General features: G+C 66.6%; 52 protein-coding genes, 7 tRNA genes and 1 riboswitch (1 of these 60 only partly in view). Of the genes, 36 read left to right on the top strand and 23 right to left on the bottom strand.

The features are described 5' to 3' along the window. Together msrB and AB4Y72_RS12430 are read right to left on the bottom strand one after the other, a co-directional pair. Nucleotides 1-219: the 5' portion of a peptide-methionine (R)-S-oxide reductase MsrB gene (gene msrB, locus AB4Y72_RS12435; protein WP_441426465.1), read on the bottom strand. It extends 315 nt beyond the left edge of the window; 219 of the gene's 534 nt are visible here — the first part of the coding sequence; its start codon is at nt 217-219; the stop codon falls past the left edge of the window. A gap of 14 nt (nt 220-233) precedes the next feature. Next, nucleotides 234-722, bottom strand: coding sequence for a hypothetical protein (locus tag AB4Y72_RS12430; RefSeq protein ID WP_441426464.1), 489 nt, complete (start codon nt 720-722; stop codon nt 234-236). A 140-nt stretch (nt 723-862) separates the two neighbouring features. Here AB4Y72_RS12430 and AB4Y72_RS12425 point away from each other — a divergent pair, with 140 nt between their 5' ends. Further along, a complete protein-coding gene (locus tag AB4Y72_RS12425; protein WP_441426463.1) occupies nt 863-2,194 on the top strand; it encodes an alpha/beta hydrolase family protein in 1,332 nt (443 codons plus the stop codon). A 104-nt stretch (nt 2,195-2,298) separates the two neighbouring features. Here AB4Y72_RS12425 and ybaK read toward each other — a convergent pair whose 3' ends face one another. The 3 genes from ybaK to AB4Y72_RS12410 all read right to left on the bottom strand — a co-directional run bounded on the left by ybaK (nt 2,299) and on the right by AB4Y72_RS12410 (nt 4,310). Continuing rightward, complete coding sequence (gene ybaK / locus AB4Y72_RS12420; protein ID WP_441426462.1) at nt 2,299-2,796, bottom strand: Cys-tRNA(Pro) deacylase; 498 nt, start codon at nt 2,794-2,796, stop codon at nt 2,299-2,301. A gap of 27 nt (nt 2,797-2,823) precedes the next feature. After that, nucleotides 2,824-3,294 carry a SufE family protein gene (locus AB4Y72_RS12415; protein WP_441426461.1) on the bottom strand — a complete coding sequence of 157 codons (471 nt, stop codon included), beginning with the start codon at nt 3,292-3,294 and terminating at the stop codon, nt 2,824-2,826. A gap of 98 nt (nt 3,295-3,392) precedes the next feature. Continuing rightward, entirely contained in the window at nt 3,393-4,310 is a 918-nt protein-coding gene (locus tag AB4Y72_RS12410) for a sulfurtransferase (protein WP_441426460.1), read from the bottom strand. A 229-nt stretch (nt 4,311-4,539) separates the two neighbouring features. On the opposite strand from AB4Y72_RS12410, the gene zapE reads away from it, so the two are divergent. Next, entirely contained in the window at nt 4,540-5,577 is a 1,038-nt protein-coding gene (gene zapE, locus AB4Y72_RS12405) for a cell division protein ZapE (RefSeq protein WP_441426459.1), read from the top strand. Nucleotides 5,578-5,782: 205 nt separating this feature from the next. Here zapE and AB4Y72_RS12400 read toward each other — a convergent pair whose 3' ends face one another. The 6 genes from AB4Y72_RS12400 to AB4Y72_RS12375 form a co-directional block, all read right to left on the bottom strand. Further along, nucleotides 5,783-6,052, bottom strand: a complete 270-nt coding sequence (locus AB4Y72_RS12400; RefSeq protein WP_441426458.1) for an antitoxin — start codon at nt 6,050-6,052, stop codon at nt 5,783-5,785. Between the two features lie 250 nt (nt 6,053-6,302). Next, nucleotides 6,303-6,377: transfer RNA gene (locus tag AB4Y72_RS12395), tRNA-Val, on the bottom strand. Between the two features lie 49 nt (nt 6,378-6,426). Then, nucleotides 6,427-6,499 (bottom strand) — tRNA-Gly (locus AB4Y72_RS12390). A gap of 58 nt (nt 6,500-6,557) precedes the next feature. Beyond that, nucleotides 6,558-6,632, bottom strand: a tRNA-Val gene (locus tag AB4Y72_RS12385). Nucleotides 6,633-6,671: 39 nt separating this feature from the next. After that, nucleotides 6,672-6,742 (bottom strand) — tRNA-Cys (locus AB4Y72_RS12380). Between the two features lie 46 nt (nt 6,743-6,788). Then, nucleotides 6,789-6,861 (bottom strand) — tRNA-Gly (locus AB4Y72_RS12375). 409 nt (nt 6,862-7,270) lie between these two features. Here AB4Y72_RS12375 and AB4Y72_RS12370 point away from each other — a divergent pair. Both AB4Y72_RS12370 and AB4Y72_RS12365 read left to right on the top strand, forming a co-directional pair. Then, nucleotides 7,271-7,345 (top strand) — tRNA-Val (locus AB4Y72_RS12370). An 83-nt stretch (nt 7,346-7,428) separates the two neighbouring features. Beyond that, nucleotides 7,429-8,274 carry a cytochrome gene (locus tag AB4Y72_RS12365; RefSeq protein ID WP_441426457.1) on the top strand — a complete coding sequence of 282 codons (846 nt, stop codon included), beginning with the start codon at nt 7,429-7,431 and terminating at the stop codon, nt 8,272-8,274. A gap of 354 nt (nt 8,275-8,628) precedes the next feature. Here the strand turns inward: AB4Y72_RS12365 and AB4Y72_RS12360 are convergent, their stop codons facing one another. Next, nucleotides 8,629-10,800 (bottom strand): DUF222 domain-containing protein, encoded by a 2,172-nt coding sequence (locus AB4Y72_RS12360; protein WP_441426456.1) that lies wholly within the window; start codon nt 10,798-10,800, stop codon nt 8,629-8,631. A gap of 320 nt (nt 10,801-11,120) precedes the next feature. Between AB4Y72_RS12360 and def the strand changes: the two genes are divergently transcribed. The 13 genes from def to hisF all read left to right on the top strand — a co-directional run bounded on the left by def (nt 11,121) and on the right by hisF (nt 22,280). Further along, nucleotides 11,121-11,693, top strand: a complete 573-nt coding sequence (gene def, locus AB4Y72_RS12355; RefSeq protein WP_441426455.1) for a peptide deformylase — start codon at nt 11,121-11,123, stop codon at nt 11,691-11,693. Beyond that, nucleotides 11,690-12,610, top strand: a complete 921-nt coding sequence (gene fmt / locus AB4Y72_RS12350; RefSeq protein ID WP_441426454.1) for a methionyl-tRNA formyltransferase — start codon at nt 11,690-11,692, stop codon at nt 12,608-12,610. Before def ends, fmt begins: the two co-directional genes overlap by 4 nt. After that, nucleotides 12,607-14,304 carry an RsmB/NOP family class I SAM-dependent RNA methyltransferase gene (locus AB4Y72_RS12345; protein WP_441426453.1) on the top strand — a complete coding sequence of 566 codons (1,698 nt, stop codon included), beginning with the start codon at nt 12,607-12,609 and terminating at the stop codon, nt 14,302-14,304. The genes fmt and AB4Y72_RS12345 overlap by 4 nt, the downstream gene beginning before the upstream one ends. Nucleotides 14,305-14,416: 112 nt before the next feature. Beyond that, a complete protein-coding gene (gene rpe / locus AB4Y72_RS12340) occupies nt 14,417-15,073 on the top strand; it encodes a ribulose-phosphate 3-epimerase (protein WP_441426452.1) in 657 nt (218 codons plus the stop codon). 138 nt (nt 15,074-15,211) lie between these two features. Beyond that, nucleotides 15,212-15,362, top strand: a riboswitch (FMN riboswitch). 94 nt (nt 15,363-15,456) lie between these two features. Beyond that, nucleotides 15,457-16,200, top strand: a complete 744-nt coding sequence (pnuC, locus tag AB4Y72_RS12335; protein ID WP_441426451.1) for a nicotinamide riboside transporter PnuC — start codon at nt 15,457-15,459, stop codon at nt 16,198-16,200. A gap of 95 nt (nt 16,201-16,295) precedes the next feature. Beyond that, on the top strand, nt 16,296-17,375 hold the full coding sequence (gene ribD / locus AB4Y72_RS12330) for a bifunctional diaminohydroxyphosphoribosylaminopyrimidine deaminase/5-amino-6-(5-phosphoribosylamino)uracil reductase RibD (RefSeq protein WP_441426591.1): 1,080 nt from the start codon (nt 16,296-16,298) through the stop codon (nt 17,373-17,375). After that, nucleotides 17,375-18,061 (top strand): riboflavin synthase, encoded by a 687-nt coding sequence (locus tag AB4Y72_RS12325; protein ID WP_441426450.1) that lies wholly within the window; start codon nt 17,375-17,377, stop codon nt 18,059-18,061. The genes ribD and AB4Y72_RS12325 overlap by 1 nt, the downstream gene beginning before the upstream one ends. Next, nucleotides 18,058-18,774, top strand: a complete 717-nt coding sequence (gene ribB, locus AB4Y72_RS12320; RefSeq protein ID WP_441426449.1) for a 3,4-dihydroxy-2-butanone-4-phosphate synthase — start codon at nt 18,058-18,060, stop codon at nt 18,772-18,774. The genes AB4Y72_RS12325 and ribB overlap by 4 nt, the downstream gene beginning before the upstream one ends. 40 nt (nt 18,775-18,814) lie before the next feature. Then, entirely contained in the window at nt 18,815-19,483 is a 669-nt protein-coding gene (ribA, locus tag AB4Y72_RS12315; RefSeq protein ID WP_441426590.1) for a GTP cyclohydrolase II, read from the top strand. 126 nt (nt 19,484-19,609) lie between these two features. Then, complete coding sequence (gene ribH / locus AB4Y72_RS12310; RefSeq protein ID WP_441426448.1) at nt 19,610-20,095, top strand: 6,7-dimethyl-8-ribityllumazine synthase; 486 nt, start codon at nt 19,610-19,612, stop codon at nt 20,093-20,095. A gap of 144 nt (nt 20,096-20,239) precedes the next feature. Next, nucleotides 20,240-20,503 (top strand): phosphoribosyl-ATP diphosphatase, encoded by a 264-nt coding sequence (locus AB4Y72_RS12305; protein WP_018772463.1) that lies wholly within the window; start codon nt 20,240-20,242, stop codon nt 20,501-20,503. A 102-nt stretch (nt 20,504-20,605) separates the two neighbouring features. Further along, a complete protein-coding gene (gene hisG / locus AB4Y72_RS12300) occupies nt 20,606-21,448 on the top strand; it encodes an ATP phosphoribosyltransferase (protein ID WP_441426447.1) in 843 nt (280 codons plus the stop codon). A gap of 55 nt (nt 21,449-21,503) precedes the next feature. Beyond that, a complete protein-coding gene (gene hisF, locus AB4Y72_RS12295; RefSeq protein WP_223985926.1) occupies nt 21,504-22,280 on the top strand; it encodes an imidazole glycerol phosphate synthase subunit HisF in 777 nt (258 codons plus the stop codon). Between the two features lie 168 nt (nt 22,281-22,448). Here the strand turns inward: hisF and AB4Y72_RS12290 are convergent, their stop codons facing one another. Then, on the bottom strand, nt 22,449-23,093 hold the full coding sequence (locus AB4Y72_RS12290; RefSeq protein WP_441426446.1) for a TIGR03085 family metal-binding protein: 645 nt from the start codon (nt 23,091-23,093) through the stop codon (nt 22,449-22,451). Nucleotides 23,094-23,284: 191 nt separating this feature from the next. Between AB4Y72_RS12290 and hisI the strand changes: the two genes are divergently transcribed. From hisI to pyk, 11 genes are all read left to right on the top strand, one after another. After that, a complete protein-coding gene (gene hisI / locus AB4Y72_RS12285; protein ID WP_441426445.1) occupies nt 23,285-23,746 on the top strand; it encodes a phosphoribosyl-AMP cyclohydrolase in 462 nt (153 codons plus the stop codon). 126 nt (nt 23,747-23,872) lie between these two features. Continuing rightward, nucleotides 23,873-25,489: an anthranilate synthase component I gene (locus AB4Y72_RS12280; RefSeq protein ID WP_441426444.1), complete on the top strand. Its 1,617-nt coding sequence runs from the start codon at nt 23,873-23,875 to the stop codon at nt 25,487-25,489. Beyond that, complete coding sequence (locus tag AB4Y72_RS12275; RefSeq protein WP_441426443.1) at nt 25,489-26,130, top strand: Trp biosynthesis-associated membrane protein; 642 nt, start codon at nt 25,489-25,491, stop codon at nt 26,128-26,130. The genes AB4Y72_RS12280 and AB4Y72_RS12275 overlap by 1 nt, the downstream gene beginning before the upstream one ends. Before the next feature lie 105 nt (nt 26,131-26,235). Continuing rightward, nucleotides 26,236-26,523, top strand: a complete 288-nt coding sequence (locus tag AB4Y72_RS12270) for an HGxxPAAW family protein (RefSeq protein ID WP_441426442.1) — start codon at nt 26,236-26,238, stop codon at nt 26,521-26,523. A 2-nt stretch (nt 26,524-26,525) separates the two neighbouring features. Beyond that, entirely contained in the window at nt 26,526-27,344 is an 819-nt protein-coding gene (trpC, locus tag AB4Y72_RS12265) for an indole-3-glycerol phosphate synthase TrpC (protein WP_441426441.1), read from the top strand. A gap of 123 nt (nt 27,345-27,467) precedes the next feature. After that, nucleotides 27,468-28,826 (top strand): tryptophan synthase subunit beta, encoded by a 1,359-nt coding sequence (trpB, locus tag AB4Y72_RS12260; protein WP_441426440.1) that lies wholly within the window; start codon nt 27,468-27,470, stop codon nt 28,824-28,826. Further along, the gene (gene trpA, locus AB4Y72_RS12255) at nt 28,823-29,668 is read left to right on the top strand and encodes a tryptophan synthase subunit alpha (RefSeq protein ID WP_441426439.1); all 846 of its coding nucleotides are present in this window, start codon (nt 28,823-28,825) and stop codon (nt 29,666-29,668) included. Before trpB ends, trpA begins: the two co-directional genes overlap by 4 nt. 3 nt (nt 29,669-29,671) lie before the next feature. After that, nucleotides 29,672-30,892: a prolipoprotein diacylglyceryl transferase gene (lgt, locus tag AB4Y72_RS12250; RefSeq protein ID WP_441426438.1), complete on the top strand. Its 1,221-nt coding sequence runs from the start codon at nt 29,672-29,674 to the stop codon at nt 30,890-30,892. 265 nt (nt 30,893-31,157) lie between these two features. Beyond that, entirely contained in the window at nt 31,158-35,774 is a 4,617-nt protein-coding gene (gltB, locus tag AB4Y72_RS12245) for a glutamate synthase large subunit (RefSeq protein WP_441426437.1), read from the top strand. Continuing rightward, a complete protein-coding gene (locus AB4Y72_RS12240) occupies nt 35,767-37,224 on the top strand; it encodes a glutamate synthase subunit beta (protein ID WP_441426436.1) in 1,458 nt (485 codons plus the stop codon). The genes gltB and AB4Y72_RS12240 overlap by 8 nt, the downstream gene beginning before the upstream one ends. An 85-nt stretch (nt 37,225-37,309) precedes the next feature. Beyond that, nucleotides 37,310-38,812, top strand: coding sequence for a pyruvate kinase (gene pyk, locus AB4Y72_RS12235; RefSeq protein WP_441426435.1), 1,503 nt, complete (start codon nt 37,310-37,312; stop codon nt 38,810-38,812). Nucleotides 38,813-38,919: 107 nt separating this feature from the next. Here pyk and AB4Y72_RS12230 read toward each other — a convergent pair whose 3' ends face one another. Beyond that, nucleotides 38,920-39,525, bottom strand: coding sequence for an ANTAR domain-containing response regulator (locus AB4Y72_RS12230; protein WP_441426434.1), 606 nt, complete (start codon nt 39,523-39,525; stop codon nt 38,920-38,922). A 204-nt stretch (nt 39,526-39,729) separates the two neighbouring features. Here AB4Y72_RS12230 and AB4Y72_RS12225 point away from each other — a divergent pair. Beyond that, nucleotides 39,730-39,811, top strand: a tRNA-Leu gene (locus AB4Y72_RS12225). Between the two features lie 1,260 nt (nt 39,812-41,071). Here AB4Y72_RS12225 and AB4Y72_RS12220 read toward each other — a convergent pair. Continuing rightward, entirely contained in the window at nt 41,072-41,650 is a 579-nt protein-coding gene (locus AB4Y72_RS12220; protein ID WP_441426433.1) for a TIGR03086 family metal-binding protein, read from the bottom strand. 324 nt (nt 41,651-41,974) lie between these two features. On the opposite strand from AB4Y72_RS12220, the gene AB4Y72_RS12215 reads away from it, so the two are divergent. Together AB4Y72_RS12215 and AB4Y72_RS12210 are read left to right on the top strand one after the other, a co-directional pair. Next, nucleotides 41,975-42,637: a dihydrofolate reductase family protein gene (locus tag AB4Y72_RS12215; RefSeq protein ID WP_441426432.1), complete on the top strand. Its 663-nt coding sequence runs from the start codon at nt 41,975-41,977 to the stop codon at nt 42,635-42,637. 659 nt (nt 42,638-43,296) lie between these two features. Further along, nucleotides 43,297-44,319: an LLM class flavin-dependent oxidoreductase gene (locus AB4Y72_RS12210; protein WP_441426431.1), complete on the top strand. Its 1,023-nt coding sequence runs from the start codon at nt 43,297-43,299 to the stop codon at nt 44,317-44,319. Nucleotides 44,320-44,406: 87 nt separating this feature from the next. Here the strand turns inward: AB4Y72_RS12210 and AB4Y72_RS12205 are convergent, their stop codons facing one another. The 3 genes from AB4Y72_RS12205 to AB4Y72_RS12195 form a co-directional block, all read right to left on the bottom strand. After that, complete coding sequence (locus tag AB4Y72_RS12205; RefSeq protein ID WP_441426430.1) at nt 44,407-44,970, bottom strand: DoxX family protein; 564 nt, start codon at nt 44,968-44,970, stop codon at nt 44,407-44,409. Between the two features lie 287 nt (nt 44,971-45,257). Then, nucleotides 45,258-46,064 (bottom strand): SGNH/GDSL hydrolase family protein, encoded by an 807-nt coding sequence (locus tag AB4Y72_RS12200; protein WP_441426429.1) that lies wholly within the window; start codon nt 46,062-46,064, stop codon nt 45,258-45,260. A gap of 108 nt (nt 46,065-46,172) precedes the next feature. Then, on the bottom strand, nt 46,173-46,766 hold the full coding sequence (locus tag AB4Y72_RS12195; RefSeq protein ID WP_441426428.1) for a TetR/AcrR family transcriptional regulator: 594 nt from the start codon (nt 46,764-46,766) through the stop codon (nt 46,173-46,175). A gap of 81 nt (nt 46,767-46,847) precedes the next feature. Here AB4Y72_RS12195 and AB4Y72_RS12190 point away from each other — a divergent pair, with 81 nt between their 5' ends. The 4 genes from AB4Y72_RS12190 (at nt 46,848) to AB4Y72_RS12175 (ending at nt 49,677) form a co-directional block, all read left to right on the top strand. Beyond that, nucleotides 46,848-47,177: a hypothetical protein gene (locus AB4Y72_RS12190; protein ID WP_441426427.1), complete on the top strand. Its 330-nt coding sequence runs from the start codon at nt 46,848-46,850 to the stop codon at nt 47,175-47,177. After that, nucleotides 47,177-47,812: an alpha/beta hydrolase fold domain-containing protein gene (locus AB4Y72_RS12185; RefSeq protein WP_441426426.1), complete on the top strand. Its 636-nt coding sequence runs from the start codon at nt 47,177-47,179 to the stop codon at nt 47,810-47,812. Before AB4Y72_RS12190 ends, AB4Y72_RS12185 begins: the two co-directional genes overlap by 1 nt. A gap of 120 nt (nt 47,813-47,932) precedes the next feature. After that, on the top strand, nt 47,933-48,760 hold the full coding sequence (locus AB4Y72_RS12180; protein ID WP_441426425.1) for an SDR family NAD(P)-dependent oxidoreductase: 828 nt from the start codon (nt 47,933-47,935) through the stop codon (nt 48,758-48,760). 284 nt (nt 48,761-49,044) lie between these two features. Next, the gene (locus tag AB4Y72_RS12175; RefSeq protein WP_441426424.1) at nt 49,045-49,677 is read left to right on the top strand and encodes a CG0192-related protein; all 633 of its coding nucleotides are present in this window, start codon (nt 49,045-49,047) and stop codon (nt 49,675-49,677) included. 1,096 nt (nt 49,678-50,773) lie between these two features. Here AB4Y72_RS12175 and AB4Y72_RS12170 read toward each other — a convergent pair. The 4 genes from AB4Y72_RS12170 to AB4Y72_RS12155 form a co-directional block, all read right to left on the bottom strand. Further along, the gene (locus AB4Y72_RS12170; RefSeq protein ID WP_441426423.1) at nt 50,774-51,163 is read right to left on the bottom strand and encodes a DMP19 family protein; all 390 of its coding nucleotides are present in this window, start codon (nt 51,161-51,163) and stop codon (nt 50,774-50,776) included. A 254-nt stretch (nt 51,164-51,417) separates the two neighbouring features. Then, a complete protein-coding gene (locus AB4Y72_RS12165; protein WP_441426422.1) occupies nt 51,418-52,335 on the bottom strand; it encodes a hypothetical protein in 918 nt (305 codons plus the stop codon). A 965-nt stretch (nt 52,336-53,300) separates the two neighbouring features. Then, entirely contained in the window at nt 53,301-53,876 is a 576-nt protein-coding gene (locus tag AB4Y72_RS12160) for a hypothetical protein (protein WP_441426421.1), read from the bottom strand. A 186-nt stretch (nt 53,877-54,062) separates the two neighbouring features. Next, the gene (locus tag AB4Y72_RS12155; protein ID WP_441426420.1) at nt 54,063-54,671 is read right to left on the bottom strand and encodes a hypothetical protein; all 609 of its coding nucleotides are present in this window, start codon (nt 54,669-54,671) and stop codon (nt 54,063-54,065) included. Between the two features lie 131 nt (nt 54,672-54,802). On the opposite strand from AB4Y72_RS12155, the gene AB4Y72_RS12150 reads away from it, so the two are divergent. Beyond that, nucleotides 54,803-55,153 (top strand): hypothetical protein, encoded by a 351-nt coding sequence (locus AB4Y72_RS12150; protein WP_441426419.1) that lies wholly within the window; start codon nt 54,803-54,805, stop codon nt 55,151-55,153. Nucleotides 55,154-55,167: 14 nt separating this feature from the next. Here the strand turns inward: AB4Y72_RS12150 and AB4Y72_RS12145 are convergent, their stop codons facing one another. Beyond that, complete coding sequence (locus tag AB4Y72_RS12145) at nt 55,168-56,460, bottom strand: ISL3 family transposase (RefSeq protein WP_441426418.1); 1,293 nt, start codon at nt 56,458-56,460, stop codon at nt 55,168-55,170. Nucleotides 56,461-56,571 lie beyond the last annotated feature (111 nt).

The following is a 56,571-nucleotide window of genomic DNA, read 5'->3' as shown; positions in this document are numbered from 1 at the left end:
GGTGTACGGCCGCTCGGTGCCGGCCTGGCGCAGCACCCGGTACTCCTCCGGGGACAATTCCTCGCGCCACTGGGCATCCGTCTTTTCGACGGGCGCCTGGCTGACGGACGTTTCTCCGCCGGTGGCCTGCTGGAGCGGCGCAGCACCGGACTCGGTTGCAACATCCGTGGGGGGGACGGCTACGGGCATGGACTTGGACCTGTTGTGGAAGATGCTCATAGTTTCAATAACGCTCAGGAGTCGCCGATAAATCCCGAACCGGCGTACAGATGCAGGACCGGCAGGCCCAACTTGTCCTGGGCTTTGGTGGCCCAGTCGGTGTGGAAGGTGTCCGCGAGAGCATGCGGGCGCGTGATCACCACGGCCTGTCCGGCACTGAGTTCCTTGACCCTGGCGACCAGGCTTTCGACCGCCTTGCCCTCGACAATTTCGCCCGAAACGCCGCCGCCAAGACCGGCCAGCGCGGCCAGCGAAGCGGCGAGGGTGTCGGCTGCTTCGGCGCGCTCCTCGTTGGGGTCGGAGTGTGCCGTCAGTTCACGGAAGGCCTTGGCGATCTCGAGCATGGAGAGGTTTTCCAGGAAATCCACCACCAAGTGCCGCTCGGTATTGGCCGGCACCAGCACCAGCAGGGGCGCATCGCCGCCGGCAATCAGGGTTTCAATGTTGACGCGGTCATCCGCACCGAGGGGCTCTTCTGTCAAAATGACGATTGGATCACTCATGACCCCAGCCTAGTCGCGCTCGTGGTGCCCCGCATGGTTGTGTCCCCGCCGGGCGCCGCGGCGTGTCCCCGCGGGCGCGGTGGTGCGGCCTGAGCAGCCAAAATGCCGTGGTTGGGGCACCCTTCAGTCAGAATGGTGCCATGGCTTCCTCCTTGCGCCTCCGTCCGGATCTGTACCGGCCCGCCGCCCGCGGAGCGGCAGCGCCCGCCGCATCCCTCGAGGCGGCGCCGTCCGGCAACGCCAAGTGGGCGCTCGGAGGCATTATCGGAGGCAGTGCGGCTGCAGGCGTGCTCGCCGCAGGGTCTTCGGCCCTCGCGCTCTATTTCGCCCGACGCGTCATCACCCCGGTCAAGGTCCGCGACGCGGACCAGGAAGTGCTGGCCGTGATCCGCGACGGCCAGGCCGTGCGGGTCATCTTCGCGGCCACCCCGGACGCCACGGTGGGCGGGGTGTACGGGTTCTTCTTCGACGGCGGCCGTGGCCATGCACGGATCGGCCGGATTCTTTCCTACTCTCCGGCCGAACGTACCGTCCTGCGGGAAGTGGAGGCCGTCTACAGCGGCGACCTGGCCTCCGCCCGGCGGGGCTGGTGGAGCGGAGCCGCCTACCCGGATCCCGCCGCGCTCGGGCTTCCGGTGGAAGACGTGCTGATCGACGTCGACGGCGGGACGGCGCCGGCCTGGCTTGTCCGCGGCGGTCCGGCAGCCGACGAGGTGGCGCCCGACGTCTGGGCGGTCATGGTGCACGGGCGCGGCGCTTCTCGGCAGGAGGGTCTGCGGGCCGTCCAGACCGCGCGGGGACTGGGCATGTCCAGTTTGCTGATCTCCTACCGCAACGACGGCATGGCCCCGTCCGCCAGCGACGGGCGTTATGGCTTGGGATCCACGGAGTGGCGCGACGTCGAAGCCGCCATCGATTATGCCCTGCAGCACGGCGCCCGCGAGGTGGTCCTTTTCGGCTGGTCGATGGGCGGCGCGATCTGCCTCCAGACAGCCGATCTCTCGCGGCACCGCCACCTGATCCGGGCAATGGTCCTGGACGCCCCGGTGATCGATTGGGTCAACGTGCTGGCGCACCATGCGGAACTGAACCGGATCCCGTCCGCCGTGGGCCGCTACGGGCAATTCATGCTCGGCCACCCCCTGGGCCGGCGGCTGACCGGGCTGGCCGCTCCGGTGGACCTCAAGGCGATGGACTGGGTTTCACGGGCCGTGGAACTGCGCACGCCGACCTTAATTGTGCACAGCGTGGACGACGAATACGTGCCGTACGGGCCCTCCGCCGAGCTGGCCGAGAAGAACCCTGAAATGGTCACGTTCGAGCCTTTCAACACCGCCCTGCACACCAAGGAATGGAACGTGGATCCGGAGCACTGGGAGCGGCAGATCACGGCGTGGCTCCGGCGGCAGCTGGCGCCCCGCGCCAACCCCGGGGACCAGGAGCCTGCGGCCGGGAACTCCACGCCGGACTGACGGGACACGGCGAATCTGGCCGGGTTGGGCAGCTGCTTGGGACAACCCCGCCGCCGCCGCTGCCGCCTCCTGCCGCCGCGTCGCGCCGCGGCCATTCTGGGGCATCAGTCGTGCCGGGTCCCGATCCTGGCGGTGCGGGCGGCCGTGAGCCGAATGAGCTCGGCCGGATCAAGCTCAATGTCCAGCCCGCGCCGTCCGCCCGAGACGAGGATGGTCGCCAGCTCCAGGGCGCTGTCGTCCACCACCGTGGGGGAGGACTGGCGCTGTCCGAGCGGGGAGATGCCGCCGAGTACGTAACCGGTCCGCCGCTGCGCCGCGGCCGGGTCCGCCATCGCGGCCTTCTTGCCGCCCAGCGCGGCAGCCATGGCTTTGAGGTCCAGGGTTCCGCTGACAGGCACGACGCCGACGGCGAGCCGGCCGTCGACGTCGACCATCAGGGTTTTGAAGACCCGGGCCGGGTCGATGCCCAGGATTTCCGCCGCTTCGAGCCCATAACTGGCCACCGCCGGATCATGGGTATAGGGGTGGACGACAAAGGGAACTCCGGCGGCCGCGAGTGCCGCGGTGGCCGGAGTTCCCTGGGACGGAAGCTTGCGGGCCATGCCGGGTGACGTTCCTGTCGCCCGGGCTCAGGACTGTGCCGGCTGCCGCGGGACCAAAGCGGCGACCTTGCGCTTGATCCGGCCCAGCATGGCCGTCATGCCGCGCATGCGCAGGGGAGTGATGGCGCGGGTGAGGCCGAGCTGCTCGGGCATGTCATCCGGCACGGCAAGGATTTCCGCGGCGCTCAGGCCGTCCAGTCCTTCATGGAGTACCCCCGCGAAACCCCGGGTGGTCGGGGCTTCCTTGGGTGCCTTGAAGTAGAGCCGGACGCGCTCCGGCGCCCCGCCGTCGGACGGTTCCGTCTCAATGGTGAGGAACAGCGGAGTCTGGCACTCCACCACCTGCTCCAGCAGTTCCGGGTGGTCCCGGAGCCGCTCCGGAAGCTCCGGGAGTCCCTGCGAGAACTCCAGGAGCAACTGCAGCCGCTCGGGTTCGGTCACGGCCTGAAAATCGTCAACAATATCCGCCAGCGCGGCGGGGAGGGCAGAAGTATTCATCACTCCCAGCTTACGCACGCACGGCAAGAGTGTCCCGGTCGCGGCCGAAGGTTGCATCCCGGATTCATGCGTGAAGGCCGTGATCCGGGGACTTTGGGCTAGCGGCCGGCCGGAACCGTGCCGCGTTCAGGACCCTTGACGATCGGGACGCGCACGGCGTTGCCCCACTCGGTCCAGGAACCGTCGTAGTTGCGGACCGTGTCGAAGCCCAGCAGGTACTTCAGCGCAAACCAGGTGTGGCTGGACCGCTCGCCGATCCGGCAGTAGGCCACGACGTCATCGCCTTCGCTGAGCCCGGCTTCGCCCAGGTACAGCGCCTCAAGCTCGCCGCGGTCGCGGTACGTGCCGTCCTCGGCCGCCGCACGGGCCCACGGGATGGAGGCGGCGGTGGGGATGTGCCCGCCGCGCAGTGCCCCTTCTTCCGGGTAGGCCGGCATGTGGGTGCGCTGGCCGGTGTACTCCTCGGTTGAGCGGACATCGATCAGCGGTTTGCCGAAGTGGGCAAGCACGTCGTCCTTGAAAGCGCGGATCGGGGCATCGTTGCGTTCCACCACCGGGTACGTCCCGGGAGCAGGCACTGTGGTTTCGGTCGTGAAGGGGCGGCCCTCGGCAATCCACTTGTCGCGGCCGCCGTCCAGGAGCCGGACGTCCTCGTGGCCGAAAAGCGTGAACACCCACAGGGCGTAGGCAGCCCACCAGTTGGACTTGTCGCCATAAATGACCACCGTGCTGTCCCGGGAGATCCCCTTGGCGGCAGCCAAGGCGGCAAACGCCTGGCCGTCGACGTAGTCGCGGGTGACCTCGTCGTTGAGGTCCGTGTGCCAGTCGATCTTGACCGCGCCCGGGATGTGGCCGGTTTCGTACAGCAGCACGTCCTCGTCCGACTCCACCACCACGAGCTTGCCGCCGTCGAGCCCCCCGGCGTCAATCGCCGCGGCGAGCCAGTCGGTGGATACCAAACGCTCGGGGTGTGCGTAGGCGGCGAACTTCTCGTTCTGCTCAACGGGGTAGGACATGGTGATGGCCTTTCACTGAAACGGTCAGGAGGCCGGGCGCAGAAAAAAGCATGCGCGGCGCCGGGCCTTTTACAACACTAGTCACGGGCCGGCGGGAATGCTCCACCGGGTTCACGCGGGGAAATGTGGTCTTGCTCACGCCCGCCGCCGGTTCGCGCCCGCGCACGCGGGGCGGGGGCGCTGTGCCGGTATTCTTGCTGGGGACAAGTGACCAGCAGAACGGACCACCTTGGTACATATCGAACAGCTCGCCGCCCGCACGCCGTCAGTCTCCGTGGACGAGCTCCTCAACGGGTTCTATCCGTCGCCCCGGTTCGGTGAGGTCTCGTTTTCCAGCTACCGGCCCGATCCGGCCCAGGCCAGCCAGGCGCACGCGGTCCGCGCGCTGGAGCACTTCGCGGCGGGCGTAGGTGCGCGCGACGGTGACGGCCTGTTCAAGCGGCTCTTCGGCAAGAAGGACACTTCCCGGGCGGGCATCTACCTTGACGGCGGATTCGGCGTCGGCAAGACCCACCTCCTGGCGTCGCTGTGGCACGCCGCCCCCGGGCCCAAGGCCTTCGGCACGTTCGTCGAATACACCAACCTCGTCGGGGCGCTCTCTTTCCGCAAGACCGTTGAAGCCCTGAGCCACTACAGGCTCGTGTGCATCGACGAATTCGAACTCGACGATCCGGGCGACACTGTGCTGATGTCCCGGCTCATGCGCGAACTCGCCGACGCCGGGGTGAAGCTCGCCGCGACCTCCAACACTTTGCCGGGTTCCCTGGGCGACGGGCGCTTCGCCGCCGTCGACTTCGCCCGCGAAATCCAGGTGCTGGCGGACCAGTTCGACGTCGTGCGGATCGACGGAGAGGACTTCCGGCACCGCGGCCTCCCGGCGGCGCCTGCGCCGCTGCGCAACGATGACCTGACCCACCACATGCAGGCCGAATTCGACGGCAAGACCGTGGCCCGCGACGAGTTCAGCACGCTGATCAACCACCTGGCCGGCGTGCACCCCAGCCGCTACCGGCAGCTCCTGGATGGAATCGAAGGCGTGGTCTGGAAGAACGTGCACACCATTACGGAGCAGGCCGTGGCGCTGCGGTTTGTGGTGCTGGCGGACCGGCTGTACGACAAAGACGTGCCCATCCTCGCCAGCGGCGTGCCGTTCGACCAGCTGTTCACCGAGGAAATGATGACCGGCGGGTACATGAAGAAGTACTTCCGCGCCGTCTCCCGGCTGACCGCGCTGGCCCGCGAGGGGCAGAACCACGAGCCATCCTGAGCCGAAAAGGAAACCGGTACGCCGGTAGCTTTCCGGGCATTGCATCACGGGTTCACTCCAGGCCCGTCCTGAGGTTTCGGATGGGCCGTAAGTGGCCCAGTGTTCCCTGCTCTTGCGGCGCCAGTTTCCTGCTTTTGCGCCGTTAAACGCCGAAGGTGCCGGCGCCGCCTCTCGGCGGGACCGACACCTCGCTGACGTACCTGGGTCAGAGGCCCTGCTGCCGGGGAGTCCCGGCTACAGGGGGCACATCCGCGACGGGAGTCTGCTCGGCGACCGGGGCCGCTTTGGGCCGGTCGTCGGCGTTATCCACGAAGTTGGAAGCACCCTTCTGCACTGCATCGACATTGTCGGCGTACTTGCCGCCGGTCTTAGAGTCGACGAAATCGCCGGCCTTGTCGATGCCGTCCTTGATGGCCTGTTCGTTGCCACCAATGACTTGCTGAGCCTTGCCCTTCAGATCGTCAAGTAAACCCACGGGCACCTCCCTTCGGTCGCGGAGCCAGTTCGCTCCTCCGGCTTTCGATACTACCGACCGGTACAGGTCATGCCAAGAGCCGGCGGCCAATTTCAGGACAACTGTCAAGAGTCTTGTGGCCCAGACCGATTCGCAGGTGCTGGGAAATCAGATCCCGTAGCGGTCTCGGGATCTCGCGGGTCCGACCCCAATGCGCCCAGGTAAGGGGTCAAGCGGCATGAAAAAAGCAGCTCCAGAAGGAGCTGCTTGATGGTGGGCGATACTGGGATCGAACCAGTGACCTCTTCCGTGTCAGGGAAGCGCGCTACCGCTGCGCCAATCGCCCGCAACCGGAAGAATCCGGAGTGGATTTATGTGAATCTAATACATAAGAGAGCGGACGACGAGATTCGAACTCGCGACATCCACCTTGGCAAGGTGGTGCTCTACCAGCTGAGCTACGTCCGCAATATGAAGTCCATGCCGGCCTGGCCGGTGGTGCTGCATCAAGCAAGTTTCCTTGCTTTGGTGGGCGATACTGGGATCGAACCAGTGACCTCTTCCGTGTCAGGGAAGCGCGCTACCGCTGCGCCAATCGCCCATTTCATCCGGCCTAAACCGGACACCATGGTTTTCACCGAGGTGGGTACGGGATTCGAACCCGTGTATACGGCTTTGCAGGCCGCTGCCTCGCCTCTCGGCCAACCCACCGTGTAAGCAGGATTCCGAAGAACCTTTGCCGTGACAGTGTCCTGCGAGCGGACGACGAGATTCGAACTCGCGACATCCACCTTGGCAAGGTGGTGCTCTACCAGCTGAGCTACGTCCGCATTATTGGAGTGGATTTCCGTGCCGCATTCGGCATTTCCTCGCGTTCCAACGAGTAAGAACTCTATAGGAGGTTCTGGGAATCTACAAATCGAGGAGCCTCGACCCCGTCTCGATGCCCTTACTTCCTTGATTTCTAGGCGATTTTGCTAATTACAGCCCTGTAATTCCCGCTGCGATGGCCTTTGGTCAGGGGCGGCGGCCCACAATGCCGGTCCGCGCTTGGGACATGGGTCTCGGGGCGAGGATTTCTGCGCGGCAGTCGGGGAGGAGGAAAGTGGGCGAGGAGGAAAGCGATGTCCGGGCATCGAGTAAGAGAGTGCCGCCGGGTAAGACTGTGGCGTCGCGGGACCAATGTGGCGCGGCCGATTTCTAAAATCCGGCCGGGTGGGCTAGCATTCAATGTCGTTGGGGCGATTGGCGCAGTGGTAGCGCGCTTCGTTCACACCGAAGAGGTCACTGGTTCGAACCCAGTATCGCCCACCAACGAAATGGCCCGTTCCGCTGCATCAGCGGAACGGGCCATTTTGCTTTTCACCGTTGTCTGACCCCCGTGAAAGAGTTTCTTTATGACCGCCCCACTCCTCGCTCATGCCACTGATCACGGCCGCATGTACGCACGCTCAACATCGGCACAGTTCTCCGTTCCCTCGATCACTACGGTGATCGGCCAGCAGCCACACGGGCTGGACGGCTGGTTCGGATACATGGGCGCTAACAGCCTGGCCCAGGACCCTGAGCTCCCTGGCATCCTGGGGAGCCCCGCCAAACTGCGTCAGGCGGTTAGTCGGGCAGCCAAGGCCGCCGAATCTTACCGGGACGAGGCAGCCAAGCGAGGGGACCGGGTCCACAACTATTGCGAGCAAGTGGCACTGCGCGCACTCGGCCGGCCGCATCAGATGAAGGAAACACGCGAAGCGCTGGCCGCCAATGGTGAAGAAGCCTTCGCGGCACGCTTTGACGAATGGTGGGAACTCTTCCAGGTCGAACCCGTTGCTCCGGAAATCACGGTGTGGAACAAGACGGTCGGCTATGCCGGCACCTTGGACCTTGTGGCGAGAATCAATGGTCGGACCTGTCTCATCGATTACAAGACCAAAGGGACCAGCCGGGACGGCACCGTGAAACCGCTGGATGACAAAGTGGTGATGCAGCTCGTGGCCGGCATGAAGGCAGAGGAAAGCTTGGTTGATCCCGTGGCGGGGGAGTGGGAGGCGTGGAAGCACGGCGAGTCCCCGATCCTCTTGGCCGTGGCGGTGGGCGAGACGGAAGTCCGTCCGCAGCGGGCCAACCCCGACGTTTTGAAACACCACTGGTGGAAATTCTGTGCGCTGCGCCGGGTCTGGGAGATGTCCGCCGACACAGCCGCTGCCGGGGCAGCCCTGCTCCCGCTCGCGCCTCCCGTTAAGCGCTGAGTCTGCCCTGACCTGTTCGAGCCAAGTCGAGTCGAGTCAAGTCGCGCCGCAGCTGGGGCTTGGGGCGTAGTGTGGCGATCATCTCCCGGGCCAGCCACGCTAGGACCGTCCTTATGCCTTAGGGATTCTTTCTGGTGTCTCGGCCGCCGCGCTGCCCCGCCATCCTTTTCTGAACTGTATGGCCTGAATTGACGCTGCCGCACTGTATGGCCTGAATTGACGCTGCCGCACTGTATGGCCTGAATTGACGCTGCCGCGGGCGGGTCGCTGTGTTGCGGCGGTCATCCCGGGCGTCGGTCCCCACTTGGACTTTTTCTTGGCTGCGGTTGGACGGCCATGACTATTAGCCCGTGACTATGCGGGGGTGGTGAGGTTGGCGGGGTTGAAGGAGTGGTTGCGGCGGGGCCGTTGGCGCGGGTCGAGGTGGGGTGGCGGGATGAACCAGGGGATGCCTCGTCTGACGTGGATGGTCCAGTGTTCCTTGTGGATCACGTGGTGGTGGTGGGAGCAGAGCAGCACGCCGTTTTCGGTTCCGGTGGTTCCGCCGTGGGACCAGTAGGTGATGTGGTGGGCCTCGCACCAGGTGGCCGGGATGGTGCAGCCGGGGAAGGCGCAGCCGCGGTCGCGGGCGATGAGGGCCTTGCGGTGGTGTGGCGGGAAGATTCGGGAGGCCCGGCCGATGTCCAGGATCCGTCCCTCGCCGCCGAGCAGGACGGGGATGATGTCGGCGTCGCAGGCGATTTTCCGCACGGTCGAGGCCGTGACCGGGCCGGTGAACAGCAGCGATCCGGTCTCCTGCACCGCTCCCGGGTGCCGGAACGCCCGGTCTGCCGGGTCCGTTCCGTTGTCAGCCGCGGCCGCTGTCGTTGCCGGGTCTGTAGGTCCGGCGGTGCTTTCGGCGGCGGTGCCTTCGGCGGTGGTGCCGAGCCGGGTCAGCAGGTCCCGGTAGTCGATGGTGACCATGACCTGCGGGCGCAGCCCGCCGGCGGCGGGCAGGGAGCCGGCGGCCAGGGCCACCTTGCAGCCCCCGACCAGGCCGTCGAGCAGCTTCTGCGCCCGGGAACGCAGGTCCAGGCCCGCAGCGCCCGGATCCTCCGCGCCGGGACGGTCATCCATTGTGGGACGATCCTGCACTGTGGGACGGTCCTCCACTGCGGGACGGTTCTGCACGGCGGGCATGGCAGCCTGATCAGGGGCGGTGTCCGGGATGCCCAAATCCTCCGAAACGCCGGCAGCCTGGAATCCGCAGGCCGACGCGCCAGGGGCGGCGCTGACCGTCCCGTCCGGGGAAGCGCCGACGGGAGCGGAATTCCAGCCGGTAGCAGCGAAGACGGCGGAACCCCAGCCGGCGGCAGTGCCGGCGGCCGAAGTCTCACCGGCATCAGAATCCCACCCCCTCGAAACGCCCGTCGCGGAACCCTCACCGGAGCCGGAACCCCAGCCGGCCGCTCCCTCGTGGGAGGCGCCGCCCGTCGCGGAGCCCTCGCCGGAGGCGGGGCCCTCGGCCGCGCCGGCGGCTAGGGGTGTGTCCGTGTTTACGGTGCCGGTGCGGGGGTTGGCGCCGGTGTTCATCACGGTGAGGAGGTGTTCGAACTGGTCGGTGGTCGCGAAGATCTCGAGGTGGTGCAGGCCGTGGCGCTGGCGGCGGATGAAGGCGCCCTGGAGCTGGCGCAGGACCTCCTCGGAGGGTTCGGCGCCGTCCTGGTCCAGCGCGTCGGTCCAGCCGCGGGCGACCCGGGCCAGGAAGTCCTGATCGTTATCGGCGGCCGTGCGGGTCAGGGCGTGTTCCATCCGGGCCGCGGCCTCCGCATCACAGACATGCCCGACCCGGTCCAGTGCGGCGGTGATGATCGTCGCGGCCCGGGAGGCGATCTCGCCCGCGGCGAGGGCGGCGCCGAGTTCCTCGTGCACGGCGGTCACCAGCCGGTCGGCCAGCCCCTGCCGGGGCAGCAGACGCTCGGCCAGGGCGAGCCGGCGCCGGACCTCCGCCGCGCCGATCAGCAGCCGCGCCCGCAGGAACTCCACGGTGTTCCGATACCCGTCATCCACGGCAGCCCCGCCGGCCACAGCGGGAGCCCCGCCGGCTACAGCCGGGGACACCGCCCCAGGTGAAACATCCTCCCAGGCCACAGCAGCACCGGCCAGGCCAGCCGCGCCGGCCGTGACGGTCTCGGCGGCTGCCGCAGGAGACGCCGGCGCGGACCCTGAGGCGTCGTCGCGCCAGCCGGTGGTCCACGAGGTGTTCGCCTTCATGGGGTCCGCCGCGGATTGTTTCCGGGCCCGGTCCACCGCGGACGCCGCGACGACCTGAAGGTACTCCACTGTGCGGGAGATTTCCTCCACGCTGCCGGCGAAGTCCGATGCCGCCGCCAATCCCCAGGACGCTGCGTCCTCGACCGCCGTGGAGCTCACGGCCCGGAGCGCGGCCAGGGCGCCGTCCACCCCGAGCTGCCGGGCCCGGACCGTGTCCCGGTCCGCACCCAGCCCCTCGTCTTCGAAAGGAATGAAATCCCTGGCGGCTTCCATGACTCAAATCTAGTTGGGAGGTCAGACATTCCTGGCGGGCATCGTCCATCACCACCGGCAGGCGCATCGCCTTGGACCCTGGCGCCTTGGACTCTGGCGCGCTGGACTCTGACGCCGTGGACCGCGACGCCCGGACGGCCCGCAACGCCGGCAGGGTCTTCACGAAACGTACTGAAACGCCCGCGGGATCCTGGACAAACGTACTGAAACCAAGCTGCCGCCCGCGACGGCCCCGACGAAACGCAGTGTAAACCAAGCGAAACGAAGTGCAACTAAACTGGACTGGATCCCTAGCCGCCCATCGTGAGGACAGATTGCACATGGCCATTTTGAATATCCGCATCATCGGCGATCCTGTGTTGCGCACAGTCGCGGATCCCGTGACGGAATTCGGGCCTGAACTGGCAAAGCTCGTCGCCGATATGACCGAAACCATGGAGGATGTCGAGGGTGCAGGCCTGGCCGCCCCCCAAGTCGGTGTGAGCCTGCGCGTCTTCACCTACCGGATCGGCGGCGTGGAGGGCCACATCATCAACCCCGTCCTGGAAAACAGCGAGGACTTCCAGCCGGACCAGGTCGAGGGCTGCCTGTCGATCCCGGGCCTCGGCTTCCCCGTCCGCCGGCATCGCCAGACCCGTGTGACCGGGGTGGATCTCCACGGAGACCCCGTCACTGTCGAGGGCGAGGGCATGCTGGCGCGCTGCTTCCAGCATGAGACCGACCACTTGGACGGCGTCCTCTACACGGACCGGCTGGAGGGCGATGACCGCAAGGCGGCCCTGCGCGCCATCCGCAATGCCAACTACGACGCCATCACCGAGCAAACAACGTCGAAGCGCGCGAAGACTGTGGGATCGAGCTTCGGCGGGTCCAGCTTCGGATCCACCCCGTGAGGGTACTTTTCGCAGGAACCCCGGCCGTTGCCGTGCCGTCACTGGACGCCTTGATTGACGCTGGGTTCGACGTCGTCGCCGTCCTGACCCGCCCGGACGCGCCTCTGGGCCGCAAACGGGTGCTGACGCCGTCGCCCGTGGCGGCCCGGGCCGCAGAGCTTGGCATCGAGATCATCCACGCCGCCAAGGTGGATGCCGAGGTCACTGCCCGCATCGCCGGCGCTGCGCCGGACGTTGCGGCGATCGTTGCATATGGCGGACTGATTCCCCGTGCGGCCCTGGATGTTCCCCGCCACGGCTGGGTGAACCTGCACTTCTCCCTGCTGCCGGCCTGGCGCGGCGCCGCTCCCGTGCAGCGCGCGGTGATCGCCGGCGACGACGTCACCGGTGCCGTCACCTTCCGGCTTGAGGAAGGGCTGGACACAGGCCCCGTCTTTGGAACACTCACCGAGACCGTGCACGACGGCGACACCGCCGGGGCGCTGCTGGAACGGTTGTCCCACAGCGGTTCGATCCTGCTGGCCCAGACGCTCTCCGCCATCGATGCGGGCAAGGCCGTCGCGCTGCCGCAACAGGGAGACGTGAGCCTCGCACCCAAGCTCAGCCTCGAGGACGGCCGGCTGGACTGGCGGCAGCCCGCACTGGCGATCGGACGCAGGGCCCGCGGCGTCACGCCCGAGCCCGGCGCCTGGACCATGCTGGACGGCCAACGGATCAAGCTGGAGCCGGTGCGCCCCGCCCCGGAGTCGGCTGCACTGAAGCCCGGGCAGCTGGCCCTGGACGGCAAACGCGTTCTGGTGGGCACGGGCTCCCACCCGGTGGAATTGACCCGGATCCAGCCTGCGGGCAAGAAAATGATGGCCGCCGCCGATTGGGCGCGCGGACAGGCAACACTTGAAAGCGTGGTATTCGAATGAGTGAGTCCGGGACAAGCGGCAGCGGCCGCGGCAGGGGCCACCAGCCCCGCGGACAGAATGGCGGCCAAAGCGGTGGCCAGGGTGGCGGCCAGTCCGGCTCCCGGTCAGGCGGCCAGAGCGCTGGCCAGGGTGCCCGCGGCGGCGCCCGGCGTGACGCCCAGGGCCGGGAGCGCAACCGCGGACCGCAGCGCGGCTTCACCGAGAACGCGCCCTCCCAGCGGACCCGGCGGGCCGATCCGGCCCGGCTCGTGGCCTTTGAAGTGCTCCGCGCCGTGGCAGCCGAGGACGCTTACGCGAACCTGGTGTTGCCGGCCCGGATCCGGCACCACGGGCTGGATAAGCGCGACGCCGGTTTCGCGACCGAACTCAGCTACGGCGCCCTCCGCGGCCAGGGAACGTACGACGCCATCTTGGCGCGCTGTGTCGACCGGCCGCTGGATCAGCTGGACCCCGCGATCCTGGATGCCCTCCGGATCGGCGCGCACCAGCTGCTCGCCATGCGGGTGCCCGCCCATGCGGCCTTGGACCAGACAGTAGGGCTGGCCCGCGCGGTGATCGGTGCCGGCCCGTCGGCGCTGATCAACGCCGTGCTGCGCAAGGTCTCAGCCCACACCCTCGATGAGTGGCTCGAACTGCTGCTCAGCTCCGAAACCGATGCCACCACGGTCGCGTCCATCCGCTTCGCCCACCCGGAGTGGATCGTCCGCGCACTTCGCCAATCGCTGGTGGCCCACGGCCGGCCGGCTGCCGAGATCGATGATCTCCTCGAAGCCGACAACGCCGCGCCCGTGGTGAACCTCGTGGCGCTGCCCGGGATCGGCAGCCTGGATGAGGCTCTGGAAGGCGGGGCCACCCCGGGCGAACTCGTCGAGGGATCGGCGCTGTCCAGTGGTGGTGACCTTGGCCGGCTCGCCTCGGTCCGTGACGGCAGCACCCGGGTCCAGGACGTGGGCTCGCAGCTCGTTGCCCGCGCCATGGCCGCCGTCGACCTCGACGCCGGCAGCGGGCAGCCCGGCGGGCAGCCAGTCGCAAAGGATCCAGAAGATCACGACGTCGACGGCGGCGGGGAACAGGGGCCGGGACGTAACAATGCGGGGGAGCGCTGGCTGGACCTGTGCGCCGGGCCCGGAGGCAAGGCCGCTCTGCTCGGTGCCCTCGCCCTGCAGCGGGGCGCCCACCTGCTGGCCAACGAATCCGCCGCGCACCGTGCCAAGCTGGTCCGCCAAGCCCTCGCCGCCGTTCCTCGGGACACCTGGGAGGTCAGGACCGGAGACGGCCGCGACCTCGGGGCCGAGCAGCCCGAGTCCTTCGATCGGGTCCTCGTCGACGTCCCGTGCACCGGGCTCGGGGCTTTGCGCCGCCGGCCGGAATCGCGTTGGCGGCGCACGCCCAAGGACCTCGTGGATCTGGGTCCGCTGCAGCGGCAGCTCCTGAACTCCGCCCTCGATGCCGTCAAGCCCGGTGGCGTGGTGGCTTACGTGACCTGTTCCCCGCACCCGGCGGAGACGACCGCCGTCGTGAGTGATGTCCTGCGCAAGCGCGAGGACTTGGAACTGCTCGACGCCGGCGCGGCGCTGGACAGCGTCAGCCTCACCGGCCACCTCGGGGCCGGCCACGAGCTCACCGCCCAGCTGTGGCCGCATGTGCACCACACGGATGCCATGTTCCTGGCCCTCATCCACAAGAAAGCCTGAACGCCCAGCGATACTAGCCAGGAGCCGCCTTGCAGGACGCGTCCTGCAAGGCGCCTTGTGGCCCACGACTTTCATCAGAACGAGACTTCATCAAAACGAGAAGGAATCCCGCATGACCAAGTGCTGCATCAACCCGAGCATCCTTTCCGCCGACTTCGCCAACCTTGAGGCGGAGCTGGCCCGGATCAGCAACGCGGATGCCGTGCACGTCGATGTGATGGACAACCACTTCGTGCCCAACCTTTCGCTGGGCCTGCCCGTGGTGCAGCGCCTGCAGGAAATCAGCCCCGTGCCGCTGGACGCGCACCTGATGATCGAACACGCCGACCGCTGGGCTCCGGCCTATGCCGACGCGGGCGTGGCCTCCGTGACGTTCCACGCCGAGGCATCGATCGCCCCGATCAAACTGGCGCGGGAACTGCGGGCCCGCGGGGCCAAGGCGGGGCTCGCGCTCCGGCCCGGGACCGGCGTCGAACCGTTCCTGGACATGCTGGGCGAACTGGACGTGCTGCTGATCATGACCGTGGAGCCGGGCTTCGGGGGCCAGGAATTCCTGGACCTGACGCTGCCCAAAATCCGGCGGGCCCGGGCGGCAATCGACGGCTCGGGCCTCAAGGTGGCGCTGCAGGTCGATGGCGGCATCACCGAGGACACCATCTTCCGGGCCGCCGAAGCCGGAGCGGACGTGTTCGTGGCAGGATCGGCCGTCTACGGCGCGGAAGACCCTGCCGACGCGATCGAACGGCTCCGGGCAGCCGGAAGCCGCTGAGCCAGCCGGGCTCCGGTCAGGGAACTGTCGTCAGAGAGCTACCGTCAGTGAACGGCGCGCAAACATGACCCGGACCGTAATGTGCGGAGCCGGGAATAGGCGGAGTCCGGCCCCGGTTGTGTCAGAATAACAACACACATACGTGCTCCGGGGTCGGTGTAAGTCCGAACCGGCGGTGACAGTCCGCGACCCGCGCGCCAGTGCCCTTCCCCGGAAGGACGCCGGCAAACGGTTGAATCGGTGAAATTCCGGTACCGACAGTTAAAGTCTGGATGAGAGAAGCACGTACAGCTGTTACTGCGGCGCCCTCAAGGCGTCGCATGATTGTGCTGTCGTAAACCCCCGGAGCCATCGCGGTTCTTGAGGGAAGGAACGACACACACATGAACTTTCTGCGATGGCTCTTCGAAGCACAGATCCCGGTTGGCGGATCTGTCCTGATTCTTCGCGAAGTGCTTGGCAACATCTTTGGCCTGGCCAGCGCCCTGGGCGGCATGCGCCGCCGGGTCTGGGCCTGGCCGGTCGGCATCGCCGGCAACCTCCTGCTCCTGACCGTCTTCCTCGGCAACGTCTTTGGTTCGGCCGCGCCGGCCACCCTGTGGGGCCAGGCCGGACGCCAGATCATGTTCATCGGCGTCGCCTTCTACGGCTGGTATCGCTGGCGGCAGGGCGCACACGCGGACGACGCCGGTGCAGCCATCGCGCCGCGCTGGGCCGGTAACACGACCCGGCTGATCCTGGCGGCCTCACTGGTGGCAGGCACCGTTGCGCTCACCCCGCTCTTCGATTCGCTCGGGTCCTATCCGCCCGTCTGGGCCGACGCCTGGACGTTCGTGGGCTCCCTGCTCGCCACCTACGGGATGGCACGCGGCTGGACGGAATTCTGGCTCATCTGGGTCGCAGTGGACATCGTGGGCGTCCCGCTGCTCTTCAGCGCCGGGTACTACGCCAGTGCCGTCATGTACCTGTTCTACGGCTTCTTCACCCTGGCCGGGTTCTTCGTCTGGTGGCGCGCTGCCAAGGTGCCGCGCGCTGCGGCCGTGCCCGCCGGCCAGCCTGCGGCCGGGTCTGAATCGGAGGTAGCGGACTCTGACGTTGCCCGCTCTGATCTGGCGGTCCGGGCATGAGCAGCGGTCATCTCGCCGCGGCGTCCGCATTCGGTGCGCCGGATGCCGCCGGGCCCGACGCCCAAGTTCCGTTCAGCGCCGCCGAGCGTGCCGCGATGCAGGCTGCCCTCGCGGCCGCGGCGCAAGGCCCGCGGGGCGCCAACCCCCTCGTGGGCGCCGTGGTGATCGGCACCGACGGAACGCCCCTCGTGAGCGGTTACCACCGCGGAGCCGGGACGCCCCATGCCGAAGCCGACGCCATCGCCCAGGCGAAGGCGGCCGGCCTGGACCTCAGCGGCGCTGCGATCGTGGTGACCTTGGAACCCTGCAACCACTGCGGACGCACCGGGCCCTGCGCCCAGGCGATCATCGAAGCGGGCATCACCGACGTCATCTACGCCGTCGACGACCCCCACGATCCGGCCGCCGGGGGAGCCGGGACGCTCCGCGCCGCGGGCGTCCGGGTCCGGTCCGGGCTGGCGGCCGAGGCCGCGCTGGAGTTGAACCGCCGCTGGTTCGACGCCGTCGCCGCCAAACGGCCCTTCGTCACCCTGCACATCGCGCAGACCCTGGACAGCCGCATCGCGGCCAGCGACGGCACCAGCCAGTGGATTTCCAGCCCGGAGTCCTTGGCCGACAATCACGCCCTCCGGGGCCGGATTGACGCGATCCTCGTCGGCACCCAGACGGTGCTCATCGACAACCCCCGCCTCACCGCCCGGAACTCCGACGGCGAAGCGGCCGGCAAACAACCGTTGCGCGCCGTCATGGGATACCGGGGCATTCCCGACGGCGCGGCCATCCACGGTAGCGACGGCAACGTCGTGCACCTCGCCACGCGCGATCCGCGTGAGGCACTGGACCAGCTGTTCGAAAGCGGCGTCCGGCACGTCATGGTGGAAGGCGGTTCCAGGATTCTGGGCGCGTTCCTGGCGGCCGGCCTTGTCGATGAACTCATTGTCTACCTCGCGCCGACGCTCCTTGGCTCCGGCACCGCGGCCCTCGAGGACCTCGGCATCACCACGCTGGCCGACGCCCAACAGTGGGAATGGGATCCGGCATCCGGAGGTGCCGTCCAGATCCTCGGCCGCGACCTCCGGCTTCACCTTCGCCCGGCCGGCCCCGCCGCCACCTCTCCTTCATCCGATACCACCCCGCACCGCACCGGCGCGGACACCGCCGCAGGAGGCAACTGATGTTTACTGGAATTATTGCCGAGCAAGGGAAGGTGCTGTCCATTGAGCGTAACGGCGACGTCAGTGCCACCGTTCGGCTGCACGCGCCCGGCACCACGGACGGCCTCGCCCTGGGCGGTTCCATCGCCGTCAACGGCGTCTGCCTCACGGCCACCCAGATCGACGGCAAGGACTTCAGCGTCGACGTCATGGGCGAGACCCTTGTGCGCAGCACCATCGGGGAACTCGCTGCGGGCGATCCAGTGAACCTGGAACGCTGCGTGCCCGCCGGGGGACGGCTGGACGGCCACGTTGTCCAGGGACATGTCGACGGCGTCGGCCAGCTCCTGGAACGCGAGGGACTCGGCAACTGGGACCGGCTCCGGTTCGGTGTGCCGGCCGGACTGGCACGGTACATCGCCGAAAAGGGATCCATCGCCGTCGACGGCGTCTCCCTCACCGTGAGCGCCGTCAGCCCGGCCCATGATCCCGCCCCCTGGTTTGAGGTCGGGTTGATCCCCACCACACTGGCTGAGACCGGCCTGGGCGGCAAACCGCTCGGCGGCCGGGTAAACCTCGAGGTCGACGTGCTGGCGAAATACACCGAGCGTCTGCTGGCCTTTGCCGGCGGATCGTCGCCAGCAGCTCACAGGGCATCGTCGGTTCCCGCCGCGGAAGCCGCACCCAGCGACGGGAGCGGGAAATGAGCCGCGTCAAAGACCAGCCCGGCCAGGACCTGGCCGGGGACCTTCGTGCCACCCTTGTTCCGGGCTCCGGCCGGGCAGCCCTCGATCCGATCGAGGATGCCATCCGTGCCATGGCGGCCGGACGTCCCGTCCTGGTGGTGGATAACGAAGACCGCGAGAACGAAGGCGACATCATTTTCGCCGCCCAGCACGCGACGCCGGCGCTCATGGGCTGGACGGTCCGCTACAGCTCCGGCGTGATCTGCGTGCCGCTCGACGCCGGCCGGGCCGACGCCCTCGCGCTGCCGCCGATGGTAGCCATCAACGAAGATTCCAAGGGCACCGCCTACACGGTGTCCTGCGACGCCGCGGTGGGCGTCAGCACCGGAATTTCCGCCACGGACCGCGCCCTGACGGCCCGCACGCTGGCCGATCCGCAAAGCCAGCCGAGTTCGCTGACCCGTCCCGGGCATGTTTTTCCGCTCCGCGCCGTTAAGGGGGGAGTACGGGAACGTCCCGGCCACACGGAGGCGGCCGTGGACCTGTGCCGGCTGGCCGGGCTGGAGCCCGTGGGAGTGATTGCAGAGCTTGTGGAGGACAACGGAGAAATGATGCGGCTGGACGGACTGCGCAGCTTCGGCCTGGAGCATGGCTGCCCCCTGATTTCGATTGCGGATCTGGTGGAGTACCTTGAAACGAAACAGCACGGCAGCCACACGCCGGATTCCGTCTGATGGAGGAGGAAGAGTGACGACTTCGGAGACCCGAGAAGAAATGGCCGGGGCGCGCAAGCCGCATCCGGTCAGCGCAGGCCCCATCGTCCAGCTGCCCACCGCGTTTGGCCACTTCGTGGCGCAGGCATGGACTGATCTGGCCACCGGTGCGGAGCACCTGGCAGTCAGTTCGCCGATGGCCCCCACTGACGGCCAGGCCCCGTTGGTCCGCCTCCACTCGGAGTGCCTCACCGGGGATGTGTTCGGCTCCTATCGCTGCGACTGCGGCGAGCAGTTGGCCTATGCGCTCGAGCTGATTAATGAACTGGGCGGCACGTTGCTCTACCTGCGCGGCCAGGAGGGCCGCGGAATAGGCCTGGCGAACAAGATCAAGGCCTACGCCCTCCAGGAAGCTGGGTTCGACACCGTCGAGGCCAACGAGCAGCTCGGGCTGCCCGTCGACGCGCGCTGCTACAAGGCCGCGGCCCAGATCCTCGCGGAGATGGGACTGCACGAGGTCCGGCTCCTGAGCAATAACCCGGACAAGCAGGACCGGCTCGCCCAGGCAGGCGTCAAGGTCGTGGAGATGGTCCCCACCGAGGTTCCCTCCAGGGAGCAGAACATCCGCTACCTGCAGACGAAAAAGGACCGGATGGACCACCTGCTGGTCCTGGACGTGGAACCCGCGCCCGCCGCAGGCCTGGCCGGCTTCGAGCACGACCAGGACTGACCGGAGCCCGCCGGGCCCCGACGCCCCCGATTCACCCGCCACCCCCCTTTCCCGCGTCATGCCGGCTGCCCGGCAGGGCAGAGGGCCGGCGGACCAATCATCAGCCTCAACAGCAAGGAAGACTTCATGAGCGGCCACGGCGCCCCCCAGATTGACCTCAGCACCTTCAAGCCGGAAGAAACGTCCCAGCTCAAACTGGCCATTGTGGCAGCGAGCTGGCATACCCAGATCATGGACGGTCTCCTCGACGGCGCCCTGCGCGCCGCGAAGGACGCCGGCATCAGTGAACCGACGGTCCTCCGGGTGCCTGGCACGTTTGAGCTCCCCGTTGCGGCGGCCCGGCTGGCGCCGCACTTCGACGCCGTCGTGGCGCTGGGCGTCGTCATTCGGGGTGGTACCCCGCACTTCGAATATGTCTGCGAGGCGGCCACCGTGGGCCTGACCGAGGTCAGCGTCCGCACCGGTGTCCCGGTGGGCTTCGGCGTGTTGACCTGCGATACCGAACAGCAGGGGATCGACCGGGCAGGCCTGCCGGGTTCCACCGAGGACAAGGGACACGAGGCCGTCACCGCCGCACTGGCCACGGCAGTGACCCTCAAGCAGTTCGGCTGAGCCGGCGCACCGGCTAGCACCGGGCAGCCGGCACCCCGCCGGCTGCCCGGGTGTTTGTGACCTGCTGTGCAATGCCTCACATCCCGCCCGTCACGCAACGGCCCGGCAGGCGAACCCGCGCCGGAAGCAAGTAGGCTTGGGGGCGTGAAGAATTTCGAGTCGCTGTTCGCAGAACTGAGTGAAAAGGCAGCCGTCCGCCCGGAAGGCTCCCGCACCGTCGCCGAACTGGATTCCGGAGTCCACGGCATTGGTAAAAAGGTCGTGGAGGAAGCAGCCGAGGTCTGGATGGCTGCCGAGTATGAATCCGACGAAGCTGCCGCTGAGGAAATTTCGCAGCTGTTGTACCACCTGCAGGTTCTGATGCTCGCCAAAGGACTCACCCTGGAAGACGTCTACAAGCATCTCTAGCCGCGCACGCACCCGGACGCCCGGACTCATCCGGCGGATCCCGTGCACCGCGTGGCCGATGTGCCCCCACAGATCCTTCCAAACCCAAGAGAGACTTTTCCCATGCTTAGAGTTGCCGTCCCGAACAAGGGATCCCTGTCCGAAGCCGCCTCGGCCATGCTCGCCGAGGCCGGCTACCGTCAGCGCCGCGACGCCCGCGAGCTGGTCATGGTGGACCCGGACAACGATATTGAGTTCTTCTTCCTGCGCCCCCGCGACATCGCCGTCTACGTCGGCCAGGGAACGCTCGACGTCGGCATCACGGGCCGCGACCTGCTGCTGGACGCCGAGGTCGAGGCCGAGGAATTGCTGCCGCTCGGCTTCGCCGCTTCTACCTTCCGCTTCGCCGGCCCGGTGGGCGATTTCACCACCATCGACCAGCTCGAGGGCAAGCGCCTCGCCACGAGCTATGACGGGCTGCTGCGTGGCTACCTGGCCCAGCGCGGCATCAAAGCCAAGGTGGTCCGCCTCGACGGCGCCGTGGAATCCTCCGTGCGCCTCGGCGTCGCGGATGCGATAGCCGACGTCGTCGAGACCGGCACCACGCTCAAAGCCGCCGGCATGGAAATCTTCGGCGAGCCGATCCTGAACTCCGAGTCGGTGCTGATCGGCCGCAAGGGCGAGCAGAACCCGGCAACTGAGGTGCTGATCCGCCGGCTTCAGGGCGTCCTGGTGGCCCGGCAGTACGTGATGATGGACTACGACATCCGCAAGGAGCTCGTGGAGCAGGCCGCCGGACTCACCCCGGGCCTGGAATCGCCCACCGTCTCGCCGCTGCGCGATTCGGATTGGGTGGCCGTCCGCTCGATGGTGCCCAAGCGGGAAACCAACCGGATCATGGACGAGCTCTACGACCTCGGCGCCCGTGCCATCCTGGTCAGCAGCATCCACGCCTGCCGCATCTAGGCGCGGCAGCCGCCGAGTCCCTCCAGCAACACCCTCCAGCAGACCAGGAGAAGTCATGACTGTAGCCGTGCGCGTCATCCCGTGCCTCGACGTCGATGCCGGCCGCGTGGTCAAGGGCATCAACTTTGAAGGCCTTCGCGACGCCGGGGACCCGGTGGAACTGGCGCACCGCTACGACAACAGCGGCGCCGATGAACTGACCTTCCTCGATGTCACCGCCTCCTCCGGCAACCGCGAAACCACGTTCGACGTCGTCCGCCGCACCGCCGAGGAAGTCTTCATCCCCCTGACGGTCGGAGGCGGCGTCCGTGGGGTGGCCGAGGTGGACAAACTCCTGCGCTGCGGCGCGGACAAGGCGGCCATCAACACCGCGGCCGTCGCCCGGCCGGACGTCATCGACGAGATCACCCGGCACTTCGGTTCCCAGGTCCTGGTGCTTTCCCTCGACGCCCGGCGCACCCGCCCGGGATCGCAGCCCACCGCCTCCGGCTTCGAAGTCACCACCCACGGCGGACGCCAGGGGACCGGGATCGACGCCATCGCGTGGGCCAGGGAGGCGGCGGACCGCGGGGTGGGGGAGATCCTGCTCAACTCGATCGACGCCGACGGCACCAAGGACGGCTTCGACGTCGAGCTCATCCGCCTGGCCCGGGCCGCGGTCAAGGTCCCGCTCATCGCCTCCGGCGGCGCGGGCAAGCCGGAGCACTTCCCGCCGGCGGTGGCAGCGGGCGCCGACGCCGTCCTGGCGGCCTCGGTCTTCCACTTCGGACCCCTCGACATGATCGCCCAGGTCAAAGCTGCGATCCGGCAGGCAGGCTTCGAGGTCCGCTAGTCCCCACCCGCCCCCTATCCTCGCAGGCTCGGACAGGGAACTCGGCGGGCGTGGGCCCACCACCCGCCCCCCCCCGCTTAAACCAACGCGGGGTCACTTAGCGCCCATCCCGGAGGGGATTATGGGCGATAAGTGACCCCGCGTTGCTGTGTTTGGGGGAGTGGCAGCTTAGAGCCCGACCTCGGCGGACTGCAGGAGCGCGACGGCGTCCGGCTGGCCCTCGAAGGTCACGAGGGCGTGGCGGGTGCGGCCGTGGGCGTGCATGAGGAGTTCGCCGGGCTCGCCGACGATCGCCACCGACACGGGGGCGCGCTTGGCCACATGCCGCGGACCGGACGGGCTCACCAGCACGATGCCCAGGTCCACGCCGCGGTACAGGATGGCCGCGCGCTTCACGAGTTCGTCCCACAGAGCCTCCGAGTAGGCCTGGTCCAGGGCCCGCGGGGCCCAGCGGTCCACGGCACGGCGGACGTCTTCGGTGTGCACAAAGTATTCGATCAGGTTGGAGCTCTCGTCCAGGGCCTTGATTCGCAACGGGGACAGCGCCGGGGGACCGGCACGGAAGGTGTTGACCAGCTTGGAGTAGTCCTCGGGAGTATTCAGGGTGGCGGCCAGCTCCGCCGTCGCCTGGTCCGAGGCCTTGGAGAGGCGCTTGATCAGCAGGCCCAGCCCGACGGCGACTTTTCGCTCGCGCAGGTAGAGGTGCGCGGCAAGATCGCGGGTGAGCCAACCCGCGCAGAGCGTGGCAGCATCAGGACCGGCCGCCAGCAGGGTTTCGGCCAGGACTTCTCGGGACGGTTCGACGAAATGCATCACTTGTGAAACTAGCACGAGACGGCCGCTCGTGGGCACAGGAATCGCCGCCGCAACCGTGCCTGGCGTCTACATCCGGCGGTCGAACCCGGAAGCCGTGGCGAATGCGCGCCGCGGCGAACGCGCCACTGTTAAGCGGGGTGGCGGAACCGCAGGCCGGACGCCTGCCCGGAGGCACTAGACTTGATCTGATGTCTGAGCAGCCCGCACCCGTCCCCAGCCCCGCCACCAGCGCCGTCCCCGCCAGTGCTGTCCCCGCCAGCGGCAGCCCCGTCAGCGGCAGCCCCGTCAGCGGCAGCCCGCTTCCGGCCGGTCTGGCGGAGGCCCTCAAGCGGGACAGCGCGGGCCTGGTGGCCGCGATTGTCCAGCAGTTCGATACCCATGAGGTCCTGATGCTGGGTTGGATGGACGACGAGGCCCTGCACCGCACCATGACGAGCGGCCGGGTGACGTTCTATTCGCGGTCCCGCCAGGAGTACTGGCGCAAGGGAGACACGTCCGGCCACGTCCAGTGGGTCAAGTCCCTCGCGATGGACTGCGACGGCGATGTCCTCCTGGTCCGGGTCGACCAGGTAGGCGCCGCCTGCCACACCGGAACCCGGACTTGCTTCGACGGGCGCGAGCTCGACGCCGTCGTCGGCCACGGAGGCTGAGCGAGCCAGGCAATGGAAAGCCGGCCACGCGCCCGGCACTCCCACAGCTTCACGAACCGGACCGCCGGTAGGATCGCATGACGGATCCGCCGCAGGCCCCAGACAGAACAGGCAGAAAGCACAGCCATGCAGGACCTTGGAATCATCAGCCCCGGCCTCGAAGAGTTCCGTGAACTCGCGGGGCACAGCCGCGTCATCCCTGTCCGGCTGAAGGTGCTGGCGGACGCCGAAACCCCGATCGGGCTCTATCGCAAGCTCGCCCACGGCCAGCCCGGGACGTTCCTGATGGAATCGGCGGCGGTCGGGGGAGCCTGGTCCCGCTACTCCTTCATCGGCTCCCGCTCCCGGGCCACGCTGACCACCAAGGACGGCAACGCGCACTGGCTGGGCCAGCCCCCGGTCGGTGTGCCGCTGGACGGCAACCCCGTGGACGCAATCCGGGATACCGTCGCGGCGCTCCGCACGGACCGCTTCGACGGCCTTCCGCCGTTCACCTCCGGCCTGGTCGGATTCCTGGGCTGGGAAACCGTCCGGCACTGGGAAAAGCTGACGAGCCCGCCGGAGGACGACCTCGAGCTGCCGGAAATGGCCCTCAACCTCGTCACGGACATGGCGGTCCACGACAACATGGACGGCACAGTCCTGTTGATCGCCAACGCCATCAACTTCGACAACAGCGCCGAACGCGTCGACGACGCGTGGCATGACGCCGTCGCCCGCGTCAAGGCCCTGCTGGAAAAAATCAGCCGGCCCGTGGAGCAGCCGGTCTCCGTGCTGGAACCCGCGGCCCTGGACTTCGCATCGAGCGTGCAGGAACGCTGGGACGAGTCCGACTACCTGGCCGCCCTGGACCGCGGCAAAGAGGCGATCGTGGACGGCGAGGTCTTCCAGGTGGTCATCTCCCGCCGCTTCGAAATGGAATGCGGCGCCGACCCCCTCGACGTCTATCGGGTCCTGCGGAACACCAACCCGAGCCCCTACATGTACCTCTTCAGCTTCGAGGACGCCGCCGGCCGCGAGTACACGATCGTCGGTTCCTCGCCCGAAGCCCTCGTCACCGTGACCGGCGACGAGGTCATCACCCACCCCATCGCCGGCTCACGGCCGCGCGGCAAGACCGTCGAGGCGGACAAGGCCCTGGCCGAGGAACTGCTGGCGGACGAGAAGGAACGCGCCGAGCACCTGATGCTGGTCGATCTGTCCCGCAACGACCTCTCCAAGGTCTGCGTCGCCGGATCAGTCGACGTCACGCAATTCATGGAAGTCGAACGCTTCAGCCACATCATGCACCTGGTGTCCACGGTGGTCGGCAAGCTCGCCCCGGCGGCCAAAGCCTACGACGTCCTGAAGGCCACGTTCCCGGCCGGCACGCTCTCCGGCGCGCCGAAGCCGCGGGCCCTGCGCCTGCTGGACGAACTTGAACCGCACCGGCGCGGCATCTACGGCGGAGTGGTCGGGTACCTGGACTTCGCCGGGGACATGGACATGGCGATCGCAATCCGTTCGGCTCTGCTCCGGGAAGGACGCGCCTACGTCCAGGCCGGTGGCGGCATAGTGGCCGATTCGGTCAACCCCACCGAGGCGCTGGAAACGGTCAACAAGGCCGCAGCCCCGCTCCGCGCCGTCCACACCGCGAGCTCGCTGCACAACATCACCGCAGATTCCATCACCGCAGATTCGCTGCCCGACGCCGGGTCGGTTACGGACTCCGCGTCGGTGCCCAACGCCGGGGCGGACTCCTGATGGGGACGCCGGAAGCTACCGTCAAGACCACCACTCGGGCCGTGCCCGGCTGGGCCCGCAAGTCCACCCTTGTCCTGGTGATAGCCGCCCTTGCGCTGGCAGTGTTCGGGACGACCACCCAGACGTGGCTCACCGTGCACCTCGATCCGGCGCAGCTGGGCGCGGCCGTGGCCAGCCAGAACGGCCTGCAGGTCCAGGGCAGCAAAGCCGCCACCACCGTGACGGCCCTGGCCCTCGTCGCCCTCGCCGGGGGCCTCGCGGCCTCCATCGCCGGGCGCGTCGCACGCTGGGTCATCACGGCGATCATCCTGCTGGCCGCCGCCGGCATCGTCGCCGCAGCAGCCGTCGTGCTGGCGGACCCGCTGTCCGCAGCGCAGGGATCGATCGCGGCCGCTACGGGGATTAGCGGCAGCAGCGTCCAGGTGGACCTCACAGTCTTCCCCGTCCTTGCCGTCGTCGCGGGCTCCCTGCTGGGAATCTGTGCCCTCGCGATCGTGCCGGCCGGCCGCTACTGGAAGAGCCGCACCAAATATGACGCGGCAGCCGCCGCGCCGGCCGCCGGGGAAACTGGTGAGACGGTAGCGCCCACGGACGAGATTGACAGCTGGGACCGGTTGTCCCGCGGTGACGACCCCACCTAAGCCGCTGCTGCGGCCAGTCCCGCAGCCCGGCGGCCCGGTAACGCGGCCAAAAAGAGTGCCAAAAAATGGCAGAATGTAAGCAGTATTCATCCTGAGGAGATTTCAATGAGCAAAGCCACTGTTCCCGCATCCACGTCCGCTGCGCCGAAGGGCGTCTTCGACGACGTCGACCACAGCGAAGCTCCGGGTCACGGCAACAGCCCGGCGGCGTGGACCTGTGTGATCGTGATGCTGATCGGCGCCCTCATTGCGTCCATCGCCTTCGTCATCGCCAACACGCCCGTCTTCATTGCGGGCGCAGCGGTCATGGTGATCGGTCTGCTCGCCGGCTGGGCCATGCGCAAGGCCGGCTACGGCGTCGGTGGCAGCAAGCTGAAGAACTCCGGCCACTGAGCGTGAGCGTTCTCGACGACATCAATGCCGGTGTCAGGGAGGATATGCAGGCGCGCCAGCGTCTGGTCACACTCGCGGAAGTGAAAGAGCGTGCCGCCGCTGCGGCGCCGGCCCGTGACGCCTGGGCGGCCCTCGGCGGGAACTCGGACCCGAGGGACCAGCTCAGGGTGATTGCCGAGGTCAAACGTCGGAGCCCCTCCAAGGGCCGGCTCGCGGACATCGCCGATCCCGCGTCCCTCGCCGCGCAGTACGCCGACGGCGGGGCTGCCGTCATCAGCGTCCTGACCGAGGAGCGCCGTTTTGGCGGATCGCTGGCCGATCTCGACGCCGTCCGGGCCGCCGTGGACATCCCGCTGCTGCGCAAGGACTTCATGATCGACGAGTACCAGATCTGGGAAGCCCGGGCCCACGGCGCCGACCTGATCCTGCTGATCGTGGCCTCGCTCTCCGACGCCCAGCTGCGCGAGTACACGGCCCTCAGCCGCGAGCTGGGCATGAACGTGCTGGTGGAGACCCACACGGCCGAGGAAATCGAGCGCGCCGTGGCCGCCGACGCCCGGATCATCGGCGTCAATGTCCGCAACCTCAAGACGCTCGACGTCGACCGTTCCGTTTTCGCGGAACTGGCCGGCGGAATACCGGCAGGGGCCCTCGTGGTCGCCGAGTCCGGGGTGCGCGACATCGAGGACGTCAGGCACTTCGCCTCCCACGGGGCCAACGCGGTCCTGGTCGGCGAGGCACTGGTCAGCGATGCGACGCCGCGCGAGCGGATCGCCGAGTTCATGACCGTCGGCGCCAAGGCAATCGCCGCCCGAGCCTGAAGGCGGCCGGTCCTGGCGTTCCGCCCGGGCCGCGAGCGGTACCGGGCCCGCAGTTGCCCGGCCAATGAGCGGATCTCGTCTGCAGATCCGCAAAGCTAGCAGTGGAACAGGATGGTGAGACTGATGGTCAATGCGCCAGCAGCCGGCTCTGACGAAAGTGCCGTGGACGCGTTCCTGCAGGGCGACCGGCCCCAGGAACACCTCACGCAGGGCGAACCGTCCCTGCGGCACGCCCCGGGACCCTACTTCGGGAACTATGGCGGCCGTTGGATGCCGGAGTCTCTCATCGCGGCCCTGGACGAGCTCGAGGACACGTTCGAGAAGGCCAAGGCCGATCCCGAGTTCACTGCCCAGATCGCCGACCTGAACAAGAACTACTCGGGCCGGCCCTCCCTGCTGACCGAGGCCAAGCGTTTCGCCGAACACGCCGGCGGCGTGCGGATCTTCCTCAAGCGCGAGGACCTTAACCACACCGGCTCGCACAAGATCAACAACGTCCTGGGCCAGGCGCTGCTCGCCAAGCGGATGGGCAAAACCCGGGTCATCGCGGAGACCGGCGCAGGCCAGCACGGTGTTGCCAGCGCGACGGCCGCAGCCCTGCTCGGCCTGGAATGCGTGGTGTACATGGGCGCCGAGGACTGCCGCCGGCAATCCCTCAATGTGGCCCGGATGGAACTCCTCGGCGCCACGGTCATCCCGGTGACCAGCGGTTCCCAGACGCTCAAGGACGCCATCAACGAGGCTCTGCGTGACTGGGTCGCGAACGTGGGCAACACCCACTACCTGCTGGGCACCGCCGCTGGCGCGCACCCGTTCCCGGCCATGGTCCGCTACTTCCACGAGGTGATCGGCGAGGAAGCCCGCGCCCAGATCCTGGACCAGACGGGCCGGCTCCCGGATGCCGTATGTGCCTGCATCGGCGGCGGCTCGAACGCGATCGGCATCTTCCACGGCTTCCTCGATGACCCCTCGGTCAAGATCTACGGCTTCGAAGCCGGCGGCGAGGGCGTCGAGACCGGACGCCACGCAGCCACCATCACGCTCGGGAAGCCCGGCGTGCTGCACGGCGCGCGGTCCTACCTCATGCAGGACGACGATGGCCAGACCATCGAGTCCCACTCCATCTCCGCGGGCCTGGACTACCCCGGGGTCGGCCCCGAGCACTCCTACCTCGCCGACATCGGCCGGGTCAGCTACGAGCCCATCACGGACAGCGAAGCCATGGAAGCCTTCCGCCTCCTGTGCCGCACCGAGGGCATCATCCCCGCGATCGAATCCGCTCACGCCCTCGCCGGCGCCATCAAGGTGGGCCAGCGGCTCGCCGCGGACGCAGGCAAGGCAACGGACCCGTCACAGAAGATCGTCATGGTGAACCTCTCCGGCCGCGGCGACAAGGACGTGGCAACCGCCGCGGAATGGTTCGACCTGCTGGACAAGGACTCGCCCGAAGCCGAAATCGCCAAAGAGGGGGAACAGCTGTGAGCACCACCCAGGACGGCGCGCACGACGCCAGCACGCCTGCCGCGCAGCACGCCAGCAAATCGGCCGCGGCCATCGACCGGGCCCGCGCCCAAGGCCGGGCGGCCCTGATCGGCTACCTGCCCGCCGGCTACCCGAGCGTTGAAGCCACTATTGCCGCCGGCATCGCCCTGGCCGAAAACGGCGCGGATCTCATCGAAATCGGCATCCCGTACTCCGATCCCGTCATGGACGGCCAGGTCATCCAGGCCGCCACCACCGAGGCCCTCGCCAACGGCTTCCATGTCCGGGAGGTCTTCGACGTCGTCCGCGGCATCACGAGCAAGACCGACGCGGCCGTCCTCGTCATGACGTACTGGAATCCCGTGGTCCGCATGGGCGTGGACGAGTTCTCCCGCCGCCTGGCCGACGCCGGGGGAGCCGGGCTGATCACGCCCGACCTCATCCCCGACGAGGCCGCCGAATGGATGGCTGCCTCGGACCGGTACGGACTGGACCGGGTGTTCCTCGTGGCACCCTCGTCCTCCCCGGAACGCATGAAGCGCACGGTCGAGGCGAGCCGCGGGTTCGTGTACGCCGTCTCCATCATGGGCGTCACCGGCGCCCGGACCTCGGTCAGTTCGGCGGCCAAGGATGTCGTCGCCGCCGCGTACGCCGCGGGCGCCGAGCGGGTTTGCGTCGGCCTTGGCGTCTCCAACGCGGACCAGGTCCGCGAGATCGCCGAATACGCCGACGGCGTGATCGTCGGCACCGCCCTCGTCGCGGCCATCCGGGACGGCGGCGTCGATGCGGTAGCCTCCTTGACGAAAGACCTCAGCACCGGCCTTACCAAGGAAGAAGCGTAAGCAATGCAGTCAGTCCTCCACGCGGCGGCGATGATTCCCGCGAGCATTCCGAGCCCTAGCTGGTCCGGATTCGACATCCCGCTGCCGTGGGGGTCACTGCGCATCCACGCTTACGCACTGTGCATTCTCGCCGGCATCGTTGCCGGGCTCTGGCTCACGTCCGTCCGGTGGGCGCGCCGCGGCGCGCCGGAGGGCAGCGTCTGGGACATTGCCATCTGGGCCATCCCGTTCGGCATCATCGGCGGACGGCTGTACCACGTGTTCTCCTCGCCCGATGCCTACTTCGGTCCCGGATTCAATGGCACCGGTGACCTCTCCCTGATTCCGCAGATCCAGCGCGGCGGCCTGGGCATCTGGGGCGCCGTTGTGCTGGGCGCCCTGGGCGCCTGGATCGGCTGCCGGCGGGCCGGGGTGAAGCTGAGCGCCTTCATGGACGCGGCGGCGCCCGGGCTGCTGCTGGCCCAGGCAATTGGCCGCTGGGGGAACTACTTCAACCAGGAGCTGTTCGGCGGCCCCACCACGCTGCCGTGGGGCCTGCAGATCGATCCCAACAGCCCGAATTTCCCGGCCGGGATGCCGTCCGACACGCTCTTTCACCCGACGTTCCTCTACGAGTCCCTGTGGAACCTCGCGGGCGTCCTGATCCTGCTGGCCCTGGACCGGAAGTTCAGCTTCCGCCGCGGCCGCCTCTTCTGCCTCTACGCCATGTATTACACGCTGGGCCGGGTCTGGATCGAAGCCATGCGGATCGACGACGCCGAACAGATCAGCCTCTTCGGGATCACCACCAGGCTCAATGTCTGGACCAGCATCCTCGTCTTCGCAGGTGCTCTTATCGCCTTCATCCTGCTCGGACTGCGCAAGGACTCCGGGCCCGACACCCCCTTCCTTCCGGGCCGCGAACCGGCCGTGGCGCAGGCGGACGCCGCGGCGATCCCGGCCGGCACCGATGCCGACAGCGACTCTGACAGCGCCGGCAGCGACTCGGACCGCACCGTCAACGCGGACAGAGCAGGCACTGCCGACGTCGACCGCTCCGCCGACGTCGACCGTCCCGCCGACGCGGGCCGCCGCTCCGCCGTGACCGTCCCGGCTGCCGTGCCCGCAGACGCGGCAACCATCCGCAATGCGGACTCTGCTGTCTCAGATAGTGAATCCCGTGCTAATCTCCGGAAGAACCAAAGCGGACCAGAAACCGCTCCGGAGACCGAGGGCACCAAGTAGCTCGGCACCGGCAACTCGGGTTGCGGAGCTACCGCTCGCAGGACCCGACCCCCACAGCGTCGTGGCAAGAGGGATTGTTGCGGACAGCAGATAGGCGCTGTCCAAGCAAGCCCGGGCCAGCACCTGCGTAACTGTTAGTACAGGAGGCCGGGCTGGCCTACAATTCCAGTTAGAAAAACACTTTGTTGCGCCCGTCACACCGGCTCACTGAGTGGGGCCAATGTTGTCCCTCCCATACGCACGATCAGGAGGAAGGACGTCTCCAATGACCCAAACTCTTCACAGCCCCAGCTGGTCCGATCCGGACCAGCCCGCGGCCGCCACGTCACCCTTCGCGCGCTTCGCGGCGATTCCGGCCGCTGCCGGACTCTACAACCCGGATAACGAGAAGGACGCCTGCGGCCTGGCCATCATCGCCACGCTCCGCGGCGAGCCTGGCTACGATATCGTGGACGCCGCCCTGACCGCCCTGCGCAACCTCGAGCACCGCGGCGCCGTGGGCGCCGACGAAGGTACCGGCGACGGCGCCGGCCTCCTGATGCAGGTGCCGGACGAGTTCTTCCGCGCAGTCACGGACTTCGAACTCCCGGCCCCCGGCCAGTACATCGTGGGAACCGCTTTCCTGCCTTCCGAGCAGCGCGAATCCGACGCCGCCCGGGCCGGCATCGAAGGCCTCGCCGCGGACGAGGGCCTCACCGTCCTCGGCTGGCGCGAAGTGCCGATCGTGGCCGACCTGGTCGGGGCCATGGCCCGTGCCTGCATGCCGCACTTCACCCAGCCGTTCTTCGCCTCCAGCACCGGGGAAACCCTGGAGCGCAACGAGCTCGATTCGCGCGCCTGGCGGATCCGCAAGCGCGCGCAGAACAAATTCGGCGTGTACTTCCCGTCGCTGTCCTCCCGGACCATCGTCTACAAGGGCATGCTGACCACCGCGCAGCTGGAGCCGTTCTACCCGGACTTGTCGGACAAACGCTTCAAGACCAAGCTCGCGATCGTCCACTCGCGCTTCTCCACCAACACGTTCCCGTCCTGGCCGCTGGCCCAGCCGTTCCGCACCATCGCGCACAACGGCGAGATCAACACCGTCAAGGGCAACCGCAACTGGATGCGGGCACGGCAGTCCCAGCTGTCCAGCCCGCTGCTGGGGGATTCCCCCGAAGAGTTGTTCCCCATCTGCACCCCCGGCGCCTCGGACTCCGCCTCCTTTGACGAGGTGGCGGAACTGCTCTGGCTCTCCGGCCGGCCGATCACCCACTCGATCATGATGATGATCCCGGAAGCGTGGGAAAACCACGCCACCATGGACCCGGCCCGCCGCGCCTTCTACGAGTACCACTCCATGCTTATGGAGCCGTGGGACGGCCCCGCGGCCGTGTCCTTCACGGACGGCAACCTGGTCGGTGCCACGCTGGACCGGAACGGGCTTCGCCCGGGCCGGTACTGGATCACGGAGGACGGGCTGATCGTCTTCGCCTCCGAAGTGGGCGTGATCGACGTCGAGGCCTCCAAGGTGGTCAAGAAGGGCCGCGTCTCGCCGGGCAAGATGTTCCTCGTTGACACCGAGGCCGGCCGGATCATTGACGACGCCGAGGTCAAGGCCGAGGTCGCCGCGGCGAACCCGTGGGCCGAGTGGCTCAAGGACAACCTGATCGACCTCAAAAACCTCCCCGAACGCGAGCACGTGGTCCACACCGCCGCGTCGGTCAACATCCGCCAGCGGACCTTCGGCTACACCACCGAGGAACTGAGGATCCTGCTCGGCCCGATGGCGCGCACCGGCGCCGAACCGCTCGGCGCCATGGGCTCCGACACGCCCGTGGCCGTGCTGTCCAAGCGCCCGCGGCTGCTTTTTGACTACTTCGTCCAGTCCTTCGCGCAGGTCACCAACCCGCCGCTGGACGCCATCCGCGAAGAGCTCGTCACGTCCCTGACGTGCGCTATCGGCCCGAACGGCAACCTGCTGGACACCAAGCGGGTCCGGCAGCCGCAAGTCTCGCTGCCGTTCCCCGTGATCAACAATGACCAGCTGGCCAAGATCGCGAACATCGAGAGCGCCGACGGCGACCGGGTCGCCATGAAAGTCCGCGGACTGTACCGGCCCGAAGGCGGCGAGAACGCCCTCCGCGCCCGGCTCACCGAAATCTGCGAGCAGGTCTCCGGGGCCATCAACCGCGGCGTCCAGTACGTGGTGCTCTCGGACCGTGACTCGAACGCCCAGTGGGCGCCGATCCCGTCCCTGCTGCTTGTCAGCGCCGTGCACCACCACCTGCTGCGCAGCGCCAACCGCACCAAGACCGCCCTCGTGGTGGAGGCTGGCGACGTCCGCGAGACGCACCACGTCGCCGTACTGATCGGCTACGGCGCCTCCGCCGTCAACCCGTACCTGGCCATGGAATCGGTGGAACAGCTCATCGCTTCCGGTGACGTCGTGGGGGTCACCCCGCAGGACGGCGTCTACAACCTGATCAAGGGCCTCGGCAAGGGCGTCCTGAAGATCATGTCCAAGATGGGTATCTCCACCGTGGCCTCCTACACGGGGGCGCAGACCTTCGAAGCGCTCGGACTGGGCCAGGACCTGGTGGACGAGTACTTCTCCGGCACGCATTCCCAGCTCGGCGGCGTCGGCCTCGATGTCATTGCCGCCGAAGTCCTGGCCCGCCACCGCATGGCCTACCCCGAGAACGGCATCGAACTGCCGCACCAGCCGCTGCTCGGCGGCGGGGAATACCAGTGGCGCCGCGACGGCGAACCGCACCTGTTCAACCCGGAGACCGTCTTCCGGCTGCAGCATGCCACGCGTGAACGCCGCTACGACATCTTCAAGGCCTACACCCGCGGAGTTGACGACCAGTCCGAGAACCTCATGACCCTGCGCGGTCTGCTGAAGTTCAAGTCCGGGCTGCGGCCCGCGGTGCCGCTCGAGGAAGTGGAACCCGTCTCCAGCATCGTCAAGCGGTTCTCCACCGGCGCCATGAGCTACGGCTCCATCTCGCAGGAGGCTCACGAGACCCTCGCAATCGCCATGAACCGGCTGGGCGGCAAGTCCAACACCGGTGAAGGCGGCGAGGACGTGGACCGGCTGCTCGATCCCACCCGCCGTTCCGCGGTCAAGCAGATCGCCTCGGGCCGCTTCGGCGTCACGAGCCTGTACCTGTCCAACGCTGACGACATCCAGATCAAGATGGCGCAGGGTGCCAAGCCGGGCGAGGGCGGCCAGTTGATGGCGCAGAAGGTCTACCCCTGGGTCGCCCGAACCCGGCACTCGACCCCCGGCGTCGGCCTCATTTCACCGCCCCCGCACCACGACATCTATTCGATCGAAGACCTCGCGCAGCTGATCTATGACGCCAAGCGCGCCAATCCCTCGGCCCGCGTGCACGTCAAGCTCGTCTCCGAGGTCGGGATCGGCACCGTCGCGGCCGGCGTCACCAAGGCGAAAGCCGACGTCGTCCTGGTTTCCGGACACGACGGCGGTACCGGCGCCTCGCCGCTGAACTCGCTCAAGCACGCCGGCGTCCCGTGGGAACTCGGCCTGGCCGAGACGCAGCAGACGCTCATGCTCAACGGGCTGCGCGACCGCGTGGTGGTGCAGGTGGACGGTCAGCTCAAAACCGGCCGCGACGTCGTGATAGCCGCGCTGCTCGGCGGCGAGGAGTTCGGCTTCGCCACCGCCCCGCTGGTGGTCTCGGGCTGCATCATGATGCGCGTCTGCCACCTGGACACTTGCCCGGTGGGCGTCGCGACGCAGAACCCCGAGCTGCGCTCCAGGTTCACCGGCAAGCCCGAGTTTGTGGTGAACTTCTTCGAATTCCTCGCCGAGGAGGTCCGCGAAATCCTCGCGGAGCTTGGGTTCCGCAGCATCGAGGAGGCGATCGGCCACGCTGAGATGCTGGACTCCCGTGAGGCGATCAGTCACTGGAAGGCCGAAGGGCTGGACCTGGATCCGATCCTCCACGGGCTCGAGTTCGACGATGACGCCCCGCTGCGCAACCTCACCGGCCAGAACCACGAGTTGGACAAGCACTTTGACCAGCGCCTGATCGCCATGGCGGCGGAAGCCCTCAGCGACCGCACGCCGGTGAAGATCTCGGTCAACGTCATCAACACCGACCGCTCCGTCGGCACCATGCTCGGCCACGTGGTCACGAAGACCTTCAGCACCGACGTGCTGGCCACGGACACCATCGACATCACGCTCAACGGCACGGCCGGGCAGTCGCTCGGGGCGTTCCTGCCGGCCGGCATCACGCTGCGGCTGTTCGGCGACTCCAACGACTACGTCGGCAAGGGTCTCTCCGGCGGACGCATCATCGTCCGGCCGGACCGCACCAACGTGTTCCCGGCCGAGCGTAACGTGATTGCCGGCAACGTGATCGGCTACGGCGCCACGAGCGGGGAGATGTTCCTGCGCGGCCAGGTGGGAGAGCGCTTCCTGGTCCGCAACTCCGGCGCCACCGCGGTGGCCGAAGGCATCGGCGACCACGGCTGCGAATACATGACCGGCGGCCAGACGCTCATCATCGGACGCACCGGCCGGAACTTCGGCGCCGGGATGTCCGGCGGCACCGCCTATGTGCTGGACCTGCAGACCGAACGCGTCAACAAGCAGGCCCTCGAATCCGGCGAGCTGAAGCTGCTCGAGCTCGACGCCGAGGACCGCGACATCGTCCACGGGCTGCTCGTCAGGCACGCCGAGGAAACCGAGTCGCTCCACGCGGCCCGGCTCCTGGCGAACTTCGATGACACCGCAGCCCGCATAACCAAGGTGCTGCCGCGCGACTACGCGGCCGTCCTGCAAACCCGTCTTGACGCCATCGAAGAGGGCCTGGACCCCGACGGCGAAGAAGTTTGGTCTCGAATCCTGGAGGTGACCGGTGGCTGATCCACGCGGATTTTTGAAAGTACGTCAGCGTGAAACCCAGCCGCGCCGTCCCGTTCCCGTCCGCATCATGGACTGGAAAGAGGTATACGAGGCACAGGAAAAGGGTGTCCTGAAGAGCCAGGCCGGCCGCTGCATGGATTGCGGCATCCCGTTCTGCCACCAGGGCTGCCCGCTGGGCAACCTCATCCCGGAATGGAACGACCTCGTCTGGCGGGACAAGGGCGAGGAAGCGATGGAGCGGCTGCACGCCACCAACAACTTCCCCGAGTTCACGGGCCGCCTGTGCCCGGCACCCTGCGAGGCCTCCTGCGTGCTGGGCATCAACCAGCCGGCGGTGACCATCAAGCAGGTCGAGGTGTCGATCGTGGACCAGGCCTTCGAGAACGGCTGGGTCAACCCGCTGCCGCCCGCACGCCTCTCCGGCAAGACGGTCGCCGTCGTCGGTTCCGGCCCCGCCGGGCTCGCCGTCGCCCAGCAGCTGACCCGGGTGGGCCACACCGTGGCCGTGTACGAGCGCGACGACAAGATCGGCGGGCTCCTGCGCTACGGCATCCCCGACTTCAAGATGGAAAAAGAGCAGGTCGACCGCCGGCTCGAGCAGATGAAGGCCGAAGGCACCCGGTTCCGCACCGGGGTGGCCGTCGGTACCGATGTGACGTGGGAACAGCTGCGGCGCCGGTACGACGCCGTCGTGATCGCCACCGGAGCCACTGTGCCGCGTGACCTGCCCATCCCGGGCCGCGGGCTCGAGGGCATCCACTTCGCCATGGATTACCTCGTGCCGGCGAACCGGGTGGTGGCGGGGGAGACCGTGCAGAACCAGATCAACGCCGCGGGCAAGCATGTGGTGATCCTGGGCGGCGGCGACACCGGTGCCGACTGCCTCGGTACTGCACACCGGCACCAGGCGGCATCCGTGACCACCCTGGCGATCGGCAAACAGCCGCCCGTCGAGCGGGCCGGCCACCAGCCGTGGCCGACGTTCCCCACCCTCTTCGAGGTTGCCAGCGCGCACGAGGAAGGCGGCGAACGCACCTACCTCGCCTCCACCGTGGAGTTCGTCGGGGAAAACGGCAAGCTCACCGGCGTCAAGGTCGCGGAGACGGAATTCGTCGACGGCAAGCGCCTTCCGAAGGCCGGCACCGAGCGGATCATCCCCGCGGACCTCGTCTTCCTGTCCCTCGGCTTCACGGGCGCCGAGCCGGCCGGCATCACCGAGCAGGTCAGCGCCGACTTCGACGGCCGCGGCAACGTGGCCCGGGACGGCTATTACATGACCAACACCGAGGGCATCTTCGTCGCCGGAGACGCCGGCCGCGGGCAGTCGCTCATCGTCTGGGCCATCGCCGAGGGGCGCGCCTGTGCCGCCGCGGTGGACAAGTTCCTGATGGGCAGCACCATCCTCCCGGCCCCCGTGGCGCCGACCGATCGTGCGATGGCTGTGCTGTAGTCCGACAGATTACGGGTGATTCAGGTCATCAGGGATTCACACTCGCTTCAACTTAATCAAAGCAACAGACCATTAGGGTAGGTATATGAGACGCGCTAAAATCGTGGCAACGTTCGGACCGGCAATTGCAAGCTTTGACAACACGCTCGCCGTGCTGGAAGCCGGCGTCGACGTGGCACGCATGAACATGAGCCACGGTGACTACTCCGTGCACGACAACACTTACGAGAACGTCCGCAAGGCTGCCGGGCAGCTTGGCAAGGCCGTAGCCATCATGGCCGACCTGCAGGGCCCGAAGATCCGCCTGGGCCGCTTTGTCGACGGCCCGCACCTCCTGGAGGTTGGTGACCGGTTCACGATCACCACCGAGGACGTTCCGGGCACCAAGGAGATTTGCTCCACCACGCTCAAGAGCCTCACCGAAGACGTCCAGCCCGGCGATGCCCTGCTGATCGACGACGGCAAGGTCGCCCTGCGCGCCATTGAGGTCGACGCCGTCAAGGTAGTCGCCCAGGTGATCGTGGGCGGCTGGGTATCGAACAACAAGGGCATCAACCTGCCCGGCGTGGCTGTCAACGTGCCGGCGCTGAGCGAAAAGGACGAGGATGATCTGCGCTGGGCGATGCGCCGCGGCGTGGACATGGTTGCCCTCTCCTTCGTCCGGGACGCCTCGGACATCGTCCGCGTACACGAGATCATGGACGAGGAAGGCCGCCGCGTGCCGGTGATCGCCAAGATCGAGAAGCCGCAGGCCGTGGAGCAGCTGCCCGAGATCATCGACGCCTTCGACGCCATCATGGTCGCCCGTGGCGACCTCGGCGTGGAGCTGCCGCTGGAGGAAGTCCCGATCGTCCAGAAGCGCGCAGTTGAACTGGCCCGCCGCTGGGCCAAGCCGGTCATCGTGGCCACTCAGGTCCTTGAGTCCATGATCGACAACCCGCGCCCGACCCGTGCCGAGGCCTCCGACTGCGCCAACGCGGTACTCGACGGCGCCGACGCGGTCATGCTCTCCGGCGAGACCAGCGTGGGCAAGTACCCGATCGAGACCGTCAAGGTCATGGCCCGGATCATCGAGTCCACCGAGGTCCACGGCCTCGAGCGGGTCCCCCCGCTGGGCACCAAGCCCAAGACCCGCGGCGGCGCCATCACCCGTGCCGCCGTCGAGATCGCCGACCAGCTGGAAGCGAAGTACATCTGTACCTTCACCCAGTCCGGGGACTCGGCCCGCCGCCTCTCGCGGCTGCGCCCGATCCGCCCGGTCTTCGCCTTCACGCCGGTGGAGCACGTCTGGAACCAGCTCGCGCTGACTTGGGGCATCCAGCCGGTCCTGGTCCCGATGGTGGGCCACACCGACGCGATGACCGCACAGGTTGACCGCAACCTGCTCGAGATGGACCTCGTCGAAGACGGTGACATGGTGGTTATCGCCGCCGGTTCCCCTCCCGGGAAGGCCGGTTCCACCAACATGCTGAAGGTCCACAAGGTGGGCGACCTGGCGGACGCCGGCAGCCACGGCGAGAACGCCGTGACCAAGGACAAGCTCGGCCCGTGGCCGGAAAAGAAGAAGAAGAACCGGGTTCAGGCCTAGTTCCGAGCGCATGAACGCTTAAGCGCAAAAGGGAGGATCTCCGCCGGTTGGCGGGGATCCTCCCTTTTGCTGTCTCGGTGCGGTGCTTCCGCGCGGCAGGGCTCTGGCTAGTTGRCCTGGTTGATGATGGTTTCGGCTACCTCGCGCATGCTGAGTCGGCGGTCCATCGAGGTCTTCTGGATCCAGCGGAACGCCTCCGGCTCCGTCAGGCCCATCTTGGTGGTGAGAAGGCTCTTGGCGCGCTCCACGAGCTTCCGGGTGGCGAACTGCTCCTGCAGGTCGGTGACCTCGCTCTCGAGGGCCTTGATTTCCTCGTGGCGGGAGAGGGCGATCTCCAACGCCGGGATCAGGTCCGCAGGGGTGAACGGCTTGACCACGTACGCCATGGCGCCGGCGTCGCGGGCGCGCTCCACCAGTTCCTTCTGGCTGAACGCCGTCAGCAGGACCACGGGGGCGATCCGGGCTTTGACGATCTTCTCCGCGGCCGTGATGCCGTCCATAACGGGCATCTTGACGTCCATCAGGACCAGGTCGGGCTTGAGCTCCTCGGCGAGCTGCACGGCCTTCTCGCCGTTGTCCGCCTCGCCGACGACGTCGTAGCCTTCGCCTCGCAGGATCTCGATGATGTCCAGGCGAATGAGGGTCTCATCCTCGGCGACAACAACGCGGCGAGCCGGCTGGGAAGTGGGGGATGACTCCGTCTGTTCTGACACGGGAACTCCTTGGAAAGGTACGGCGGGAACTACACCATCATAGGTTTCGTCCGCCGATGTACTTGGACCGGTTTGGTTCGATGCGGCGTCACTGGCGCGATTCTGGAATTCAGCCTATCTGCATGTAGAGTAATTCCGCGCACTGGAAGCGATCGCGTTGCTCACAGCACTGTGGCAGGCTGATTGTTACACGGTGTACTCCGCGCCCGAGTGGCGGAATTGGCAGACGCGCCGCACTCAAAATGCGGTATCGAAAGGTGTGTGGGTTCGAGTCCCACCTCGGGCACAGCATTTCCCCTCGTCAGAGGGGTTTTTGCTTTAACGTGTTGACAAAGCTTGCGGTCGCGTCTTCTGACGGGTTGGGTCGCGGGCTGTGGCCTGGCCGCCGCGGGCCTATTCAGGTGTGTGAGTGGCGGGTCCAGTGCCCTGGCTGGTGGGCGCTCCGCTTGCTTTCTACTGGGGTTATGCGGTTCCTCCTTCCGGTGCTGTCGGGTTGGGCGTGGGTGTCCAACACCAGTTCATGGGTCACAGGTGCGGGTACGACATGTTCTTGGCGAACTGACGCGAAAATTCTCGGAGGGCTTCTTCCGGCGGGCGGCGAGGGGGCGCCTTTGGCTTATTTGTCCGACCAAATTGGGTGTGGACAGTGTCCACACTTAAGTCTGCTTTTTCGTGCTTTCGGGCAGCCGCCCATTTACGCGCTTGCCGCCCTTTTTGGAGCGGGAGTGTCGTTCGCCTTGTTGATGTGGATGTGCTCGAAACGCGGGCAAGTGGATGAGATAAGGACCTCTGACCCTGGGACGTGTCGGGCAGCGTCGTCCAGCTGTGTTCGGTCTAGTGAACCTTAGAAGCGGGGGTGGGTGGCAGCGTGAGTGTGGGGCTGATGCGTTCCGGAGGCGTCCGTCGCAGGCGTGGTGGTTGCGCCAGATGACCTAGCGACGGATCATGCTGTCCTGCTCAGTGTGGGCGGCGTGCTCCGTGCCGCCGGGCGCTCCCGCGCACTGGTTCCGGTCCCACGGCGCCTGCTTCGAAGCGGTCACCGCCGAGGTGTTCCTCCACTAGTACCGGGACCTGATGGGTTCCGTTACCGCCGGTCCTCCCTGTGGTCGGATAATGAGCGCGTCTCATTAGCGACCTGGCGATAGGAATGCAAGCCGATGGTCCGGCGCCCACACATACGTGTCATCGCACCGATAACCCCTCAGCCATGCCTGTCCGTCCACGCCCCGGAGGTAGAAGCCCTTGGGGTACTCCACGTCCTCGCTTAGCGGGTCGAAAGCGACGTGGATGGCTCCGGTCGGCGCGCAACCTGCCGGCAGGACGGACTCCGGCGCGTTCCACTGGCCCATAGTCACCGCAGTCTTGGCCACCTCCCCTTGGTCCGCGCACCGGAGTGGTTCTTGGCCCCTCCCGCCTGAGGGACACATTCCGCCCGGTTAGGGTCCCCTCAGGGCATTGATACGACACCGAGCGATCAACGAACGCCGCCACACGGCGCTAACATCCATACCCATAGCTTCCGAAGTAGGACAGTCCGAGGGGGGTGTCACTTGGACGCTGGATCACGACCAAACCAGCCAGCCAGCCGGTCGTAGGCGGAGGAATCCTGCGGGACGGGAATCTCCCGGTCAAATGCCTTGTCAGGTCCCCTGAATTCAGGCTTCAGCATCCGTCTGGACCAAGCCAGCGCGTGCTCGGCAAGGGTGGAGTCCAGGTCCACGGCGGCGGCCGTGGCTCTCGCCAAGTCCCAGCTGTGCACTGTCAGCTCAGTGATCTGTTGGTCGGCACGGAGACGAAGAGGTCCCTGCCCGCCTCCCGACATCGGGACCGGCCGTTCGAGGTCCGCGTCCGCCCAAACACCCAACAGCAACTGTGCGCCCTCGCGAAATTGTTGAGCCCAGTCAGTGCGGAGTGCGCCGGGAGATGACGTCCAGTCGGGAGTCTCGCCGCGGGCGGAAACCATAAAATGGGGAAGATCCTGGGTTACGAGATGCCGGACGAGCGACTCCACGTCCCAGTCCGCGCACGGTGTCGGCAGCCCGGCCTGCTCGGAGCCTATCGTCGCGATGACGGCGGCTGTCTGGTTAGTCGCACGTTCAAGGAGGTTTAGGACGGGATCAACCATGATCATTTGGCCTTTCGTCATCGCCCATGGCGCTCGCTTCCCCCAAGTTCGTCTCATCGTGAGCGTAGCTGCCGTCAACGGACAAAGGGAAGCTTGGAACTGCGCCGGTCGGCCACGCACGAAACGCCCACGCTTACCCTGGCGGGCCCGGATGAAGTGGGCCGCCGAGCCGGCCGCGGCTCCGGCACCATGCACTTCCCTGAACTGCTTGCAGGCTACTAGCAGCCTGCGTTACGTTCGGCGCAGCGATTGCAGACTGCAAACGGGTGAGGTGGCCCGTGTCGCGCGTAGCCTCCGACGCCCCGACCACGCCTAAGGAGCCCGATGTCACTCGTTCGCGTTCATAACTTCTCCGTCTCGCTCGATGGATTCGGTACCGGTGAGTGGCAGGAGATGGACGCACCTTTCGGGCACGCCGGGATGCGCCTGGTCGAGTGGGCTCTTCCAACACGCACGTTTAGGCAGATGGGCCCCCCAGGCGAGGGGGAGGGCTCCACTGGAATCGACGAGACCTTCGCAAGCCGATGGGCCTCCGGGATCGGCGTGGAGATCATGGGCCGCAACAAGTTCGGGCCTCAGCGCGGCCCGTGGGCTGACGAGGAGTGGCAGGGCTGGTGGGGCGACAACCCGCCCTTCCACACACCGGTGATCGTCCTCACCCACCACCCACGGCCGCCACAGACCATGAACGGCGGCACCGTCTTCCACTTTGTGGACGCCAAACCCGCCGAGGCACTCGAACGGGCACGCGCCCTCGCCGGCGACCTCGACGTGCGAATCGGCGGTGGCGTCACCACGATCCGCCAGTTCCTCGAGGCCGACCTGATCGACCAGATGCACATCGTTCTTGTCCCGATCTTTCTCGGCCGCGGCGAACGACTCTGGGGCGGCCTCGAAGGACTCGAGCAACGCTTCGACATTGAAGCGGCACCCTCACCCAGCGGTGTCATTCACCTGACCTTCGCCCGACGCGACCGAGTCGTCTAGCTGCCGGGAGATGCGACGGCATTCGACTGCGCACGCTAGCGATGGTGGAGAACTCAGCCGTCACGAACGACCGCTCGTGCGACCGCCCACACGCCTAATCTCCAGCTCCGTCGGTCCTTTCGCGTGATCCGTGGCCGCGATCTGCGTATCGGAATCAGCGTCTGTGGAAGGGACATGTTGACCGTCGCCGACACGCACTCGAGCATCTCAAATACGATCGATTTGTGAGACAAGCGGGCGGCTCGCCCGGCCTGCGGGAGTTCCCGCCCGATAAAGGACGGCAGCTGTCTCGAAATGCCGTCCAACAACAGGCAGTCTCACAACAGCGAGTTGTTCGGGATTAAGAAATCGTGGCGACGGCTGGTGGCTGTGATCGGGTACGCAGGGCACGGGGGTGCCGGCGGCGGTTCACGAAGCCTTCGACTTCCTTGAGACGGGCATACGGACCGGCGGGACGCCGGAACCCTTGCATGAACTGCCGCGCGTCGTCTGACTGGAAACCGCGGCCCTGAACGATTCGCTGCCCCTGTGCGACTGTAAGGGAGGCGACGGACGGTCCGCATCTCCGGTCGTTGCGGAGGCGGCCCGTGCCGCGGGAGGGGGTGCGAGGCTGAGGCCCCGCGGGAATAAGAACCCCCGCCAAGAGGTTGCTTTGTGGTGTGAAAAACATCGGATTCCTGTCCTTCGGCCATTGGACCGATCACCCGGAGTCCGGCACGCGCAACGCGTCGGATGCGCTATTGCAGGCGATCGACCTCGCGGTCGCGTCCGAGGAGCTGGGGGCGGACGGCGCCTACTTCCGCGTCCACCACTTTGCGCAGCAATACGCCTCCCCGTTCCCGCTCGTCGCTGCGATCGGGGCACGGACAAGCCGCATTGAGATCGGTACCGGCGTGATCGACATGCGCTACGAGAACCCGCTCTATATGGCGGAGGACGCCGGCGCTGCCGATCTGATCTCGGGCGGCCGGCTGCAGCTGGGCATCAGCAGGGGTTCACCCGAGCAGGTCATCGATGGGTGGCGTCACTTCGGCTTCGCCCCCGACGAGGGTGAGTCGGACGCCGATATGGGCCGCAGGCACACCGAGCGCCTGCTCGAGGTGCTCACTGGCGAGGGCTTCGCGGCGCCGAGTCCCCGCCCGATGTTCCCGAACCCTCCGGGCCTGCTGCGTGTGGAGCCGCACTCGGAGGGCCTGCGCGAGCGCATCTGGTGGGGTTCCGGCTCGAACGCCACGGCCATCTGGGCGGCGAAGCTCGGCATGAATCTGCAGAGCTCCACGCTCAAGGATGATGAGAGCGGCAAGCCCTTCCACGTCCAGCAGGCCGAGCAGATCGAGCTCTACCGGCAGGCCTGGAAGGAGGCGGGGCACGAGCGGGAGCCGCGCGTCTCGGTCAGCCGCAGCATCTTCGCACTGACGGACGAGCGCGACTGGCAATACTTCGGCCGCGACCGCCACAGCTCCGACCAGGTGGGCAACATCGACGAGAAAACGCGCGCGGTCTTTGGCCGGTCCTACGCGGGTGCCCCGGACGAGCTGGCCGCGAAGCTGGCCGAGGACGAGGCGATCGCCACGGCAGACACCCTACTGCTCACGGTCCCGAACCAGCTCGGTGTCGACTACAACGCCCACGTCATCGAGTCGATCCTGAAGTATGTGGCACCGCAGCTCGGCTGGCGCTGACCCCGTGGCAGATTTCCCCCTGGGAAACTGCTTACGTAGTGGCTTGGTTGGCCAATGCATGGGTGGCCAGGGCGTGTCGGGATGGGTTTAGCCTTCTTCCGCCGGGGATCCGGAATCCGATGCCACCGTGTCGTTGGCCAGGGCTTTACGCCGGCGGTAGATCTGGATCCCGATGGCTGCCGGTATCACGGCTAAGGCAGCCGCCCGCATCCAGGACCGGTCCAGGACATGACCGGTCAGCGAGTCCAGGGAGAAGGGGCCGGGCCCTCCGATGGTGAACGATGCTGCCGCCAGGCCCAGCACCGCGGGGTACTCAAGGCCGCCCTCTGCGGCGAAGAAGCCCTTAGGGGCATGGACGCTGGCCGCGACGCCCATCGTGGTGGCAGCGGCGGCGCCGGCGGCCGGAGTGGCTAGCCCCAGGGCCAGGGCAACGCCGGCTCCTGCTTCACCCACGCCTGCGAGGATGGCGCTGGGTTTTGCCGGGCGGAAGCCCATGGCGTGCATGCCCTTGCTGGTGCCTTCGATGCCTCCTCCGCCGAACCAGCCGAAGAGTTTTTGGGATCCGTGAGCGATGAGCACGCCTCCGAGGGCGACCCGGAACAGGGTCTGTGCGGCGGCGGCAGCTTCAGGGCTGGTCTTTGCGTGGCGCATAGGGTCCTCCTTGTATGGGCCGGCGCTCCTTTGTCCGGCACGATTCTACGCCGGCGGGACGAACGGGGCACGGGAAGGAACGTTCAGGAAGATTCTTCTCCCGCCGCAGGCGGTTCCAGGAGTAGCAGGTACTGCAAGACAACGTGCAGCGACAGGACAGCGCGGGTTAGGCGCGGCTGGCGTGTGGACTTGATCGCTGTTTGTCGGCGTTCTGTGATCGCTATGTGGCGCGCACGCACCGGCCTCGCGTAAAGGTCGCTCAGTGCAACACTCAGGTGGTGGCGGAGTCAACCGTGGAAAGAGGTTGCATGGGCTAATTGTTGCGCCAGGGCGGCGGCGATCGCTGACATTCCGGCGCCGTTGGGGTGAAACGACGAGCCGGTTTTCTCGAGCGCAGGCTGGAAGTCGAATATCCAGGGCTCTGCCGATCCGAGGCCGTGGTCCACGCTCAGCTTCGAGGCTTGCAGCAATTCGGCGCCGGATCGGTCGGCTGCGATTTCGTAGCCGCGGACCAGGGCTTCCTGGATGCGCAGGAAGGTTGCCGTGTCGGCGGGCGAGAACGGCCAAGGCTGGGGGTGGTCTTGTCCGTCAATCACGGTCAGGTAGTCCACCAGAACGATGCGGGCATGTCTTGCGCGGGCACGGACTTCGTTCACGATCTTGGCGAGTCCGTGCGCTACCGCGTCAATGCTTTGTTCGGTTGGCTCGGGAATGCCGGCGGGTAAGCCTTGGGAGAGCATGGTGACCATCGGGCTGCCGGGCTGGAACCGTGACCAGGCGGCGTAGAGCATGGACCCGGCGAACTGAAGGTCGTTTCCGCCGGCGGTCACGGTGACGAGGTCGGTGTCGGCGTGCACGCCGTCGATCTGCGGTGGAAACTCGACTCCGGCCATGGTCAGCTGTGGTGTGTCGAGGATGGTGGCTGTCGTCGCGCCGGAGACGGACAGGTCAACCAGGTTCGCGCCGAGGCGATCTGCCAGCAGGTGGGCGTAGTTGCGGGAGGAACGCATCGCGTTCGCGTCTTCGACCGGCTCGATTCCTGGACCGGCTGCGAACGAGCTGCCCAGGGCTACGATCTTCCGGTACTTACTCATGAGCTGATCCTCTCGGAGCGGCTGTGGGGACTCGGGACCCAGTCGGTCGCGCGGGTGCGTTGCTTGCTGTTCTCTGCAAGGAAGTGTTCTTACTCTCTGCCTGCCCGCTCATCCCGATATGCCGGATCGTAGGACTGCGATGACTGCAGGGATCCTGGCGACGTCCTGGCGGGTCGCGCCCACGTACACGATGATCGCCATCAGCAGATCGATCGTCGCTGGCAGGTCAGCGCTTTCCGAGATCTGCCCGGCGTTGACGGCCTCGACAAGGCGCGCGTGGATGTCTGTTAGCGCGGGGCGACCGAATGCCTCAGAGAGTTGCGCGCCGAGCGCTGGGTCGGTCGCGCTGATCGCGGTCGAGGTGCGCAGCACCTCACCGTAGGGTCCGCGCATCGCGGCGGATACCAGACCGAGCCAGGCCTCGAGGTCTGCCCAGACGTCCGAGGTGTGCGGGACCGGGTTGCGGGGCACGTTGAGGTATCCGCCGAGGATCGCGTCGGCGACGACCGCTGACTTCGTGGGCCACCACCGGTACAGGGTCCGTTTGGCGACCCCGCTGCCGGTAACGATCGCCTCCATCGTCAGGGCGTCATATCCGCGCTCGGTGAACAATGCTGCCGCGACGGTAAGAATCTTCTCCCGGATATCAGGATCCCGTGGACGTCCCCGCTTCGGCGACGAAAGAACTTCCGATGCGCTCATAAAGCCGATGCTAACACCCACCCCTTGCATTTAGGAGACGATGCGTATTCAATTGGCCGTGTCCACGTCGAAGGAGATGTCATGATCGGACCGATCAACCCCCCGCCCGCTCCCAGCTTCCTCAGTGCTGCCGCCCGCGCAGGATTGGAAGTGCCCATTGTCCGAATGCCGAACCCCGCTTTGGATGACGCCGCGGGGTGGACGGCGATGGTTGAACAGAGCGACGCTATGATCGCCCGGATGTTGGGTGGAATGTCGTTGCCGATGGCCTCGGAGCTGCAGCAGATCGGCGGGGTCCCCACGCACGTCGTGACGCCGGATGGCGCACCGACCGGCGATGATTCACCCGTCTTCCTCAGCATCCATGGCGGCGGCTTGATCATGGGGGGGGCGGCGACCTCACCCGGGTGATGACCGAGATCAGTGCGCTGAGCGCACCTGTCGTGCATTGGGCGCCGGATTACCGGATGCCGCCGACGCATCCGTTCCCGGCTGCGCTGGATGATGTCGTAGCGGTGTACAAGGCCCTGCTCGAGGTGCGTGACCCGGCGCAGATCATTGTGGGTGGAGGCTCGGCTGGCGGCAACCTCGCGGCCGCGCTGCTGCTGCGCGCCAAAGCGGAGGGTCTGCCGATGCCTGCCGGGCTCGTTCTGCTCACCCCCGAGGTGGATCTCACCGAGTCCGGCGACAGCTTCGTCACCCTCGCCGACGTCAGCGTCGGGCTGCAGAGCCTCCGCGACGCCAACCTCCTCTACGCCGGCGGCCACGACCTGAGCGACCCCTACCTTTCGCCGCTGTTCGGCGACGTGACCGGGTTCCCGCCCACGCTACTCATCTCCGGTACCCGGGATCTGTTCCTGTCCAACACGGTCCGCATGCATCGCAAGCTCCGCGAGTCTGGCGTGGAAGCAGACCTGCACATCTTCGACGCCCGGCCGCACGCTGGCTACGGCAACGCGCCCGAAGAAGCGGCCGTGTCCGCCGAGACTGCGGCGTTCGTGAGCAAGCACCTTTCGCCCGCCAAATACCTCTCGCCCGCGGGGTAAGCCATACGGCGGAGGTCCCTGCACCCCCGACATGTCGTGCAGGGACCTTTCCTTCCAGCCCGCAACCGCGCGGCGACACCCGCCGCGCGGACCATTTCGAACACCTCCCAGGAGAACTGCATGACCCAGACAGCCGTCATTACCGGAGGAACCGGAGGAATGGGGTTCGCTACCGCACGGATTCTCGGTCGGGACCATCGCATCGTGATCGCCGACCTCGATCAAGGCCGCATCAACCAGGCGGTCAGCGATCTGGCCGGGCACGACATCGACGCCGCCGGTTTCGTCTGCGACATCACCGATCGATCCTCCGTGAACCGCCTCTTCGAGAGCGCCGAAGAGGGCGGCCATCACGTCCGTGCGGTCGTGCACACCGCTGGTATCAGCCCGCAGATGGGAACGCCCGACCGGATCGCGCGCATCAACGGCATCGGCACGGTCAACGTCACTCAAGCATTCCTGGAGCGCGCATCGGAGGGCGGCGTACTGGTCAACGTCGCCTCCACCGCTGGCCACGGGCTACCCAAAGTATTCATCCCGTTCCGAAGCTTCCCGCTCGCACAGACCGATCCCGCCGCGTTCGAACGCGTCATCGTCAAACGCGCCCGCGTCTTCGGCAAGAAGCTGCACGCCGGCGTCGCCTACGGTCTCAGCAAGGCATTCGTGATCTGGTACACCCGCTCACTCGCGGGCGCGTTCGGCAGCAAAGGCGCCCGCATCGTCTCGGTGTCCCCTGGAAGCTTCGACACCGCGATGGGACAACTCGAAAAAGACCACGGCGCGTCCGAATTCCTGAAAGTCTCCGCAATCAAACGCTTCGGACAACCCGAAGAGATCGCCGCCGTCCTCGCCTTCTGTGCCGGTGAAGCCCCTGGCTACCTCACCGGCACCGACATCCTCGTCGACGGAGGTACACGCGCCGGGCAGGAGTTCAGAAAGACGCACTGAACCCGGTCGACGTTCAGCGGTCAGGTCCTGTTCGTTGGTAGATACCGGGCGTAGCCGATGATGTGCGCCGTCATCGGCGCAGCCGTAGCGGTTGAGTGACCTAAGCGGGACAGTTTTGCGGGCCGGGTATACGCGAATCTCGGATCCCAGCATCTATATGGGAATTTTAGCGGTGGGGGAGCGGGTCGAGGGTGTCGCGGTGGGGGACCGACTTACGCGCAAGTATTGGGCGGGAGTGTGCGGAGTATTATTCCCCTCATTTCGCCCGCCCTTAGGCTGAACCTATGGCTATTGTTCACAGAGCTACTCTGACTCCATCGAAAATGGAGCTCCTCAAACAGTGGCTACCAAACCAACTGTGGTTCAGGGGCAACGGGTCGACGAACTTGGCGCGTGTCGGCTCCTTCAGGTTTGACGATCCGGACGGTGAGGTCGGCATCGAAACTATTCTCGTTGCGAGCGAAGGTGCGGTTTTTCAGGTTCCGCTGACATACCGGGGTTCGCCTCTTCAAGGTGCCGACCTGTGCCTGGTCGGCACTATGGAGCACTCTTTTCTCGGAACGAGATGGATTTACGACGCTACGGGTGACCCCGTCTATGCGTCCGCTTTGGCCGCCACCATCTTGACCGGCCAGCCACAGGCCCCCCAATCCTTCGAGGTCGATGGGAAGCTTGAATTGATTCCCGAGGCCGTGCATCTGCGGAGTACGGGGACGCCCGACACCAAAGTTCCTGTCATCGGCTTAGCGGTTCCCGACACCGCGGGTGACGTGACAACCATCCACGCCAAGGACCTGGAGCTGTCGGTTCGTCGGGCACTTGATCTCGTCGAAAGTTCCCTTCCGGAGAGGACGCTCACAGCCACTTGGGACGAACAACTCACACCAGTGCACCTCGCATCGGTGGTCCGGATATGAAAGGCGGGTGATTGCCCGCTAAAGGATCCTTTACCGGACGCTGAAGCGGCCCAGGATGAGCGCACAGCTTGAGGCCTGCCAATTGGAGCCGTCGGCTGCGAACGAGACGACCGGTCTGAAGCACGTTTTGCCGTTACTGGTTCCATAATCAAGGCATGGACAGAAAGCAGCTCGAACTTACCCTCGCAGCAGAAGGTTTCCCACCGGATTCGTGCGTCGTGCACGGCAGTGACCGGAACGACACATTGAACATCGAACAGCAAGGCAGAAAGTTCCTCGTCTATTACACCGAGCGGGGGTCCCGAATCGACGAACACGAGTTTCCGTCGGAAGCTGAAGCGTGTGAGTACTTCTTAGAATTAATGAGAAGCGCCTACCCAAGGGCCAAACGCTCCAGGCTAACTCCGCCGAGTCCGTAAACGACTGTGGGAATATGGCCGCCGTCTTATTGACGGATTCCACGAGGGTGACCCATATTATCTGCTGCAAACGCCCGGAGGAGGATCCTTCACCTGGAGAATACTTGAGGGTGGTCGGTTGAAATCAGGGAGCCACCGCCGACGTTCACTAGCGGGTGATAATCAGACAGTGATGCAACTAGAGTTTTGGCCGGACTATGGTCCGGGTCCACTGTGGGAGCAAGGAAAACCTGCGGATCTGCGATCTCTGGGGCTCCCGCGCGAGCTTGCCGAGCAACTCACGTCTTGGAACTCTCAATACGAAGAGGACAAGCTCCCTCTCGAAGGGCCGGGAGACGATGGCTGGGTCGCGGAAGGAGCGCATCTTCTTCGCCAGGTTCGTCTTGCCCTGGGAGCTGGCTACAACGTCGTTGTCACTGAGCCGTGGTGGGGAGAAGTTCCGGTCTGAGATTGCGGAGGGGAACCCAGCGCCAAGCCGAACCACGGTTGCAGTCGAGCCTCGGACCCGAGCTCCAAGGAATTCGTCAAGGACGATGATTCGACAGGCAGTTCTCACAACTCAGTAGGCAGCGATCACAGAACGACGGTCTGCATTCTCCCGGTCCACAGTGTCCGTTCAACGATCCGCGTGCGAGACGCCTCGACACAACCGCCTAACCCATCTTGAACATGGTGAGTCACGCCGGCGAGAAAGCCTCGGGCATTTCGACGAGCCGCACCCGAAATGCTGATTCCAAGGCAGCGTCCGATGGGAGAAGGCTGTTGTATCTTTCGTCGGCTGACCACTCGAGCTGCTCGGCCCGCTCGTCGTCGTCTAGTGCGCCGGCATCGATTTCGGTTCGCACGTCTGCGATGATCTTGGCCGCCGGTTCAAGGCCCAGCCAGACAAACGCGGCCTGAGCCGCCTGAAGCAACTCAGTTGTTCGGCGTTCCACAGCATCTAGCACACCCCCATTCATCGCCGATGAGTGGAACGTCAACGCGGCGGCCAACGCGATGTCTCCCGCGCGTTCATGCGTGCGCCCAAGCTCAAGTGATCGATTCCAGATGCGATCTGCTTCATCCATGGGCTAACTCTCAATCGAGAACGTGGAGCATGTCAATCTCGAGATTCCACCAATCAGCCAAAATGTCCCATCAAAGAAGTGCGGGTGTCCGCTTAAGGATCCTTCACCGGACGCTAAGTTGGCGATGATGACCCAGTCGAGCCGCGATACGCAAAAAGGGCTACAACTGCAGCGTTCTTGACCAGACGCCACACTGGTGCAGCGGGAGTCGCTAGGCACCGGACTGCGACCTCCTCGGGGAGTAGGTCTGGGCGTTATAGACCGATGGCGCGGAGTTGGAAGTCGTTGGGAACCGAGAAGCTTACGAGGCGGAGCCGGTTCTCGCCTTTGACGGACACTGCGGCGTGTGCCGCTCCGTCGGCGAGAAGGGCAAAGTCGAGCTTATCGCCGGGCTTTGGCTTCGGCCGTGGGCCTCCGTCCGTGAAGTCCATGGTGAAGATGCGGTCGTTCCCAGTGGTGTCCTGGGCTTCCAAATATAGTGTCGTTCCGCTCTTGGACTGGGTCCGGCCGCGGACGGTGGCGATCAGTTCCCGCCATGCTCCTCCTGTGGCGAACAGGCGCCTTGTGTTGCGGTAGGACAATGCCGATAACAGCACGAATAGCCCCAGGATCCCGGCCATGATGGCGGCAAAGATGGCTATGCCCTTCCATTCGTTCTCCCGGGGGTACCCGTGTCCGAGGACGGCGATGTCACCCGGGTTGTCGGGGTTGAGCGCGAGCTGGACGTGCGTGCCGCACGGAAGGGCTGCCTTACAGGCGCCGCCGGATTCGGCGGTGGCGTGCTGCTGTTGACCGCCCAGGGCGTAGGCGATGCCGAGTGTGCAGTAGTCGCTGCCTTTGTAGCGGGTGGGCTGCTGGCTCGTCACGGTGCCGCCCGTGCGGACGGACCCGGCGCTGAAGGGTGCCAGTGCTGCACCGAGTGCGAACCCGGCGGCGATCACCACAGCGGTGAGGGCAGCAGCAAACACCGCCACGGTCAGGCGCATCCTTCGACGCAGGGAACTGCCCAGCCAAGCCGGTGCCTGCTGCGCCAGGTACGGGCTGGCCTTCAGACGCAACCCGTCGGGCAGGGCGAAAGACCCGGGCTCCTCGCCACCGACCGTTTCGCGCGACGACGGCAGTGCCTCGCCGACGTGCTCAACGGGCACATCGTTCCCCTGCTGATCCTTCATTCCCCACCTCGCGTAGACCCACGGGCAGTCTATTCCACGGTGCCGGGGCCCGGCGGGGCACGCTGCGCCCCGCCGGGGACGGCCGCTGCCCGCCTTCGAGCGCATGGATCGGTATTTCCCGGTGGGTCGGCAATCGTGACTGACACTTTCGGTTTATTAACTAACTGGTAGGTTGTCGGAATTGGGTGCGCAGTGGGCGCTCCGCGCGCTGAAACGGACTTCCCTGATGAGTGGTTACCACCCGCAGAAAAATGACCTGCCGCAATCGCACCGGCCGATGATGGCGCTCTCTTTCCCGGAAATTAAGCGCCTACGCTCGCTGCGGACCACGGCCGGGATATGGCGGATTCTCATAGCCGCAGCAGTCGCCCTCTCGGCAGCGGGCTGCACCTATGCCGCACCGGCAGCCCCGCCCGGCAACCCAACCCCGGCGGCGTCTGGAGCGTCGGCTCCCGGTCCGGCTTCGACCTCAGCGGCCGCCTCGTGGGCTGCCCCCTCGTCAGGCCGGTTCATTAGCCAGGGCGCCCGGACTGTCGGGGTCGTGCGCATCGCGAGGACGTCAACGGGTGCCACCCTCACACTGGAGGGCGTTTCGACAACCCCGAACCCGGATTTGAAGATCATCCTCAATGAAGGAGCCCTGTCCAAGGACACATCGGGGGACATGGTAGTCGAAGACCCGAAGGTCTTAGACATCGGTGGCCAGTTGAAACCCGGTCCCGGCTCCCAAAGATTCGACCTGCCCCCGTCCCCGCCCTTCACAATCCGAAGCGTCACGATCATGGACCCGCGTACGCACATCGCTTACGGGACAGCCGAGCTGACCCCGGATCCGACCCTCAGGTAACCGCCGCTTAGCACAACAGGCGTTTGACGATGTGGCGTCCTGCGTGTGCTCAATGCGGAGTGCTTATAGCGGGCCGTCGGGGTGCCGCCTTTCTTACTGTCGTCGGATCTGGGCGACCTCAGGCTCTCGAACCGAGAGGGATACCCGTGACTCTGCTGAAGTCCTCGGCATTTTCAATGGAGATGCAGGCCTCCGCACCACCCGAAAACGACAGCGTGAGCATGCCTTTTCGGCCAATGCTGCGGAACTCATGCAGGTCCGCAGCATCATCGATGCTCCATTGGATGGGCCGGGACAGGGACGAGGAGCCCCGGGTTTTGCGGAACTGCCAGGTCAAAATACCGTCCTGAAAGGTGATGGTTCCTGGCAGCATTACATTGCCGCCCCGAACCGTGGTCCCGTACAGAACCGACGCTGACGAGGGTTCGACGTATGCCGTCCAGGCCGGCACGGCACCCCTAGAACGCCTCAGTTCCTCACGGGCGCGCCGCCTGGCTGCCCTCTGCGCCGCTGTCAGAAAGAGGATGACCAGGGCCGCGGGAAGGAGGAGCCAGGCCCACGGCATGGAAGGCCGGATTGGCGAAGGAGAGGCCCACGCCACATAGCCGAAGAGCAGGTAAAGAATCCCCAGAACCGATATCCCGGCGACGGAAAATGATTCACGTCCCTCCGTGTTCATCCCGCTACGTCGCATGGCGTTAGGCTACCGGGTTCCCGCCGTCTGAATCGGGATGCTGCAGGAGAAAACGATGCGCCCCCATTGATCAACGAGCACGGTGAAGGATCCCTCTGCGGGACGCTATCGATACCACTCGGCGTGCAGGTTCGTGCATGCAGTGGTCGCACCAATAGCCTGCCCTGTACGGGCCGCGGGCTTGAGTTATTCGGCCCAGATGCTCCGGACGTTTTCCTGAGCGGTGATCAGCGGTGTCGTTTCGATGGTGATCGACCCTTCATTGAACCCTAGGGCGGCCCAGTCATAAACCAGACGCAGCGAACCGGCCTGCGGCGCCGGCCACAACCAGGCGTTCATTCGATAGTCGTAGTTCTCGTCCGAGCCTCCGCCCCCGCTTCCGCTCATGGACAGCTGCGGGCCCTGTGGTTCCGCTCCGTGGAGCGGATAGCGGTGAGCCATGACGCCGCCGATGGCCTTGGATCCGTCAGGCAGTTCCACTCCCACCCGGAGGGATCCTTCGGCAGTTCCTCTGCGGAACGGACGGCGCGGTTGGAGATTATCCATCAGATCAAACCACTGCTGGTCAGTCATCTCGGCCTGACGGCTGGCGCGGACGGAGAAAGCGAACACGCAGCCCGCGCGGTACACGTCGACGCGACGCAGGCACAAGGCGGCACCAGGCCGGCGGGCAAGAACTGTCGTCACCGGGACCGGAACAGGCAACTCATTCTCCGGCGGACGTACCCAGATCGGCGTTTCTACTCGTGCAGGACACGGATCTGCCGGCCGCTCAACCTCCGGAAAGAATGACATGGCCCTCACTTTCCCACCCAGCCGGTGGACATGTCGAGCCTGCCCAAGGGGATCGGCTTACGGACGTCGCTTCGAGCCTCCCAATAGAGCAATCCAACGCCCCTTACACGATCTGAGCGATGATTGTGCCCATGACATCAGATCTTGATTGGACGCGCTTCCATAGGGCCTTCGGGGAGGACCCCGGCGTGCTCCCTGATGGCGAGGTACTCGGGAGTGCAGAACATGACTGGGATGCAGTGTTTGAGATGTTGCACCGCAGCGGCTGGAGACTGACAACCAGTGATGGCCATTCACCCCTGCCGCCCAACAGACACGGTCTTGCCGAATTTGAGAGCTTTGCTGTCTGGCCCGTCGATGGAGTACGCGTCAACTTCTTCCCCAATCCGGACGCGGTGATTTTCGACATCGACCTACGGGAACTCGTCAACCAGGCAGCAGCAGACGGCATAGCGGCTCTTCGCGGTTCATGGGGAAATTGATTCCCGGATGAGTGTCATGCCGCCGTCCGGACGGCACTTCTCATGAGAATAACCGATTTGTAGTTGCCRGGGTTCCGGTAGCCGCGGGCGGTTCGTTTGATGTGCTTGATGCCGGTGTTGTTGGCTTCGACCTTGCCGGTGGTGGCGCCGGTGACGATGAGGACTTCGATCTCGTTCCACCACCGGCAGACCGTGCGGTAGAGCTTGTTGGTCTCCGGCCTTCCGGCGGCCTCAACGAGGGCCTTGAGGTCCTCTTTCGCCGCGGCGGCGTCAGCCAGCGAGTCGGTGCGCAGCAGCACCCTGAGCTGTTCYTTGACCTTCCAGACGGCCTGGAGCTTGCCGGTGGCGTCGTCGGCGGCGAAGACCTCGGCCAGGCGGTGGGCCGCGGTGTCMGAGAGCTTGTCGCCGGCGCGCAGGAGCAGCATCCGGTGGGCCCAGGCCTTGTCGATGCCGCGGCCGCGGCGGCCCTTGACCTGCTGGGAGAGGTTCTGCCGGGCCTCTGTCACCGCCTGGTTGGCCAGGGACACCAGATGGAAGTGATCGACCGCGACAGCGGTGCGGGGAAGCCACATCCTCAACGCTTTCCGGAACGCGGCCGAGGGGTCGATCGCAACGACCTGCACGCCCAGCCGCCACTGAAGCGGCCGGGCGAAGAGCCAGTCGCCAACGCCCTTGTGGTCCCGGCCGTCGACCACGCCCAGGACCTGCCCGGTGTCCAGATCCACGATGGTGGTCATCCACGGCTCATGCCGGATCCACGACGTGGAGTCCGGGTCACGGAAATACCGCACGGACCGGAACCGGTGTTCGTCGATGCCCAGCATGCGCGGGCTGAGCTCATCCACGTCCGGCAGCGTGAGAAGACAGGCTTCGGTCAGCGCGGCACGGACCATCCACCAGGACACCGCGAACGCCGCGGCCGTCTCGGACACGGCCCGGCCGGAACTGATGACCGCATCAACGACGTGGTCCCGGAGCCGGCCGGTGGACCGGGCRCGSCGCGGGACCTGGGCRGTGGATTCAAAGAACGAGAGCCGCGGRCAGGCCCGTTCCTCGCAATGCCAGCGGTACTTGGACCAGAGCACCTCCACAGCGCCGGCGACAGGGATGTCCCGGATCCGCTGGAAGCGCCGTTCCTTCCGCCGCGTCGCGACAACACCGCAGCTCGGGCAGCCCGGTGGCTGGTCTGTTTCAACGATGATCCGCCGCCGGCCATCAGCCAGCACGGTGGCCGAAATGACGCGGTAGTCRGGCAGATTGAAGATGCTGGTGGCAGCGTCAGGCGCCGCCCCGGTAGGCTCAGTCAAGGCTCGTGGTCCTGTTCCTGGTTGAATGCTAGACACACTCATCCCAGCAGGGCCACGGGCCCCTTCTTTAGCTACGACACGGAATCAATTCCCCACAAACCACGAAGAGCC

The sequence above is a fragment of the Arthrobacter sp. YAF34 genome (assembly GCF_052113245.1).
Taxonomy (GTDB): Bacteria; Actinomycetota; Actinomycetes; order Actinomycetales; family Micrococcaceae; genus Arthrobacter.
Note: the sequence above shows the minus strand (reverse complement) of the source record. Positions and strands in the feature narration are given on the sequence as shown.

Coding starts and splice junctions, on each gene's coding strand:
- AB4Y72_RS12430 (WP_441426464.1), bottom strand. CDS start 722: ATGAGTGATCCAATCGTCATTTTGACAGAAGAGCCCCTCGGTGCGGAT.
- AB4Y72_RS12425 (WP_441426463.1), top strand. CDS start 863: ATGGCTTCCTCCTTGCGCCTCCGTCCGGATCTGTACCGGCCCGCCGCC.
- ybaK (WP_441426462.1), bottom strand. CDS start 2,796: ATGGCCCGCAAGCTTCCGTCCCAGGGAACTCCGGCCACCGCGGCACTC.
- AB4Y72_RS12415 (WP_441426461.1), bottom strand. CDS start 3,294: ATGAATACTTCTGCCCTCCCCGCCGCGCTGGCGGATATTGTTGACGAT.
- AB4Y72_RS12410 (WP_441426460.1), bottom strand. CDS start 4,310: ATGTCCTACCCCGTTGAGCAGAACGAGAAGTTCGCCGCCTACGCACAC.
- AB4Y72_RS12365 (WP_441426457.1), top strand. CDS start 7,429: ATGACCGCCCCACTCCTCGCTCATGCCACTGATCACGGCCGCATGTAC.
- AB4Y72_RS12360 (WP_441426456.1), bottom strand. CDS start 10,800: ATGGAAGCCGCCAGGGATTTCATTCCTTTCGAAGACGAGGGGCTGGGT.
- def (WP_441426455.1), top strand. CDS start 11,121: ATGGCCATTTTGAATATCCGCATCATCGGCGATCCTGTGTTGCGCACA.
- AB4Y72_RS12345 (WP_441426453.1), top strand. CDS start 12,607: ATGAGTGAGTCCGGGACAAGCGGCAGCGGCCGCGGCAGGGGCCACCAG.
- rpe (WP_441426452.1), top strand. CDS start 14,417: ATGACCAAGTGCTGCATCAACCCGAGCATCCTTTCCGCCGACTTCGCC.
- pnuC (WP_441426451.1), top strand. CDS start 15,457: ATGAACTTTCTGCGATGGCTCTTCGAAGCACAGATCCCGGTTGGCGGA.
- ribD (WP_441426591.1), top strand. CDS start 16,296: ATGCAGGCTGCCCTCGCGGCCGCGGCGCAAGGCCCGCGGGGCGCCAAC.
- AB4Y72_RS12325 (WP_441426450.1), top strand. CDS start 17,375: ATGTTTACTGGAATTATTGCCGAGCAAGGGAAGGTGCTGTCCATTGAG.
- ribB (WP_441426449.1), top strand. CDS start 18,058: ATGAGCCGCGTCAAAGACCAGCCCGGCCAGGACCTGGCCGGGGACCTT.
- ribA (WP_441426590.1), top strand. CDS start 18,815: ATGGCCGGGGCGCGCAAGCCGCATCCGGTCAGCGCAGGCCCCATCGTC.
- ribH (WP_441426448.1), top strand. CDS start 19,610: ATGAGCGGCCACGGCGCCCCCCAGATTGACCTCAGCACCTTCAAGCCG.
- hisG (WP_441426447.1), top strand. CDS start 20,606: ATGCTTAGAGTTGCCGTCCCGAACAAGGGATCCCTGTCCGAAGCCGCC.
- hisF (WP_223985926.1), top strand. CDS start 21,504: ATGACTGTAGCCGTGCGCGTCATCCCGTGCCTCGACGTCGATGCCGGC.
- AB4Y72_RS12290 (WP_441426446.1), bottom strand. CDS start 23,093: ATGCATTTCGTCGAACCGTCCCGAGAAGTCCTGGCCGAAACCCTGCTG.
- hisI (WP_441426445.1), top strand. CDS start 23,285: ATGTCTGAGCAGCCCGCACCCGTCCCCAGCCCCGCCACCAGCGCCGTC.
- AB4Y72_RS12280 (WP_441426444.1), top strand. CDS start 23,873: ATGCAGGACCTTGGAATCATCAGCCCCGGCCTCGAAGAGTTCCGTGAA.
- AB4Y72_RS12275 (WP_441426443.1), top strand. CDS start 25,489: ATGGGGACGCCGGAAGCTACCGTCAAGACCACCACTCGGGCCGTGCCC.
- AB4Y72_RS12270 (WP_441426442.1), top strand. CDS start 26,236: ATGAGCAAAGCCACTGTTCCCGCATCCACGTCCGCTGCGCCGAAGGGC.
- trpB (WP_441426440.1), top strand. CDS start 27,468: ATGGTCAATGCGCCAGCAGCCGGCTCTGACGAAAGTGCCGTGGACGCG.
- lgt (WP_441426438.1), top strand. CDS start 29,672: ATGCAGTCAGTCCTCCACGCGGCGGCGATGATTCCCGCGAGCATTCCG.
- gltB (WP_441426437.1), top strand. CDS start 31,158: ATGACCCAAACTCTTCACAGCCCCAGCTGGTCCGATCCGGACCAGCCC.
- pyk (WP_441426435.1), top strand. CDS start 37,310: ATGAGACGCGCTAAAATCGTGGCAACGTTCGGACCGGCAATTGCAAGC.
- AB4Y72_RS12220 (WP_441426433.1), bottom strand. CDS start 41,650: ATGGTTGATCCCGTCCTAAACCTCCTTGAACGTGCGACTAACCAGACA.
- AB4Y72_RS12215 (WP_441426432.1), top strand. CDS start 41,975: ATGTCACTCGTTCGCGTTCATAACTTCTCCGTCTCGCTCGATGGATTC.
- AB4Y72_RS12205 (WP_441426430.1), bottom strand. CDS start 44,970: ATGCGCCACGCAAAGACCAGCCCTGAAGCTGCCGCCGCCGCACAGACC.
- AB4Y72_RS12200 (WP_441426429.1), bottom strand. CDS start 46,064: ATGAGTAAGTACCGGAAGATCGTAGCCCTGGGCAGCTCGTTCGCAGCC.
- AB4Y72_RS12195 (WP_441426428.1), bottom strand. CDS start 46,766: ATGAGCGCATCGGAAGTTCTTTCGTCGCCGAAGCGGGGACGTCCACGG.
- AB4Y72_RS12190 (WP_441426427.1), top strand. CDS start 46,848: ATGATCGGACCGATCAACCCCCCGCCCGCTCCCAGCTTCCTCAGTGCT.
- AB4Y72_RS12185 (WP_441426426.1), top strand. CDS start 47,177: ATGACCGAGATCAGTGCGCTGAGCGCACCTGTCGTGCATTGGGCGCCG.
- AB4Y72_RS12180 (WP_441426425.1), top strand. CDS start 47,933: ATGACCCAGACAGCCGTCATTACCGGAGGAACCGGAGGAATGGGGTTC.
- AB4Y72_RS12175 (WP_441426424.1), top strand. CDS start 49,045: ATGGCTATTGTTCACAGAGCTACTCTGACTCCATCGAAAATGGAGCTC.
- AB4Y72_RS12170 (WP_441426423.1), bottom strand. CDS start 51,163: ATGGATGAAGCAGATCGCATCTGGAATCGATCACTTGAGCTTGGGCGC.
- AB4Y72_RS12165 (WP_441426422.1), bottom strand. CDS start 52,335: ATGAAGGATCAGCAGGGGAACGATGTGCCCGTTGAGCACGTCGGCGAG.
- AB4Y72_RS12160 (WP_441426421.1), bottom strand. CDS start 53,876: ATGCGACGTAGCGGGATGAACACGGAGGGACGTGAATCATTTTCCGTC.
- AB4Y72_RS12155 (WP_441426420.1), bottom strand. CDS start 54,671: ATGTCATTCTTTCCGGAGGTTGAGCGGCCGGCAGATCCGTGTCCTGCA.
- AB4Y72_RS12150 (WP_441426419.1), top strand. CDS start 54,803: ATGACATCAGATCTTGATTGGACGCGCTTCCATAGGGCCTTCGGGGAG.